This is a genomic window from Fodinicola feengrottensis (assembly GCF_010993775.1).
In the GTDB taxonomy this organism is placed as follows: domain Bacteria; phylum Actinomycetota; class Actinomycetes; order Mycobacteriales; family HKI-0501; genus Fodinicola; species Fodinicola feengrottensis.
This window is the reverse complement of the sequence record NZ_WOTO01000030.1, coordinates 1-53948: the sequence shown is the minus strand read 5'-3', so window position 1 is coordinate 53948 and position 53948 is coordinate 1. Positions and strand designations below refer to the sequence as shown.

General features: G+C 65.7%; 64 protein-coding genes, 9 pseudogenes and 1 riboswitch (1 of these 74 running past the window's edge). Of the genes and pseudogenes, 39 read left to right on the top strand and 34 right to left on the bottom strand.

Annotated elements, in window-relative coordinates; all coding sequences use genetic code 11:
• Nucleotides 1–173: the 3' end of a cytochrome P450 gene (locus GNX96_RS55245; RefSeq protein ID WP_279581531.1), read on the top strand. The gene continues 433 nt to the left of window position 1, outside the view; only the last 173 of its 606 coding nucleotides appear in the window; its start codon lies off the left edge, out of view; the stop codon is at nucleotides 171–173.
• Here the strand turns inward: GNX96_RS55245 and GNX96_RS25955 are convergent.
• Both GNX96_RS25955 and GNX96_RS25945 read right to left on the bottom strand, forming a co-directional pair.
• The gene (locus GNX96_RS25955; protein ID WP_390624156.1) at nucleotides 163–957 is read right to left on the bottom strand and encodes a DUF222 domain-containing protein; all 795 of its coding nucleotides are present in this window, start codon (nucleotides 955–957) and stop codon (nucleotides 163–165) included. The two genes, GNX96_RS55245 and GNX96_RS25955, sit on opposite strands and share 11 nt — an antisense overlap.
• A 261-nt stretch (nucleotides 958–1218) precedes the next feature.
• Nucleotides 1219–1422 carry a hypothetical protein gene (locus GNX96_RS25945; RefSeq protein ID WP_163570095.1) on the bottom strand — a complete coding sequence of 68 codons (204 nt, stop codon included), beginning with the start codon at nucleotides 1420–1422 and terminating at the stop codon, nucleotides 1219–1221.
• Nucleotides 1423–2122: 700 nt separating this feature from the next.
• On the opposite strand from GNX96_RS25945, the gene GNX96_RS25940 reads away from it, so the two are divergent.
• Both GNX96_RS25940 and GNX96_RS25935 read left to right on the top strand, forming a co-directional pair.
• On the top strand, nucleotides 2123–2650 hold the full coding sequence (locus GNX96_RS25940) for a TetR-like C-terminal domain-containing protein (RefSeq protein ID WP_279581504.1): 528 nt from the start codon (nucleotides 2123–2125) through the stop codon (nucleotides 2648–2650).
• Nucleotides 2647–3525, top strand: coding sequence for a patatin-like phospholipase family protein (locus GNX96_RS25935; protein ID WP_279581503.1), 879 nt, complete (start codon nucleotides 2647–2649; stop codon nucleotides 3523–3525). The genes GNX96_RS25940 and GNX96_RS25935 overlap by 4 nt, the downstream gene beginning before the upstream one ends.
• 54 nt (nucleotides 3526–3579) lie before the next feature.
• Here the strand turns inward: GNX96_RS25935 and GNX96_RS55240 are convergent, their stop codons facing one another.
• The gene (locus GNX96_RS55240; RefSeq protein WP_279581502.1) at nucleotides 3580–3747 is read right to left on the bottom strand and encodes a hypothetical protein; all 168 of its coding nucleotides are present in this window, start codon (nucleotides 3745–3747) and stop codon (nucleotides 3580–3582) included.
• A gap of 79 nt (nucleotides 3748–3826) precedes the next feature.
• On the opposite strand from GNX96_RS55240, the gene GNX96_RS25930 reads away from it, so the two are divergent.
• Entirely contained in the window at nucleotides 3827–4177 is a 351-nt protein-coding gene (locus GNX96_RS25930) for a hypothetical protein (protein ID WP_163570094.1), read from the top strand.
• 190 nt (nucleotides 4178–4367) lie between these two features.
• On the opposite strand, the gene GNX96_RS25925 is transcribed toward GNX96_RS25930, so the two are convergent.
• The 3 genes from GNX96_RS25925 to GNX96_RS55235 all read right to left on the bottom strand — a co-directional run bounded on the left by GNX96_RS25925 (nucleotide 4368) and on the right by GNX96_RS55235 (nucleotide 5165).
• A complete protein-coding gene (locus tag GNX96_RS25925) occupies nucleotides 4368–4568 on the bottom strand; it encodes a hypothetical protein (protein ID WP_163570093.1) in 201 nt (66 codons plus the stop codon).
• Nucleotides 4565–4948 (bottom strand): hypothetical protein, encoded by a 384-nt coding sequence (locus tag GNX96_RS25920; RefSeq protein ID WP_163570092.1) that lies wholly within the window; start codon nucleotides 4946–4948, stop codon nucleotides 4565–4567. The genes GNX96_RS25925 and GNX96_RS25920 overlap by 4 nt, the downstream gene beginning before the upstream one ends.
• Before the next feature lie 61 nt (nucleotides 4949–5009).
• Nucleotides 5010–5165: a hypothetical protein gene (locus tag GNX96_RS55235; RefSeq protein WP_279581501.1), complete on the bottom strand. Its 156-nt coding sequence runs from the start codon at nucleotides 5163–5165 to the stop codon at nucleotides 5010–5012.
• A 199-nt stretch (nucleotides 5166–5364) separates the two neighbouring features.
• Between GNX96_RS55235 and GNX96_RS25915 the strand changes: the two genes are divergently transcribed.
• Nucleotides 5365–5643: a hypothetical protein gene (locus GNX96_RS25915; RefSeq protein ID WP_163570091.1), complete on the top strand. Its 279-nt coding sequence runs from the start codon at nucleotides 5365–5367 to the stop codon at nucleotides 5641–5643.
• A gap of 72 nt (nucleotides 5644–5715) precedes the next feature.
• Here GNX96_RS25915 and GNX96_RS25910 read toward each other — a convergent pair whose 3' ends face one another.
• Entirely contained in the window at nucleotides 5716–7257 is a 1542-nt protein-coding gene (locus GNX96_RS25910; protein ID WP_163570090.1) for a trypsin-like serine protease, read from the bottom strand.
• A 46-nt stretch (nucleotides 7258–7303) separates the two neighbouring features.
• A complete protein-coding gene (locus GNX96_RS25905) occupies nucleotides 7304–7891 on the bottom strand; it encodes a TetR/AcrR family transcriptional regulator (RefSeq protein ID WP_163570089.1) in 588 nt (195 codons plus the stop codon).
• 50 nt (nucleotides 7892–7941) lie between these two features.
• On the opposite strand from GNX96_RS25905, the gene GNX96_RS25900 reads away from it, so the two are divergent.
• Nucleotides 7942–8481, top strand: a complete 540-nt coding sequence (locus GNX96_RS25900) for a GNAT family N-acetyltransferase (protein ID WP_163570088.1) — start codon at nucleotides 7942–7944, stop codon at nucleotides 8479–8481.
• A gap of 34 nt (nucleotides 8482–8515) precedes the next feature.
• Here the strand turns inward: GNX96_RS25900 and GNX96_RS25895 are convergent.
• A pseudogene (locus GNX96_RS25895) lies at nucleotides 8516–10808 on the bottom strand (ATP-dependent Clp protease ATP-binding subunit).
• A gap of 145 nt (nucleotides 10809–10953) precedes the next feature.
• Nucleotides 10954–12118, bottom strand: a pseudogene (gene mftD / locus GNX96_RS25890) (pre-mycofactocin synthase MftD); the annotation flags it as partial.
• An 89-nt stretch (nucleotides 12119–12207) separates the two neighbouring features.
• Between mftD and mftR the strand changes: the two are divergent.
• Nucleotides 12208–12819: a mycofactocin system transcriptional regulator gene (gene mftR / locus GNX96_RS25885; RefSeq protein ID WP_279581500.1), complete on the top strand. Its 612-nt coding sequence runs from the start codon at nucleotides 12208–12210 to the stop codon at nucleotides 12817–12819.
• On the opposite strand, the gene GNX96_RS25880 is transcribed toward mftR, so the two are convergent.
• From GNX96_RS25880 to GNX96_RS25865, 4 genes are read right to left on the bottom strand one after another with little or no spacing between them, the layout of a single operon-like run.
• The gene (locus GNX96_RS25880) at nucleotides 12806–13390 is read right to left on the bottom strand and encodes a hypothetical protein (protein WP_163570086.1); all 585 of its coding nucleotides are present in this window, start codon (nucleotides 13388–13390) and stop codon (nucleotides 12806–12808) included. The two genes, mftR and GNX96_RS25880, sit on opposite strands and share 14 nt — an antisense overlap.
• A 17-nt stretch (nucleotides 13391–13407) precedes the next feature.
• The gene (locus GNX96_RS25875) at nucleotides 13408–13938 is read right to left on the bottom strand and encodes a hypothetical protein (RefSeq protein ID WP_163570085.1); all 531 of its coding nucleotides are present in this window, start codon (nucleotides 13936–13938) and stop codon (nucleotides 13408–13410) included.
• 39 nt (nucleotides 13939–13977) lie between these two features.
• A complete protein-coding gene (locus tag GNX96_RS25870; protein ID WP_279581499.1) occupies nucleotides 13978–14454 on the bottom strand; it encodes an MFS transporter in 477 nt (158 codons plus the stop codon).
• On the bottom strand, nucleotides 14448–15200 hold the full coding sequence (locus GNX96_RS25865; protein WP_163570083.1) for an MFS transporter: 753 nt from the start codon (nucleotides 15198–15200) through the stop codon (nucleotides 14448–14450). Before GNX96_RS25865 ends, GNX96_RS25870 begins: the two co-directional genes overlap by 7 nt.
• 392 nt (nucleotides 15201–15592) lie before the next feature.
• On the opposite strand from GNX96_RS25865, the gene GNX96_RS25860 reads away from it, so the two are divergent.
• Nucleotides 15593–16261, top strand: coding sequence for an ArsR/SmtB family transcription factor (locus tag GNX96_RS25860; RefSeq protein ID WP_279581498.1), 669 nt, complete (start codon nucleotides 15593–15595; stop codon nucleotides 16259–16261).
• Here the strand turns inward: GNX96_RS25860 and GNX96_RS25855 are convergent.
• Nucleotides 16207–17152: pseudogene (locus GNX96_RS25855) on the bottom strand (oxygenase MpaB family protein). The gene GNX96_RS25860 and the pseudogene GNX96_RS25855 sit on opposite strands and share 55 nt — an antisense overlap.
• A gap of 83 nt (nucleotides 17153–17235) precedes the next feature.
• On the opposite strand from GNX96_RS25855, the gene GNX96_RS55230 reads away from it, so the two are divergent.
• The 6 genes from GNX96_RS55230 to GNX96_RS25830 all read left to right on the top strand — a co-directional run bounded on the left by GNX96_RS55230 (nucleotide 17236) and on the right by GNX96_RS25830 (nucleotide 24516).
• Nucleotides 17236–17520: a TetR/AcrR family transcriptional regulator gene (locus tag GNX96_RS55230; RefSeq protein ID WP_279581497.1), complete on the top strand. Its 285-nt coding sequence runs from the start codon at nucleotides 17236–17238 to the stop codon at nucleotides 17518–17520.
• 594 nt (nucleotides 17521–18114) lie between these two features.
• Nucleotides 18115–18489, top strand: coding sequence for a peptidase inhibitor family I36 protein (locus GNX96_RS64845; RefSeq protein WP_390624155.1), 375 nt, complete (start codon nucleotides 18115–18117; stop codon nucleotides 18487–18489).
• 300 nt (nucleotides 18490–18789) lie between these two features.
• Complete coding sequence (locus GNX96_RS55220) at nucleotides 18790–19488, top strand: hypothetical protein (protein WP_279581495.1); 699 nt, start codon at nucleotides 18790–18792, stop codon at nucleotides 19486–19488.
• A 239-nt stretch (nucleotides 19489–19727) separates the two neighbouring features.
• Nucleotides 19728–22511 carry a DEAD/DEAH box helicase gene (locus GNX96_RS25840; protein WP_279581494.1) on the top strand — a complete coding sequence of 928 codons (2784 nt, stop codon included), beginning with the start codon at nucleotides 19728–19730 and terminating at the stop codon, nucleotides 22509–22511.
• 63 nt (nucleotides 22512–22574) lie between these two features.
• Entirely contained in the window at nucleotides 22575–22976 is a 402-nt protein-coding gene (locus GNX96_RS25835; RefSeq protein WP_163570081.1) for a hypothetical protein, read from the top strand.
• 1 nt (nucleotide 22977) lies between these two features.
• Nucleotides 22978–24516: a tetratricopeptide repeat protein gene (locus GNX96_RS25830; protein ID WP_163570080.1), complete on the top strand. Its 1539-nt coding sequence runs from the start codon at nucleotides 22978–22980 to the stop codon at nucleotides 24514–24516.
• 468 nt (nucleotides 24517–24984) lie between these two features.
• Here GNX96_RS25830 and GNX96_RS55215 read toward each other — a convergent pair whose 3' ends face one another.
• The 4 genes from GNX96_RS55215 to GNX96_RS55205 form a co-directional block, all read right to left on the bottom strand.
• Nucleotides 24985–25404, bottom strand: coding sequence for a hypothetical protein (locus GNX96_RS55215; RefSeq protein ID WP_279581493.1), 420 nt, complete (start codon nucleotides 25402–25404; stop codon nucleotides 24985–24987).
• A gap of 153 nt (nucleotides 25405–25557) precedes the next feature.
• Nucleotides 25558–26319, bottom strand: a complete 762-nt coding sequence (locus GNX96_RS55210; RefSeq protein ID WP_279581492.1) for an HD domain-containing protein — start codon at nucleotides 26317–26319, stop codon at nucleotides 25558–25560.
• A gap of 177 nt (nucleotides 26320–26496) precedes the next feature.
• Nucleotides 26497–27498 (bottom strand): ArsR/SmtB family transcription factor, encoded by a 1002-nt coding sequence (locus GNX96_RS25820; protein ID WP_163570079.1) that lies wholly within the window; start codon nucleotides 27496–27498, stop codon nucleotides 26497–26499.
• 235 nt (nucleotides 27499–27733) lie between these two features.
• On the bottom strand, nucleotides 27734–27913 hold the full coding sequence (locus tag GNX96_RS55205; protein WP_279581491.1) for a hypothetical protein: 180 nt from the start codon (nucleotides 27911–27913) through the stop codon (nucleotides 27734–27736).
• A gap of 38 nt (nucleotides 27914–27951) precedes the next feature.
• On the opposite strand from GNX96_RS55205, the gene GNX96_RS55200 reads away from it, so the two are divergent.
• Complete coding sequence (locus GNX96_RS55200) at nucleotides 27952–28629, top strand: hypothetical protein (RefSeq protein WP_279581490.1); 678 nt, start codon at nucleotides 27952–27954, stop codon at nucleotides 28627–28629.
• Nucleotides 28630–28805: 176 nt separating this feature from the next.
• Nucleotides 28806–29354: a dihydrofolate reductase family protein gene (locus GNX96_RS25810; RefSeq protein ID WP_163570078.1), complete on the top strand. Its 549-nt coding sequence runs from the start codon at nucleotides 28806–28808 to the stop codon at nucleotides 29352–29354.
• Nucleotides 29355–29484: 130 nt separating this feature from the next.
• Here GNX96_RS25810 and GNX96_RS25805 read toward each other — a convergent pair whose 3' ends face one another.
• Nucleotides 29485–30102, bottom strand: coding sequence for a TetR/AcrR family transcriptional regulator (locus tag GNX96_RS25805; RefSeq protein WP_163570077.1), 618 nt, complete (start codon nucleotides 30100–30102; stop codon nucleotides 29485–29487).
• A gap of 65 nt (nucleotides 30103–30167) precedes the next feature.
• On the opposite strand from GNX96_RS25805, the gene GNX96_RS25800 reads away from it, so the two are divergent.
• Together GNX96_RS25800 and GNX96_RS25795 are read left to right on the top strand one after the other, a co-directional pair.
• A complete protein-coding gene (locus GNX96_RS25800) occupies nucleotides 30168–30554 on the top strand; it encodes a hypothetical protein (protein ID WP_163570076.1) in 387 nt (128 codons plus the stop codon).
• A 396-nt stretch (nucleotides 30555–30950) separates the two neighbouring features.
• Nucleotides 30951–32276, top strand: a complete 1326-nt coding sequence (locus GNX96_RS25795) for a GH36-type glycosyl hydrolase domain-containing protein (RefSeq protein ID WP_163570075.1) — start codon at nucleotides 30951–30953, stop codon at nucleotides 32274–32276.
• Nucleotides 32277–32364: 88 nt separating this feature from the next.
• Here GNX96_RS25795 and GNX96_RS55195 read toward each other — a convergent pair whose 3' ends face one another.
• Entirely contained in the window at nucleotides 32365–32493 is a 129-nt protein-coding gene (locus GNX96_RS55195) for a hypothetical protein (protein WP_279581489.1), read from the bottom strand.
• Between GNX96_RS55195 and GNX96_RS64840 the strand changes: the two are divergent.
• From GNX96_RS64840 to GNX96_RS25780, 4 genes and pseudogenes are all read left to right on the top strand, one after another.
• Nucleotides 32449–32589: pseudogene (locus tag GNX96_RS64840) on the top strand (hypothetical protein); the annotation flags it as partial. The gene GNX96_RS55195 and the pseudogene GNX96_RS64840 sit on opposite strands and share 45 nt — an antisense overlap.
• Nucleotides 32590–32592: 3 nt before the next feature.
• Nucleotides 32593–33651, top strand: coding sequence for an AfsR/SARP family transcriptional regulator (locus GNX96_RS25790; RefSeq protein WP_163570074.1), 1059 nt, complete (start codon nucleotides 32593–32595; stop codon nucleotides 33649–33651).
• A complete protein-coding gene (locus GNX96_RS25785; protein ID WP_163570073.1) occupies nucleotides 33626–33958 on the top strand; it encodes a hypothetical protein in 333 nt (110 codons plus the stop codon). Before GNX96_RS25790 ends, GNX96_RS25785 begins: the two co-directional genes overlap by 26 nt.
• Nucleotides 33865–35130 (top strand): tetratricopeptide repeat protein, encoded by a 1266-nt coding sequence (locus GNX96_RS25780; RefSeq protein WP_279581488.1) that lies wholly within the window; start codon nucleotides 33865–33867, stop codon nucleotides 35128–35130. Before GNX96_RS25785 ends, GNX96_RS25780 begins: the two co-directional genes overlap by 94 nt.
• Here the strand turns inward: GNX96_RS25780 and GNX96_RS25775 are convergent.
• Nucleotides 35125–35955, bottom strand: a complete 831-nt coding sequence (locus tag GNX96_RS25775; RefSeq protein ID WP_163570071.1) for a hypothetical protein — start codon at nucleotides 35953–35955, stop codon at nucleotides 35125–35127. The two genes, GNX96_RS25780 and GNX96_RS25775, sit on opposite strands and share 6 nt — an antisense overlap.
• A gap of 234 nt (nucleotides 35956–36189) precedes the next feature.
• On the opposite strand from GNX96_RS25775, the gene GNX96_RS25770 reads away from it, so the two are divergent.
• The gene (locus GNX96_RS25770; protein ID WP_163570070.1) at nucleotides 36190–37329 is read left to right on the top strand and encodes a sensor histidine kinase; all 1140 of its coding nucleotides are present in this window, start codon (nucleotides 36190–36192) and stop codon (nucleotides 37327–37329) included.
• Nucleotides 37326–37990 (top strand): annotated as a pseudogene (locus GNX96_RS25765) (response regulator). The gene GNX96_RS25770 and the pseudogene GNX96_RS25765 overlap by 4 nt, the downstream one beginning before the upstream one ends.
• Nucleotide 37991: 1 nt before the next feature.
• Here GNX96_RS25765 and GNX96_RS25760 read toward each other — a convergent pair.
• From GNX96_RS25760 to GNX96_RS25750, 3 genes are read right to left on the bottom strand one after another with little or no spacing between them, the layout of a single operon-like run.
• Entirely contained in the window at nucleotides 37992–38582 is a 591-nt protein-coding gene (locus tag GNX96_RS25760) for a TetR/AcrR family transcriptional regulator (protein WP_163570069.1), read from the bottom strand.
• Nucleotides 38583–38611: 29 nt separating this feature from the next.
• The gene (locus GNX96_RS25755; RefSeq protein ID WP_163570068.1) at nucleotides 38612–38917 is read right to left on the bottom strand and encodes a hypothetical protein; all 306 of its coding nucleotides are present in this window, start codon (nucleotides 38915–38917) and stop codon (nucleotides 38612–38614) included.
• Between the two features lies 1 nt (nucleotide 38918).
• Nucleotides 38919–39182 carry a TetR/AcrR family transcriptional regulator gene (locus tag GNX96_RS25750; protein WP_163570067.1) on the bottom strand — a complete coding sequence of 88 codons (264 nt, stop codon included), beginning with the start codon at nucleotides 39180–39182 and terminating at the stop codon, nucleotides 38919–38921.
• A 177-nt stretch (nucleotides 39183–39359) separates the two neighbouring features.
• Between GNX96_RS25750 and GNX96_RS25745 the strand changes: the two genes are divergently transcribed.
• Nucleotides 39360–39662, top strand: a complete 303-nt coding sequence (locus GNX96_RS25745; RefSeq protein ID WP_163570066.1) for an SHOCT domain-containing protein — start codon at nucleotides 39360–39362, stop codon at nucleotides 39660–39662.
• 41 nt (nucleotides 39663–39703) lie between these two features.
• On the opposite strand, the gene GNX96_RS25740 is transcribed toward GNX96_RS25745, so the two are convergent.
• On the bottom strand, nucleotides 39704–39868 hold the full coding sequence (locus tag GNX96_RS25740; RefSeq protein ID WP_163570065.1) for a hypothetical protein: 165 nt from the start codon (nucleotides 39866–39868) through the stop codon (nucleotides 39704–39706).
• A gap of 486 nt (nucleotides 39869–40354) precedes the next feature.
• Between GNX96_RS25740 and GNX96_RS25735 the strand changes: the two genes are divergently transcribed.
• Both GNX96_RS25735 and GNX96_RS25730 read left to right on the top strand, forming a co-directional pair.
• On the top strand, nucleotides 40355–40738 hold the full coding sequence (locus tag GNX96_RS25735; RefSeq protein ID WP_163570064.1) for a hypothetical protein: 384 nt from the start codon (nucleotides 40355–40357) through the stop codon (nucleotides 40736–40738).
• Nucleotides 40735–41040: a hypothetical protein gene (locus GNX96_RS25730; RefSeq protein WP_163570063.1), complete on the top strand. Its 306-nt coding sequence runs from the start codon at nucleotides 40735–40737 to the stop codon at nucleotides 41038–41040. The genes GNX96_RS25735 and GNX96_RS25730 overlap by 4 nt, the downstream gene beginning before the upstream one ends.
• A 328-nt stretch (nucleotides 41041–41368) precedes the next feature.
• Here the strand turns inward: GNX96_RS25730 and GNX96_RS25725 are convergent, their stop codons facing one another.
• Nucleotides 41369–41701, bottom strand: a complete 333-nt coding sequence (locus tag GNX96_RS25725; RefSeq protein WP_163570062.1) for a hypothetical protein — start codon at nucleotides 41699–41701, stop codon at nucleotides 41369–41371.
• Between the two features lie 421 nt (nucleotides 41702–42122).
• Here GNX96_RS25725 and GNX96_RS25720 point away from each other — a divergent pair, with 421 nt between their 5' ends.
• The 4 genes from GNX96_RS25720 to GNX96_RS25705 all read left to right on the top strand — a co-directional run bounded on the left by GNX96_RS25720 (nucleotide 42123) and on the right by GNX96_RS25705 (nucleotide 45196).
• The gene (locus GNX96_RS25720) at nucleotides 42123–42452 is read left to right on the top strand and encodes a hypothetical protein (RefSeq protein ID WP_163570061.1); all 330 of its coding nucleotides are present in this window, start codon (nucleotides 42123–42125) and stop codon (nucleotides 42450–42452) included.
• Entirely contained in the window at nucleotides 42449–42961 is a 513-nt protein-coding gene (locus GNX96_RS25715) for a DUF6879 family protein (RefSeq protein ID WP_279581487.1), read from the top strand. Before GNX96_RS25720 ends, GNX96_RS25715 begins: the two co-directional genes overlap by 4 nt.
• 19 nt (nucleotides 42962–42980) lie before the next feature.
• Complete coding sequence (locus tag GNX96_RS25710; RefSeq protein WP_163570059.1) at nucleotides 42981–43835, top strand: helix-turn-helix domain-containing protein; 855 nt, start codon at nucleotides 42981–42983, stop codon at nucleotides 43833–43835.
• 1025 nt (nucleotides 43836–44860) lie between these two features.
• Nucleotides 44861–45196 (top strand): MarR family winged helix-turn-helix transcriptional regulator, encoded by a 336-nt coding sequence (locus GNX96_RS25705; protein ID WP_279581486.1) that lies wholly within the window; start codon nucleotides 44861–44863, stop codon nucleotides 45194–45196.
• Here GNX96_RS25705 and GNX96_RS25700 read toward each other — a convergent pair.
• The 6 genes and pseudogenes from GNX96_RS25700 to GNX96_RS25680 all read right to left on the bottom strand — a co-directional run bounded on the left by GNX96_RS25700 (nucleotide 45193) and on the right by GNX96_RS25680 (nucleotide 47890).
• A complete protein-coding gene (locus GNX96_RS25700) occupies nucleotides 45193–45432 on the bottom strand; it encodes a CPBP family glutamic-type intramembrane protease (RefSeq protein WP_163570058.1) in 240 nt (79 codons plus the stop codon). The genes GNX96_RS25705 and GNX96_RS25700 overlap by 4 nt on opposite strands.
• Nucleotides 45433–45591: 159 nt before the next feature.
• A complete protein-coding gene (locus tag GNX96_RS25695; RefSeq protein ID WP_279581485.1) occupies nucleotides 45592–45936 on the bottom strand; it encodes a hypothetical protein in 345 nt (114 codons plus the stop codon).
• A 313-nt stretch (nucleotides 45937–46249) separates the two neighbouring features.
• On the bottom strand, nucleotides 46250–46912 hold the full coding sequence (locus GNX96_RS25690) for a DsbA family oxidoreductase (protein WP_163570056.1): 663 nt from the start codon (nucleotides 46910–46912) through the stop codon (nucleotides 46250–46252).
• Nucleotides 46909–47460, bottom strand: coding sequence for a CbtA family protein (locus GNX96_RS25685; RefSeq protein ID WP_279581484.1), 552 nt, complete (start codon nucleotides 47458–47460; stop codon nucleotides 46909–46911). Before GNX96_RS25685 ends, GNX96_RS25690 begins: the two co-directional genes overlap by 4 nt.
• Nucleotides 47461–47515: 55 nt before the next feature.
• Nucleotides 47516–47662: pseudogene (locus tag GNX96_RS55190) on the bottom strand (CbtA family protein); the annotation flags it as partial.
• Nucleotides 47663–47698: 36 nt separating this feature from the next.
• A complete protein-coding gene (locus GNX96_RS25680) occupies nucleotides 47699–47890 on the bottom strand; it encodes a CbtB domain-containing protein (RefSeq protein WP_390624154.1) in 192 nt (63 codons plus the stop codon).
• Nucleotides 47891–47979: 89 nt separating this feature from the next.
• Nucleotides 47980–48041, bottom strand: a riboswitch (cobalamin riboswitch).
• An 85-nt stretch (nucleotides 48042–48126) separates the two neighbouring features.
• Here GNX96_RS25680 and GNX96_RS25675 point away from each other — a divergent pair.
• Nucleotides 48127–48687 (top strand): histidine phosphatase family protein, encoded by a 561-nt coding sequence (locus GNX96_RS25675; protein WP_163570054.1) that lies wholly within the window; start codon nucleotides 48127–48129, stop codon nucleotides 48685–48687.
• Nucleotides 48688–48697: 10 nt separating this feature from the next.
• Here GNX96_RS25675 and GNX96_RS25670 read toward each other — a convergent pair whose 3' ends face one another.
• Nucleotides 48698–49588: a winged helix-turn-helix transcriptional regulator gene (locus tag GNX96_RS25670; RefSeq protein WP_279581483.1), complete on the bottom strand. Its 891-nt coding sequence runs from the start codon at nucleotides 49586–49588 to the stop codon at nucleotides 48698–48700.
• 100 nt (nucleotides 49589–49688) lie between these two features.
• Between GNX96_RS25670 and GNX96_RS55185 the strand changes: the two are divergent.
• From GNX96_RS55185 to GNX96_RS67360, 7 genes and pseudogenes are all read left to right on the top strand, one after another.
• Nucleotides 49689–49907 (top strand): annotated as a pseudogene (locus GNX96_RS55185) (carotenoid oxygenase family protein); the annotation flags it as partial.
• On the top strand, nucleotides 49837–51147 hold the full coding sequence (locus GNX96_RS25665) for a carotenoid oxygenase family protein (RefSeq protein WP_313885785.1): 1311 nt from the start codon (nucleotides 49837–49839) through the stop codon (nucleotides 51145–51147). The pseudogene GNX96_RS55185 and the gene GNX96_RS25665, both read left to right, overlap by 71 nt.
• Complete coding sequence (locus GNX96_RS55180) at nucleotides 51144–51542, top strand: AMP-binding protein (RefSeq protein WP_279581481.1); 399 nt, start codon at nucleotides 51144–51146, stop codon at nucleotides 51540–51542. Before GNX96_RS25665 ends, GNX96_RS55180 begins: the two co-directional genes overlap by 4 nt.
• Complete coding sequence (locus GNX96_RS55175) at nucleotides 51512–52495, top strand: ANL family adenylate-forming protein (protein ID WP_279581480.1); 984 nt, start codon at nucleotides 51512–51514, stop codon at nucleotides 52493–52495. Before GNX96_RS55180 ends, GNX96_RS55175 begins: the two co-directional genes overlap by 31 nt.
• A complete protein-coding gene (locus GNX96_RS55170) occupies nucleotides 52492–52794 on the top strand; it encodes an AMP-binding enzyme (protein ID WP_279581479.1) in 303 nt (100 codons plus the stop codon). Before GNX96_RS55175 ends, GNX96_RS55170 begins: the two co-directional genes overlap by 4 nt.
• Nucleotides 52791–53288 (top strand): annotated as a pseudogene (locus GNX96_RS67365) (thiolase family protein); the annotation flags it as partial. The gene GNX96_RS55170 and the pseudogene GNX96_RS67365, both read left to right, overlap by 4 nt.
• Nucleotides 53289–53607: 319 nt before the next feature.
• A pseudogene (locus GNX96_RS67360) lies at nucleotides 53608–53948 on the top strand (hypothetical protein); the annotation flags it as partial.

Sequence of the window (53948 nt, the reverse complement as noted above, 5' to 3'; positions counted from 1 at the left end):
ACGGCATCCACCAGTGCCTCGGCCAGCAACTCGCTCGTACCGAGATGAAAATCGGCTACCACCACCTGCTGCGGCGCTTCCCGGATCTCGCGCTCGCATGCGAGCCGCACGAGGTGCCGCTGCGCTCGGACATGCGGATCTATGGAGCACATGCCCTTCCGGTCAAGTGGTGAATACTTGACCGCAGGTGAACCCGGGATCACCGGACCCCTTCCTACTGTTTAGAACGGTGGTGGTGGGTATTCGTCGTTGGGGGTGACGTCGTAGGTGCGTCCGGGGGGGCTGGTCCAGAGGAATCGTCCTGGTGTGGGTTGGGTGACGGTCCAGCCGTGTTCTTTGATGTCGTTGTGGAGTTTGCAGGCTGGTCCGGTGCTGTCGTACGCGGTTTTCCCTTCCGGGTCGCGGAAGGGGGTGGTGTGTGTCGAACTCGCAGGTCGCCGCCGGCCTGTTGCAGGCGGGTCCGCAGCATCGTTGGTCGCGTGCGTTCACCAGGTCCCGTAGTGCTTTGGTGGGGCGGTAGCGCGTACGGCCGTGGTCGATGACCACTCCGCTGACGGGGTCGGTGAGGATTCGGTACCACTCACTGGTTTCATCTCCAGCAAGTTCGCGTGCGTGTTGCGCGGTCATCGGGCCGTATCCGCTCAATATGGCGGGGTTGTCGTCCAGGCCCATGAGGGTGGTGGCGTCGACGCGGAGTTCGATTTTGGTGCGTACGTTGCTGGGGATGCCGAGGCACAGATCGGTCAACGCGTCCGCTCGCAAAGCGTCCATCGTCCGAGCCTCGTCTTTCGTTTTGAGGCTGCGGGCGATGGTGTCGATGCGACGGTAGATCGCTTCCGCTGATTCGGCGGGCAGGAACGCGCCCAGCAGCGCAATCCCGTCTTCGCAGGGTTGCTTTTCTACTCGCCTCTCGGAGACCAGTTTCTTGCGGCGGGCTTCGGCGGCGGCTGGGTCGATTTTGATGACTCCCGCCGGGCCCTGTCCCGGATCGATCGAGGCGTCTTGGAATCGGCGCCGGGTAGGACCTTTTCTTCGACTTTGCGGGCGTCTTCGGGTGAGAGGTGACCAACTTGGTCAGCGAAGGTGAATGCCTTGCGCAAGTCGAGGTGACCGTGAGACATCCCGGCCATGGTGCCGGGGAGTTCGTGGACGAGTTGGTACGCCAAATTCAGTCGTTTCTGGGCGGCGGACAGACTCCAGGTTAGTGATGCGGCGATTTCACCCGGCCGCGTATTTGGAGAAGGGTGCACCTACGGCTGGTCGGGCGTTGGTGAAGCGGTCCATGAACCGCATCTGCATCGCCTGCGTATACGAGATCACCTTGTCCAGCGTCTCGACCGCGGCCAGCGCGGTGTCAGCGTCGGCTCGGCCGTACCGGTCGAGTTCTTCCAGCATCTGCAGGGGAACCCAGCTGGGTGGCATGGTGCGCCACGGCTGTTTGTTGGGGTCGGTGAATTCGGGTCGCGCGTCGTTTTCTGCTCATGACCCGATTTTACTGGCTGCCACCGACAGTCGGGCTGCCAGTTTTCGTTTCTGTGGATAAGAAACGGACCGCGTAAATGCCCCTGTGGAGAACTTCCATTTCAGAGCGCGCGCGCTGGCCCGATACTCAACTGCTTGTTTTCTACGAAGCGGTAATGAAGCCCCATTCGTTCCCACGTGGTGCCACTGTGAAAATCAGACCTGATCCAGGACCTCGTCGGGCGACGTACACCACCGCACCGGTCTTCTTCGCAGCCGCGACAGAGGCGGAATATTCGTCGCTCTTCCAGCTCTGCCCGCCACAAACTGTCGCCCCGGCAACAGGCCCATGTTGCGCAGCAACCGTCCGACTACCACTTGACCAGCCGTATCACCAGCCCATCGGCCACGTCCGGGGAAAGTCCACTACAACACCCCCGGCTTTAGTAGTGCTGAAGCGGGATGCACGGCTCGCCCCCAGCGTTCTGTATCACTGTTCCGTAACATCCGTTCGACTGCTATGGTCGGGTGGTGCCTCGAGTCAAGCAACGCACTGACGCCCTCCGCGAGCGGGGGGTGGCCAGCGCCTTGGCGTTGCTCGCCGAGGAGGGCGTGACAGGGCTGACCACCCCGGACCGTCGCCCGCCGCGCGAATGCATCCGTGCCGGCGATCTACGAGGTCTTCGGCGACAAGGCGGGACTGATCCGGGAAGTCTTCTTCCAGGGATTCCGGATGCTCGGCGACAGCCTGTCCGCGACTCCCCCGACCGCGGATCCGCTGGAGGCGCTCCGGCACCTCGCCGAGGCCTTCCGGCGGTTCGTGGTCACCAACCCGGTGTTGTCACAGATCATGTTTTCCCGGCCATTCGCCGATTTCGATCCGACCGCGGACGATGACAATGCCGGCGTCAAAGTGCGGAAGGTCTTTCTCCGGCACATCCGGGGCGCGGTGGACGCGGGGTTATTCGTCGGCGACCCCACCGATATCGCTCACGTCTTCTTCTCCATTCATCGATGGCATGGCCGCCGCGGAAGCAGCTCATCGGCTTGGATCGTCAAAGCAATCCGTAGACCGTCGCTGGCGAGTCGGGCTCAACGCACTGATCACCGGTCTCTGTCAAGAGCCCGCCACACGTACCCTCGCTCGCCGGGTCTGACGATGAAAGTGCTACTCGAGGTGGAATGGTGACCGACACTGTGCTGCAGCTGTTGCGTGAGCGCAAACAGCAGGGAAGCGTGCCCGGACAACGCGGCGACAATGCGCGGCTGGTGCTCCTGATCGAAGGTGGGAGTTCGCGTGGCGCGTACTCGAGCGGCATGACGATTCCCATCGAACAACTCGGCCTGCTGCCGATGTTTGATGCCGTCTATGGCAGTTCCGCCGGAGCGTTGAACGCGGCTTGGTTAGTGTGCGGTCGCGCCGAAAGCACCCAGCACGCGTGGTGGGATCCGATTATCATGCGGACGACCATCAATCCACGGCGAGCCCTGCGTCGGCGGCCTGTCGTAGACACCGATTTCCTGGTCCACAAGGTGTATACCGAGATCATGCCGATGGGCTTCCAGGAAATTCTCGACAGCGCCGTGACATTCCACCCGATCGCCACCGACGCCCAGACCGGTGAGCCCGTCGATCTGTACGAGCAGATCCATGATCAGTCCAGCTTGCAAACCGCGCTTCGAGCATCGACCGCCATGCCACTTCTCACCGGCGGTCCTATTGAGATCGATGGGCGGTCCTATGTCGACGCCGGGCTGAGCGAAGCCGTTCCGGTGCGAACAGCACTCGCGCAGAACGCCACGCACATTGTCGCGCTCCGCACTCGGCGTACGGACGAGACCGCGTCGGCCCCCGCGCGCGCGCGAACGTCTGCTGATGTCGCGATGGTTCGCCCGCAACGCGCCAGGAGCCGGCGCGTCATGGCTGCGGCGGGAAGCCATCCGAGCCGAGGAAGAGCGCCTGCTGGCTTCACATCCCGCGGTCCTGCAGATCCGGCCGCCCATTGGCAGCGCGAAAATCGGCCGTACGGAACGGCGTGCGCACTTGCTTCGCGAGGCCGTTGACACCGGCCGCCGGGTCGCGTTGAACGAACTGGCGGGCTGCGTCGAACAGCACGTCTAGGCCGCCGCCCGGAAATTCCAGGAAAAGGCGGCATGGACGACGTAGTGGTGAGAATGCCGCTGGAAAAGGCGGGTGACCGCTGGCGTGCGGTGCGTCATCATCAGTGGCATGAATCGAGATGCGGCGCGGAAACAGGTGGCGAATGCGGCCGCCCTGTAGGGCATCGGCTATCTGGATGCCGCCGACGTCGTACGCGCCGCCTGCGACGCGTTGGTCGCCGGCCTGGACGGAACCGCCCTTTCGATGCTCGCGGCGGTGCCTTATCGCGATGCGGTTGTCGAGATGCCTTTGGTGCTGGAAGCGGCCATGGACGAGCTGGGCCTGTCGTATCACCTCGTCGACAGTGCGAACGCGATGGAGGCCGGACTCACCGCTCTGAGTGCGCGAATGCTGGCCGGACACCTGGCCCCTCGAGACCTCACCACCTGGGCGCACCAAAAGTTCAGTCACGACGGTCTTGCGCTGGCCAGGACGCTTGTCGAACTCGACGACATGTACGACTGCGCGGAATACCCGATAACTGCCCCAGACACTTCCGAGGTTGAGGCACAAATCCGGGCCGAGGCACGCCGGATCGTTGCCCTTAGCGAATAATGGGATAAGCCGGGCCAGCCGACTGAGCCAAAATCCCGTCAGCTCTCCGATGTCGCCTTGCGGCCGAAAATGGCCAACACTATGAGCAGCCAAGCCACTCCGGTCAGGATGTTGAGCGCGAAATCACCGCCACCATTCACCACCGAGCCGACGATCGAACCCCCGTGGTCTGTCGCGGTAAGCCAAGAGCTCAGCGCGACGACCGGCGGCCACAGCAGCGCGGAAAGCAGCGCCAGCACGAAAGCGACAACACCGATGACGGTCTTGCGGCGATCCGTAGCCCCGTGTTGGCGACGACGATCACGATCGCCGCCGGCAAGGCGATCAGTACGGGGATCTGAGTGGCCAGATAGCGCAACAGGGTGTCGAGGAAAATGCTGTCGCTCGTCATGCCGCATCCGCTCCCGATGACGTACCGATTCGCGGTTCGCTTGGACCTGGTCTGCTGACCACCGCGACAGCGGCCAGAATCCAGGCGACGGCGGCCAGCAGGCCGGCGATGACGTTCACCGCCACAAAGACGAGGTTGACCTGGTCGGCGGCGACGGTCGTGTCGTGCGCGAAAACGTTGAGGAAGCCGCCAAAGCTGCGCAGGCCCGTGGTGAGGATGAGAGCCACGAACACCAGGACGATGCCGACCATGACCAACGCCGCCGCCCTGGGATGGCGTCGCCTGCGCATCACCGCCAGTACGAAGCCGGCGACCAGCGCGGCGCCGAGCGGCAACTGCACCACCAGCGTGGCCAGCAGGGAGGCTACTGCTCCAGCCATCGATTCCCTTCCTCTTGCTCCTGGTTGGGTAGCTTAAAGGGTGAGGTCCAGCCGACTCTGTTCACACGGGGTGTCGTGCGACTATCTCCACGTAGCCCTTGTCGCCGTCTGCCCGGAGGGTGTAGCCGTCGCGGATCGGATCTGTCGCGCCGACCAGCCCGCCGCACTGTCCCGAGCCACAGCCGACGAACGTACGGCGAACAAATGCGCTGTCCATAACTGGCGAACAGCTGCGGCCCGGCCTGACGAATGTCACCCTCCCCTGACATTTGTCATGCATATATCAAAACATGGCCCATCATGATTTCACTGACGCGACATTTTTGGTTCACCACAACGAACCTGTCCGGTCCGTATAAAGAAACAGCGACACGCCACCGTCCTGTGGCCGTCGGTTCTCTTACTGGAGGTCGCTTGTGAACTGGAAGAAACTCGCCGCCGCCGCGGGCATCGCGGTCATAATGGCCACGTCCGCCACCGCACTGCCCACCGCGGCTGAGGCGGCTGCCGCGTCGACGCCGTCGGGCAAGGCGCAACCGTACGAATGGTTCCTTTACCAAAAGGGCTACTTGGCCTATTTTGCCTGCGAGAACGCGGGAGCCGCGCTCCAGCGGGCCGGCACATATCGGGACTACCAATGCTATTGGGAGCCGGGCAGCAGCACCTATGCCCTTTACGTGGAAACGTGGTCGTAAGGCGCATATCGCGGCACTGAAACGGCTCGGCGCTGGGACCAGCGCCGAGCCGCCTTACGTCTAACAGAGCGGTCAGGCCGCTGGGCGGGCGAGTACGCAACCCGGAGCGAAAAGGTCCAATGTGGACTGAGCGGTGAGGCAGGCCGGGATCGCATTGATCTGCTGGCCATAAGTGCGGCCTTGTACGGAAGTCACAGTCCCGTTCGCGGCCACCTCGCACGGGTTGCCGTCCGTGCACTGCGCACCGTCGCGGTTGCTGGTGTTGTGTACGCCAACGATGGTGTTGCCGTCCGAGGCGATCACCGCGGAACCGGAATATCCAGGGCCAAGATAGCAGTTGTCGGTGGCGGCCCAACGGAACGAATTGTCCTGCTGATAACCGGCTTCGCGCAGGTGCGAAATGACGGCCTGGACCGTACAAGGCTGACGATAAGCTCCGCTCAGCACGTCCACATGAGCGCCGGCGCCCACCGGTTTGGTGGTCACCTGGAAGACCTTCTCCCCCTGGGCGGCCAGCTGCGCGTACGTTTTGTCAAGCCGGTAAAGGGCGATATCGGTGCCAGTCATCGTCGCGTACACCAGCCGATTCGCGGTGGCCGTGACCTTGTCATACCCCTCGCTGTCCTGGATGGCGATCGGCCGGTTGGCCGGCTGATCCACCAACGCCGACCCAACCGCCGGGCGCGCCCCCTCCACGCAGTGGCCATTTGTCAGCAGCAGCGCTTTGGACCCGGGCCGCGCATCGGGCGTACGCACCACAGACGCCATGCAACGGTCGAGTTCGACGGTGCCGGCCAGCGACGGCACCGGCACCTCCCGCGGCACGGCGGTGCCGTCCACAATGCCGTTGATCCAGGCGGCGCGCTTGGTGACGTCCGTGTAGAGGACCGGCTGGTTCGCGTTGCCACCGCTGACAATGCCGGCCAACACCCAGCGACCCTTTTCCCGTACGAGCGCCGGCCCACCGGAGTCCATATTGGTCGCGGCGACGCTGCCGTCGAGGCTGCCGATGCACAGTTCCTGGCCAGCCAAACCGGTCGAACAGGCTGAGATCGGCTGGACAGCGGTGTCGGCTTCCCTCAGTTTGTCAGGGAAACAAGCGGGATTGTTCCGATCGTCGCAAGTCATTCCCCAACCGACAATGCGCGCCGGCGTGTGGTCCGGTGGGGTGGCGCTGGCGAGCCGAATCGGCACGGCACGTACCGGAGTCCGTAGGTGCAGCAACGAAAGATCTCTGCCGAAGAAGCCATCGGGCCGAGGAGTGGCGAGCCGATAGAACTTGTCGACATCGACAACTTGGCCGCCTGAGCTCGCGCTCAGCGACCCGATCCGGACCCGCCAGCCGCGCGGAGTGCCGACTGCGGCTTGGTTGGGCGGGGCCGCACAATGGCTCGCGCTGATCACCCACTGCGGCGCGAGCACGCTGACACCGCACACATGTTTGTCCGGACGGGGCGACTCGGGCCGCTCCAGCGAGCCCAGGAAGGCGTACGGCTTGGACGACTCGACCCCGCCGACAATGGCCTGCGCAGGGGAAGCGAACAGGCCGGTCGCGGCGAGGACGAGAAAGACAGCGAGAAGTGATGTGCCCCGATGGGGACGGTGAATTCGCATGCGGCTCACTGTGGTCGTGGCATGTCCACACCTTGCGATCGATGTGTCACAGCTTCGTGACAGTGTCCAAATAGTCGTCCAAAAGCTCGATCTGCCGGTTGGCCGGAAATGCTGCTGGATCAAAAAGGGCTTGTACGACCAAACCGAGGATGAATGCCTGGGCACCGGCCGCGATGCGGGCCGGATCCCCGGCCGGCAGTTCACCCAGCTTTTGGGCTGCGGCAACGAGGTCACGCAGCTTGTCGCGGCTTCGCGCGTACTTGCCGGCATAGTCGGCACTCAAGCTGGGCTCGGCGAGGGCGGTGTCCCACGACGACACCCAGATCCGGTTACTGGCGGCGTCCTCGCTGGTCAGCGGCAGAACATCGAACAGCACGGCGCGCAGGGCCGACAGGCCCTCGCCGGCCGCACGCCGCGGGCGACTGTCCGTACGCCGCTCCAGCAGGTCGAGCGCGTACCCGACAAGGTCCCGTTTGCTGGGGAAATAATGGGTGAGCAGACCGGTGGTCGCGCCGAGCTCGGCGGCGACCGCGCGCATGGTCAGACCGCCGAAGCCCTGCGCGGTCAACACCCGCCAGACCGCTTCCGAGACATCTCGGCGGCGGGCCTCGTGATCGCCCTTTGTTCGTGGCATGCTGCTACCGTACATAATCATAACGACTGTTGTGTGAATGTGGGGTCATCATGTTCTCCCTCCCGCTGCGGGACAATGCCGAGCTCCGACCGCTGGAGATCTGGCACGCCGAGGAGTTCGCCGCCAACCAGGACCGCGCTCGTGAGCACATCCGCCCCTGGGTGGGGCCGACCTTCGTGACCGAGGACGTAGACGGCGCGCGGGCCACCCTGCGCCGGTACGCCGAGCGCCAGGCCAACGACGGTGCGCGTCTTTTCGGGATCTGGCTCGACGGAACGCTGGTCGGCGGCGTGATGTTCGTGGATTTCGACGCGGCCTATGGAACCTGCGAAATTGGCTGTTGGCTGGAGCGTGCGGCCGAGGGGAACGGCCTGGTCACCGCCGCTTGCGGCGCCCTCCTGGACTGGGCGTTCAGCACCCGCGGGCTGCATCGCGCGGAGTGGCATTGCCGAGCCGACAACGACCGCAGCGCCGCGGTCGCGAAACGACTCGGGATGACTTTTGAGGGCGTACAACGCGAACTCTGGCCGTACCAGGGGGTCCGCTACGACAAGCAGATCTGGGCGATCCTCGCGCCCGAATGGAAATAGCGGAACGGGTGGCCGTGCGACCACCCGTTCGCCACTACACGTACTCGTCCACCTTGAACACCAGTTGTGCGGCCGAAATCCGGTCCAGGTCACCTTCGACGTCGATGGTGATCTGCTGACCGGACTGGATCTCGCCGAAGAGGATTTTCTCGCTCAGCGTGTCCTCGATCTCGCGCTGGATGGTCCGGCGCAACGGCCGGGCACCGAGCACCGGGTCGAATCCCTTCTTTGCCAGGAAAGTACGAGCGTTCTCGGTCAACGACAACGTCATGCCCTTTTCCTTGAGCTGACCGCAGACCCGGGCGACCATGATGTCCACGATTTGGACGATCTGCTCCTGCGTCAACTGATGGAACACCACGATGTCATCGATCCGGTTCAGGAACTCCGGCCGGAAGTGCTGCTTCAGCTCGTCCTGAACCTTCTGCTTCATCCGCTCGTAGTTGCTGGAATCGTCGTTGCCGCCTTGGAAACAAAACGAGACTGACGGCCTTGGAAACATCGCGCGTACCGAGATTTGTGGTCATGATCAGCACGGTGTTCTTGAAATCCACCACACGACCCTGGCCATCGGTCAACCGGCCGTCCTCCAACACCTGCAACAACGTGCTGAAAACGTCCGAATGAGCCTTCTCGATCTCGTCGAACAACACCACGCTGAAGGGTTTCCGGCGGACCTTTTCGGTCAGCTGGCCACCTTCGTCGTAGCCGACATACCCGGGAGGCGCGCCCACCAGCCGGGACACCGTCGACCGGTCATGGAATTCGGACATGTCCAGCTGAACAAGCGCGTTGTCGTCACCGAACAAGAACTCGGCGAGCGCCTTGGACAGCTCGCTCTTCCCGATCCCAGACGTACCAGCGAAAATGAACGAGCCGCCGGGCCGCTTCGGATCATTCAGGCCGGCCCGCGTACGACGAATCGCCTTGCTGACCGACCTGATCGCCTCCTGCTGGCCCACGACCCGCCGGTGCAGCTCGTCCTCCATCCGCAGCAGCCGGGACGTTTCGGCTTCAGTCAGCTTGAAAACCGGGATGCCCGTCCAGCCCGCCACCACCTCGGCAATAATGTCCTCGGTGACGATCTCGTCGAATTCCCGCAGCTCCGGCGGGGCCGTCATGCGACGCAGTCGCATCATCGCGCCGGCCTCGTCGATCAGGTCGATCGCCTTGTCCGGCAGGAAACGGTCCGCGATATACCGGTCCGCGAGGGTCGCCGCGGCAACCACCGCGGCGTCGGTGATGGTCACCTGGTGATGCTCCTCGTACCGGCCACGCAGGCCTTTGAGGATCTCCGCGGTTTGGTTTACCGACGGCTCGGCGACCTCGATCGGCTGGAACCGGCGCGCCAAAGCCGCGTCCTTTTCGAAGTATTTACGGTATTCGGTGACCGTGGTGGCGCCGATCGTCCGCAGCTCGCCGCGGGCCAGCATCGGCTTGAGAATGCTGGCAGCGTCGATCGCACCCTCGGCCGCACCGGCTCCGACCAGCGTGTGGATCTCGTCCACAAAAAGAATAATGTCGCCGCGAGTTCGGACTTCCTTGAGCACCTTGTTCAGGCGCTCCTCGAAATCACCGCGATAACGGGACCCGGCGACCAAAGAGCCCAAATCCAGCATATAGATTTGCTTGTCTTTCAAGAGCTCCGGCACGTCACCGTTGACGATGGCCTGCGCGAGACCCTCCACCACGGCGGTCTTGCCGACTCCTGGCTCGCCGATCAGCACCGGATTGTTCTTCGTACGGCGGGAAAGCACCCGCATCACCCGGTCGAGGACCTTTTCCCGGCCAATCACCGGATCCAGCTTGCCCTCCCGGGCCGCGTTCGTCAGATTGCGGCCGAACTGGTCCAGCACCAGCGAAGTGGCAGGGGCGGCCACCTCGGGTTTCGGGTCGCCGGCAAGCAAATGGGCGACCTCTCGGCGTACCGCGGCCGGCTCGACATCCAGCCGTACCAACACCCGGGTCGCGGTTGCCTCCGGGTTTCTGGTCAATCCGAGCAGCAAGTGCTCGGTGCCGATATGAGTATGGCCAAGCTGCAGCGCCTCCCGCAGGCTCAGCTCCAACACCTTTTTCGCCCTTGGGGTAAAGGGAATTTGCCCGTCCGGCACGTCCCGGCCGGTCGCGGCCAACTCCCGCACCTCTCGGCGTACGGACTCCAGCGTGACGCCCAGCGCCCGCAACACGGTGGCCCCGACGCCTTCTCCTTCCCGGATCAACCCGAGCAGAAAATGTTCTGTCCCGAGATGCCGGTCCCCGAGCATGTCCGCCTCTTCCCTGCCAAGGAGGACAACACGGCGCGCGCCATCGGTAAAACGTTCGAACATCATCACACACCTCCACGACGATCGGCGCCCTGTCCACACCCAGGCAAGCACATCGGCGTACGCCGGGGCAGCCGCGTTCGCTCCCAACGAAATACGCCAGCAGCGAAAGAGGACGTGGGGCGGTGCGGTCAGGCGCCGAGGCGGCGAGGAAGTTGGGCGGGACGACCACGTCGTCCGAGGTGAGGTCGTGGACGCTGGAGCGGCCGAGCCCGAGCAGCGCCGAGTCGATGCCGCCGCGCAGGATGTCGAGGACGTTTTCCACGCCGGCCTGGCCATTCGCGGCCAGGCCCCACAGGTACGCGCGGCCGATCAGCACCGCCCGCGCGCCCAGCGCGAGCGCCTTGACCACGTCGCTGCCACGCCGTACGCCGCCATCGAGCAGCACCTCGATCTGGTCGCCGACGGCTTCGGCGATCGACGGCAGGACGCGAATGGTCGCCGGGGTTCCGTCGAGGTTATTGCCGCCGTGGTTGGAAACCGAGATCGCGCTTACTCCGGCGTCGACGGCCCTGCCTGGCGTCGTCGATGCGGGTGATGCCTTTCAGCAGGAACGGCCCGTCCCATTGTTGGCGCAACCACCGCACATCCGCCCAGCTGGGCAGCGCGGTGTTCATCCATTCGCCGTACGCACCGAAAAATGTCGGTGCCGGCTGTCCCGGCACGCCCATGTTCGGCACGGTCAGGTCCGGCACTCGGCGGGTTTTCGCGTACGCGGCAAGCCAACGCGGATGGGTGATGGCCTCCGGTGCGTAGCGCAGCATCGTACGGAAGTCGACTTTCTCTGGAATAGCGGGACTTCCCCAGTCGCGCCCGTGGGAGAAGGACCAGTCCAGGGTCACGATCACGCCGGCCGCCCGCCGGCGGCGCGGGCCCGTTCCAGCCGCTGCAGCAGCTGGTCTTTGCTGCCAGACCAGTAAATCTGGAAGAAGGTCCGCGGATTGGCCGCGACCACCTCCTCGATGGGTTTGCTGGCGAAGGAACTCAGTCCCAGCGCGGTGCCGCGGGCGGCGGCGCGCGCGCGCGCGCGACGGCGACCTCACCGTCCGGATGCACGGCTTGTACGCCGGTTGGCGACAGGATCACCGGCAGCTCGATCCGCTGCCCCAACACCGTGGTCGACAGATCGCGCTGCGCGCCGGCAGACCTGCCACATGCGGCGCGAACCCCAGCTCACCGAAGGCGGCCAGGTTGTCGGTCAGGGTCGTCCCGCGCTCGGACCCGGCCACCAACGCCCCGTAAACCGACTTCGGCAGCCGTCGCCGGGCGCGTCGCCGCGCCTCCGCCACCGTCTCGAACCAGGCGTTGCTCATCAGCGAGAGTCCTCACGTCGGCTTTTCGGCACGCTGTGTCGAATAGCGAAATGTTAATGTCACCAAGTGACGAAAACAAGGGGGCACGGGTGACCGCCGAGGCCCCGAGTCCACGCCGTGGCCGGCCGCCGGGCACGACCGCGCGCGCACTGGAGCTCATCGCGCTCCAGCTGTTCACCGAACAGGGCTTCGACGAGACCACCATCGAACAGATCGGGACCGCCGCCGGCGTCAGCCGCCGCACGTTTTTCCGTTACTACGACTCGAAAGCGGCCGTCCTCTGGGACGACTTCGAGGGCGAGGTGGAGCGCCTGCGAGCGGCGTTCGCGCGAGTGCCGTACGACGTGCCGCTGATGGACGCCATCCGCGAGGTTGTGGTGGGCGTCAACCGCTACCGCGCCGAGGACGTACCTGAGCTGCGTACTCGGATGCGGCTCATCAGTTCAGTGCCGGCGTTGCAGGCCAGCGCCGCGCCGCACTACGACCGCTGGGAGCGCGCCGTCGGCGACTTCGCGGCCGCCCGACTGGCTCAACCAGCGGACTCGCTCTACCCACTGACGATCAGCCGTACCACGTTGGCGGCCTGCCGCGCCGCTTTCGACCACTGGCTGGCACGCGGCGACGAGGACCTGACCAGCTACCTCGATCTCGCCTTGCGGGCCCTCATCACCGGGTTCTCCGACATGCTCACGACTGGCTGACGCCGCGGACCAGGACCAGTCGGTCGATGACCGGTTCGACCACCAGCTCGGCGGCGACCTGCTCGCTGACGCTGGTGTTCCGGTTCCGTGCGTCGAACTGGGCGGCCAGCGCCGTGGCCCGGTTCTCCAGCACCACGCGCAGTTCAGCGGCGGTGAGTACGGCTTCGGACCGGTCGCCGTAAGCCGGCCTGGTGATTTTCAGCTCCCGCTGGCCGATTGTCTGCATTCTGCGCAGCAGCAGCGCCGCGTCAACGGAGAACCACATTTCGCCGGCTGGACTGTCAGGCTCGTCGAGACAGCGAAGGTGCCGGTTCAGGATTTCCAGGCCGCGGGCCTCATTTCCGGTACGCGCACAGAACTCCAGATAGTTGGCAATCGACCAGCAGACGCCAGGCTCGTTGCGGTGCTTTCGGTAACCATGAACGAAAGCGTGCCGAGCTTCTTCGAGTCTTCCCTGTCGCACCAATGGCAACATGATCGCGGAGCGAATCCCCTGCGGCTGGTTGATGCATTTCCGCCCGCGGGCCAACGCCTCGTTCGCGAGCTCGATGGCGGTATTATCGCGATCCATCCAGAGATGGTGATGGATCATTGCGGCGGTTTCGCAGATTTCGCAGTCGCTGGTACGATCCCGCGCGGAGCGAGAAGCCATTGCTGGAAGGCCCGCTCGGCGCCTGCACGGTCACCGAGATGCCGGAAAAACCTGCGCTGCTCCGAATAGACCGCTTTGAGGCTGCGGCCAGCATTGCGATAGCGCCGCTCCATGTCCGCGAGCGCCCGCTCGGTCTGTTCGAGGCTGATGCTGGGATAGTTGGGCATCGCGCCGATAATCCACTTGAACCGCCAGAGCAGCGTTTGCAGGTCCACGTCGGTGAAGCGCACCTCGGCGCGATCGTACGCGGCAAGGCACCATGCGAAGGACTCGAACCCCTTTCCCTGCTCGCCACCGAAATTGGCGGAGTCAATCATCGCCACTCGTATGTCGAACACCAGCCGGTCGTCGCCAGTCGCCTCGGCGTGGCCGAGAATCTCCTCGACCAGCGACGTACGTGCGGTGCTATAAGGCAGTTGGTACGCTTGGCCGAGTTGCCAGCGCAGCTCCTGTTCGTTGCTTGCCACCGGCGAACGGTAGCCGACGCAGCGCCCTGCGGTCCTTCCCTAACAGGCGGCCCTCCGGGCATCCTGCCGGTCCGCGCAAGGAATGTTTCGGCTTGAAGGCCGGTGAAAGGCAGGAGCGACCCGGAAGGCGGTCACGCAACATCCCAAGGCCACGACCACGCACCCGATGGACAACGCGGCCGGCCCAGCCGTCACATAGACCGCCGGCCCCACCGCGCCGGCGATCACTTTCGCGACCGCCTGGCTCCATCCGTACAACGCCTGATAGCGGCCATGCGCACCCGTCGGCGCCAGGTTGGCGACCAGCCCGGCCGCGACCCCGCCGGCGCCGACCTCGCCGACCGTCCACACCACTGCGGCCAACGCGAATTCCGTTGTGGTGTGAGCAAAACCAACCAGCCCCATCCCTGTTCCGACAAACAGCCACGAGACGCCGAGGACCCGCAGCGGCGCGAACCGGGCCAGCAGGCGACTGGCGAACGGTTGCAGGCAGACAATGCCCACCCCGTTTACCACCACATCGGGCCGAAGCTGCTAGGCGGCAGCCCAGCGCCGGTGATCGCCAGCGGTAGACCGAAAAATACCTGCGAATAGACGACGAAATACCCGCAAGTGAGAATCACCAGCCAGCGCAACCGAAAGTCCGCGAACGCGGTCCGGTAGCCAACCAGCGGTCGCCCGCCAGCCGGCCGCCGGTCGACGGTGGCCGGGATGCCGAGCGCGATGATTCCGGCGAACAATAGGCAGGTGAACGCGTCGGTGGCGAACAACAACCAGAATCCGTGCGCAGCCAACAAGCCGGCCGACACCCCAGCTACCGGATAGCCGAGGTTGATCGCCCAGAAAATCAGCCCGTACGCGTACGAACGGCGCCGGAGCGGGACCACCTCGGCGACCAGCGCGGCTGCCGCCGGCCGATAGAGGTCGCCCACGAATCCCAAGGCGGCCGCGGAAATCGCCAGCAACGGCAGGTTCTGAGCGGCACCGAGGGCGCCCATGCAGCCGGCGGTGGCCACCATGCCGGCGATCAGCGTGAGCCGATGGCCGAACCGGTCCGCCAGAAATCCGCCGACCGGCTGGCTCAGCAGTCCACCGACGCCCAACGCGGTGGTGACAACCCCGATCCCAGCCACGGTCAGGCCGCGAGAAGTCAGGTAGAAAACCAGAAAAGTGGCGACCATGCTGCCGATCCGGTTCACCAGCTGACCGGCGAACACTATCCAGAAGACCCGAGGCAGCCGGTCGGCGGTGTCTGTTTTCACGATAGTCACTTTCGCGGAGCTCTCCGCGATGGCCTACGCTCTTAGTTATAGCTAAGAACCGGGGTGATTTGTGGCACTCGAGCTGGCCTTCACGACCGAGGACCTCGCCCGTACGAGACTGGCCTTCTCGGCGCTGGGCGAGGCCGTGATGAGCATCCGGGTCATCAAAAACCCGTCGTACCACGCACCCCACCTGCCATGGGTTCGGCAGGTCCAGCCGCGATTTCGGCAGTCAGCGTCCACTCTCGCACTGCTGTTCCGAACTGATCAACGCGCCGATCCGGATCCCGGATTTCCTCACGCCGCCACCGGACGGCCCGGCCACCGACCTGGAAGCGGACCTACGTCGGCTTCGTACGGTCAAGCCCGATCAGGTCCGCCACGATCTCGAAGTGTTCCAGATCCGGCGGACCCGGCGCGTGCAGGACCTTTACGCGGACCCAAAAGACGGGCTGGCACGGCTCGCCGACTCGATCCGGGATTACTGGGAATGGGCTCTCGCGCCGCACTGGCCGCGGATCAAACGACTTCTCGACGGCGATGTCTTCTATCGGGCCCGTCAGATGGCCGCCGGCGGCGCGCGGCTGCTCTTCCGCGATTTACACCCGCAGGTGGCCTGGCGATCCGACGCGATTGTTTTCACCCATCACCCCGAGCACAGGCCCAAGTTCCGCAGTGCGCGCGGCGAAGGACTTTTGTTGACACCATCGGCTTTCGTGTGGCCGCGTATCTCCACCATCACCAGGCCGCCGTGGCAGCCAAGTCTGCTCTATCCGGCCCGCGGCGTCGCCGCCCTCTGGGAAAGCGGCACCGGCGGGACGCCAACGGCCCTCGCCGGCGTGGTCGGCCGGACGAAGGCACTTTTGCTGGTCCAGCTGCAAACCCCGGCGACCACCACCGATCTGGCCGCCCGCACCGGCCTCACCACCGGCGGGATTTCGCAGCATCTGACGGCATTACGCAACGCCCGCCTGGTCACCGCCAACCGCGACCGGAACCATGTCCTTTACGTACGAACGATGCTGGCCGACTCGTTGGTCGAGGGAGCTGTCTCCCGGTAAATCTCGCGAGCCTGCGCCGGCGTGACAGTTTCCGGCCGCAGCGGCACCGCCCGCCGATGGTGCTGGCGAAGAATCCGGCCGGTTTCCGGGAGCGTGTCACTGATAATCCGCAAGGCCCCACGCGGCGAGTTCGACGCTCGTACGGCAGCACGAACGGCCGGTCCATAAGCCTTTCCGATCGCGGCAGGCTGTTCGAAAAACCGCCCAACTTTCCCATCCAGGCCGGCAAAGTCGCGATCGTGGCCGGTGCCATCAGCCGACTCAACGCCCAGAACCGGGCGTTGCCACCGCGTCGAGGCGTACGCAGGAGATAGTGCATGCCTTGATGAGCGCGCTCGGACGTACACAGATGTGGCCGTACGGCAGCGAAATAGTCACGCACCTCGGCGCGTGAGCTGGGCACGTCCGCGGGTTTGCAGGTCTGCAACCCAGCGGCGATCACCGACTCCGCCCAGTATTGCTTTTCCTCCGCGGCAGACAGCGGTCCTGGACCGTACATCTCGTAGCATTTGAGCACCGAATGCCAGCCAGTGACGTGAATCCACAGCTGGGACGAGGGATTGTTGGCGCTGTAACGCTTTCCGCTGATCGGCTCGATGCCGGTCGCCGCCGCGTGCACCCGCATGAGATGGTCCGACGCGGCGATCGCGGTACGCCCGTCGGCGACCGCCACGGTCAGAAAGTATGCGAGCGTACGATCCAACCGCCCGCGCGGATCGGTGTAGATGCCGCGCATGTGTCGGCGACCGCGGCGGCCAGGTCCGGGTCGAAGTGCTCCAGCACGACCGAGCGCTGGAAGCCGATCAGCGCGGTCGGGCCCGTCCACACCTTCCAGGTCGGCGAGCCGGGGCCGAAGAACCCGTAGTCCTGCGAGGTGGCGAGATCGGCCATGGCGGACCCTCCGGAATCAGAATTGCTACCCACGCGTAGTAATATCCTACGCTAGAGTAGCTTTGTCCAGACCGGAGGTGCGAGTGGCCGCCACAGCCAGCCGGCGTACGTACGCGCCGCGTGCGCCCGTCGAGGAACGTCGCAAGCAATTGCTCGACGCTGCCCTGAAACTCGTGGTGTCCGAAGGCCACACGGCCGCCACCATGGAGGCCGTCGCTCGGCAGGCCGGCGTCTCCAAGCCGGTCATCTACGGGGTGTACGCCAACCGCGCGGACCTGCTCGACGCCCTCCTGCGTCGCGAGCAGAGCAGAGGAGGGGCTGCGACAGGTGGCCGCGGTGGTGCCCGACCGCCTCGACCCGGCCGGTGACCTCGGCGCCCAGCTGGCGCGGATCGTCGACGACCTTCTCCGGGCCGTGCGAGCGGCCCCGGAGCGCTGGCACTGCATCGTGATGCCGATGCCCGACATGCCCGCCCAGTTCCACGCCGCCCGCCGCGAATACGCCCGCACCCTGGTCCTGCACCGCACCGAGGAAATGGCCGGCGAGTTTCTGCGCGCGCCGGCGCCTCTCGCCCGATCTCAGCCCGGACCTCGTCGCACACGCCGTGATCGCCCTGTTCGAAATGGCCGCGAGGCTGGTCCTCACCGCTCCGGAGAAATACTCACCCGAGCGGATCACCGCCACCGTACGAGCCGCCCTCAACCACTAATCGCCACCGCAAAGACCAATTCGGCTGAGACCGAAAACTCTTCTTTGCCGCCGCGGGTTGGGCCAGCATGTAGGCGGAGCGAGGAAACCACAAACAGGAAAGGACGAGGGAGTCTCAGACCTGGATCAGGGAAGTTTCCCTTGCGTATCCGGGCGTCGCACATGCCTGTTCGACACGAACCTGCGAGGTGAGCATGACCAGAGGGAAGAGACCATAGGTCGTTTCGTTGTTGGCGGCCCTGTTCGCGATCATCATGTTTGTCGGCATCAGCGTCACATCCAGCGCGACTGCCGCATCCACCCATTCAGGAACCGTCGCCCTACGCGCCTCATCGACACACCCGGCAGGGCCTGCAGCTTTGCCATCCTGCCCATCCGGAGATGTCTGTATCTGGTCCAGCACGCATTTCACCGGCACTAGATACAATCCCGTCGGCGGGCCGTGTGGCACCACCATCAATCCCCCTTCCAGTAACTTCGGCTCGTTCATCAACAACCAGACGGGCAACGCGCCAACCACCTTCTATAATTCCAGCAATCAGATCCTGCTTGAGACGCAGGGCTATTCTGCCGTAGATGACGTGGGCGTCGCGATCCGTGGACACGTCGCCCATTGGAAAGTCTGCTAAATCATCGAAACCGGCCGGCTGGGGTGCGATGCAGACCGTCGCGCCCCAGCCGAACTTGTCCCTGGATTCACTGGAAGCCCGGGGGGTGATTCAGTTCGCCGTGCCCGCCAAACAGTTCGCGGCCGGGCTTCAATGGAGCACCATGCTCTCCAGCTGCACAACGGGAGGCAAAGGCGATGTCCTCAAGTTGGTCAAGCCCGTACTTCCACTAAGCGGCCGAAAAAAGTCCGGCATCAGCTGGATATATCCCCAGGAGCAAACACGTATCCTGGAATGGGTCATCGAGCGTTTGGCCCTCTCGTGGACGTCAAGCCGCTGGAATCCACCCTCGCCGACGCCGGTCGGCACTATTTCGCGTACGGCAAGAGCTTCCGCGCCATCAGCCTCCAAAGGAGGAGTTTGGCCAACTGGCTTACCTCTGAGCGATCAACGTCCTACGATGTGTGTTCATCGGGAGTGGACGGGGGTCATGTGGTGCGAGACCGTGCGCAATCGGCGCAGGTGGTGCAGTTCTGGCGAGCGATCGAGATGTTCAGCCCGCCAGGTGTGCCCAAATGCACGCCCGCCGGCCCGTCAGCGGACGCGAAGGAACTGATTCTGGATGTTCCGCAGGACGGGCTGGCGCCATGGCAGCCAGCACATCCGATCACCAGCAGGCCGCCGAGCGACGGAATGACCTGGCAGTTCACCGTGTACGGCGGGTTGTACGAGGTGTCCTCGGCGCGCACCGAGCTGGTCAAGGCATTCGGCGAAGACGCCGCCTCCGATGAAGCCCCCAGAGACGGCCGTACGGCGATGTTCGCGTTCACCTTGGACGCCCACGGATCTTTGGTCCGGGACAGCGCCACCCTGTCCGCGTGCGCGTGGGCGGTCCACCGATTGCGGGCCGTCGGACCACACAATCCACGCTGGTTGGACGGTTTTTTTGACGGGGAAGAGCGCGATTTTGTCGAAGGATTGAACCGTCTCGCACCCACCGAAATTTCCGACGGCAACTGACGGCACGGTGAATACGGTGCTGGCGACCGCAGGAAAAGCAGTCGCCCAGCATGCGAAAGGCGCGGCGATGGATGCGATCGCCGAGGGCGCCAAGGCTACCGGCGCGGTGGTAGCGGCTTCGGTCGGCGTGGGAGTGAGCACGGTCGCCGGGCCGGTGGTCGGTGGGATTGCCGGTGTGGTGGCTGGGAAGTTCGCTGAGAGTTTGCTGACGCCTGGCAAGCGGGACAAGCCCGACCAAGATGCCTCCGAGGGACAGCCATCCGGTAGTGCCGCCGGAGCGCCGAAACCCCCCCAGGCTGGCGCTCACCATCAAAGATCTGCACAGATTCACCCAGGAACTGGCCTCCGGACTCGGACTGCGGGATTTCCTGCTGGCCAGCCGAATCAGAGTACGATGCGTCCAGGTTCCGGTGCGAGACAGCGACACCGCCGGCGAGCAGAACTTCATGAACAGCCACATCGCGAACGATCTGGCCCAGGTCGAAAAAGCCGTGCGTGCGGGGGACATCGGGAAAGGGTTGGCCACCTATCTTTCCGATGAGTCAAGCCAGAACCGGGTGGACGTACGCGCCGACCGCGAGGCCGTCGTGTCGGAAGTCCAGCCGAACCTGATCCCCGGCGGCCGATGGCCTGCCGCGACGACCAAGCCCTTGGCGATGAGCCAACAGTTCGCGACGAACCGGATCCTGCGTGAGCTGCTGGACGGTGCGGGGATTTTCGCGATCAACGGTCCGCCTGGTACGGGCAAGACCACGATGTTGCGAGATGTGCTGGCCGCCGTCGTGGTCGAGCGCGCGACAAAACTAGCCGCCTTGGCCCGGCCATCGGATGGGTTCACCGGTGTGATGGCCGAACTTCCAGGGTTCTACCGGAGCGGGCCGGCCAAAGTACGCGGCATCCGACCCGACCTGACTGGGTTCGAGATCGTGGTCGCCACCGCGGGCAACGATGCCGCGAAGAATGTGACAGCCGAGATCCCGGGATCGGCGCGGTGGAGGGCGCCGAAAGCGCGCGCGCTCGCCGCCGACTATTTTACGGATCTGGCGAGCCAGGTCCTGGACCGCGATGCCTGGGGGCTGGCCGCGGTGCCGCTGGGCAATATGGGAAACCGCCACACCTTCGCCGACAAGTGGTGGTGGGGCAAGAAAAAGAAGCTGCCGGGCCAACCTCCCGCCGCGAGCCCGGCCACGATCGGGATGCTGGAAATGCTCCAGGGGATCCGTAAGAATCCTCCCGGCATCCAAGAATGGGCCACCGCGGTCGGCGAATTCCAGGCCGCGACCACCACAGTGCGCGAGCTGGCCGCCGCTCGCCAGGAAGTCGCCGACCAGATCGCACGGCTCCCCTGGTACGAAAGGGGAATCCGGGAGACTGAGGACCGGATCAGGCAGCGAGAGGTGGCCTGCTCTCGTCACGAGGAAGACCTTCGGCGGGCCGAGGCGACACGAGAGGGTGCCCAGCGGGCATTTGACGACGTGGACCGGGAATACCAGGACTGGCCGAATCACCGACCCGGCTTCTGGGTGTCGCTGTCGACCTGGTTCCGGGCCGGCCGAGACTGGTCCAGGCGGCACGCGGAGCTCGCCCACCTGCGCGAAAAGGCCAGGAAAGAACTCGACGAAAAGACCGCCGAAAGAGGCTCGCACAGGTCGATCCTGTCCCAAGTTAAGCAGGAGCTGGCGGCCGAAAGAGAAAAACTTGGCGCCGCAAGACGGCGACTGTCCGACGCGTACGACAGGATCTCGGACGCACACCGGCAGTGGCCCCAAAGTGTGCCGCACGGCAACGGTGTGGCCGACGACGAGAAGTTCCAGCTGTGCGCGCCATGGGCAGACGAAGAATTCACCGCCGCGCGAAGCCAGCTGTTCCTGGCCGCACTGCGATTGCACAAGGCGTTCCTCTTCCAGACCGAAAGACAGGCCCGCGATAATCTCGCCGCGATCGTCTCGGTGATCCAGGGCAAAATCCGCCTGCCAGCACCGGCACTGCTGGCAGCTTGGCAGACGCTCTTCATGGTCGTACCGATGATCTCGACGACCTTCGCGTCTTTGCCGCGCCTGTTCGCTGATTTGGGCAGTGAATCGTTCGGATGGCTCTTCATCGACGAAGCAGGGCAGGCCACCGCCCAACAAGCGGTCGGCGGCCTCTGGCGCTGTCGCCGGGCGGTCATCGTCGGCGACCCCCAACAACTCGAACCCATCGTCACGCTCCCCCGACCGGCTCAGGACGCTCTGCGTGACTATTACGGCGTGCACGAGCACTGGACTCCCGAGACCGCGTCCGTGCAACGAACCGCGGACCGGCATGCCCGCCACGGCACCGCCTTGCCTGAACCAGGCGGCGGCGACCCGATCTGGGTCGGATCGCCGCTGCGAGTGCACCGCCGCTGCGACCGCCCGATGTTCGATATCTCCAACACCATCGCGTACGGCGGCGACCTGATGGTGTATGGCACGAAAATCCAGGGTCATTTCCCTGGCGAGAATTGCTGGTTCGACGTTTCCGGACCAGCGGAAGGAAACTGGGTGCCAGCCGAAGGTGAGGCGCTCGCCTCGCTGCTGGCCGAGCTGCGCCGGGACGGCGTCAAGCCGGACCGCATCCGGGTCATCAGCCCGTTCCGCGATGCCGTACGCGGCAGCAAAGAGGTGGTTTCTCGCATCCTGGGCAGCGAATTCGCGTACCAGAACGTCGGCACCATCCACACCGTGCAAGGACAGGAGGCGGCGGTAGTGATCATGGTGCTGGGGAGTGCGCCGGGAAACCAAGGAGCTCGCCAGTGGGCTTCGGAGAAGCCAAATCTGCTCAATGTCGCGGTGTCCCGCGCGAAGCGCCGCTTTTATGTCATTGGCGATCGAGAGAACTGGAAGGATCTCCGCTTTTTTTCGACGTACTGGCAGCGACACTGCCCGCCCGGCGCCTGTGAGGGGCGGCCGGCGGGACATCTAACCTCGACGTTTTCGGGCAGCGTTGTCCCACTGGCTTGGCTGCGAATCCCAGGATTCGTGCCCCTTGGTGCAGGGTAATTGTTGCTGACCTGGTCAGGTAGCTAACCTTTCGGTCTGTTGCCGAGAGCGGGTTTTGGAGCCATGACCAACGAACAGCAGGAACTGCGGGACACGCTCGTCCAGGCCGAGCGGATGCCGTACGGCCGGGCGCGGTCCGCTCTGGTCGAGCAGACGCTGACGCGGGCCGAGGCACTCAGCGACCCGCGGCTGATTTTCGACGTACGCACCGAGCTGGTGGAGTGCTTCACGATGGGTGCGGAACAGGCCAAGGCGTTCCCGGTTTTCGCCGCCTGCCTCGCAGATTATGACGCCGGGCGGATCTCCTTCAGCGAGCGGGACGCGAAGACCCTTCGTTGGCAACACCAATGGGTGGTCTCGGCGATGCCGAAGTTTCCCAGTATCAGCCGCGAACAAATGGTCACCGCGCTGGCCGACCTTGAGCACCGCTTCCGGATCGCCGGGCAGAGCCTGCGCCGTCCATAACATGGCCAGCTGGGTTTACCGCAATCTCGGTGAGCGGGACGCGGCCGAGGAGGCGTTCGAGCGCTGGATGACCACTGAGCGCGACCGCAACAGCCCCAACCCGGCCTCCGACGCGTCGGACCAGGCGAGCCATCACCTGTGGATGGGTCGCTTCGAGGAAGCTCTCGAAGCCGCCGCGCCGGTGATGGACGGCCGGCTGACCGCGGAAAAGCATCCGCAGGAAACGTTGGCCGCCATGCTGCCGGCATTCCTTGAAACCGGTCGGTGGGATGGCGCTCGCGAAGCCCATTTGCGCGCTTACCGGCTGCACCGCGGGGACCTGCACTCCGGCCCGTACATCGCCGAACACCTCAGGTTCTGTGCCCTGACCGGGAATGAGACGCGCGGCCTGGAGATTCTGCAGCGGCATCAACACTGGTACGACGAACCGACCGATCCGTTGACCGAGCTCCGGCTCGCGACCAAGTCGGTTCTTTTACTACAAAGGCTGGCGAACTTAGGAATCACCGTGCACCAACGTTCGTTCGGTTCGCGTCCGAGCGGTCCAGTGCTTGTCGAAGAGCTGAGAGACCAACTGGAGCAGCGGGCCCGGTTGTTGGCCGCACAGTTCGATGCCCGCAGCGCAAACCAGTACCACAGCGAGCAGCTGGAAACGACGATATCCGCGCAGCCGTACGTCCAGAAACTGCATTTGTCATCTGTCGACCGCTTTGCCGCCACCAAAACCAACCAGCCTGAGTTCCCCACGGCAGCCAGCGTCGAGATCGAGACGGCAGCGGCGCAGGCCGCCGACCTGCGCTGGGATAAGCTGCGCGCGGCTGACCACCTGGACGCGCCTGCGACGTTGGAAATCGCGCTCACCGCCGTCCAGCATTGGCAACGCACCAAAGACCGGGCCGGCCGTGCCGTCGCCGAGTTGCGCCTCGGCGAGACCTACCACCATCAGGGAAACTGGCTCGACGCCGCTGAGGCGCTTGAAATGGCCCGCTACGACTTCGAAAAGGTCGAACAGCTGGACACTCCGGACGTACGCCAGACGTACGAACTCCTGGCCGAATGCCAGGCAGAACTCGGCGAACACGTGGACGCGGCCCGGACACTGGAAAGCATGGCCGACTCAATGCGCACCGAGGGCCGGCCGGCCGCGGTCGCACCCTGGCTGGACAAGGCCGGGCGCGCACTGAGAAAAGGCCACGAACCCGCTGACGCGGCAACGAAATTCGCCGAGGCGGCGGAGCTTTACGAAGCGAGTGGTTCTTCCGTCGACGCCATCGGGTCGTTGCGAAGTCAGGTCGACGCGCTCGCCGAAGCGAACCACTTCCTGGAATCCTATGAGGTAGCGGTCGAGTCCGAGCGACGAGCGGCGGCGCTGCCCACCGGATCCAAGCGCGCGTGGCTGGTCGCGTCAACCACGTTCGACATCGGCTACGCCCTCTGGCAGCTTGATCTCAACGCGGAGTCCATTGTGATCTTCGACCAGGCCCGCGACTGTACGAAGAAGGAGGCTGGCCGGCCAGTGCCGGGTGGCCGGCACGGATGACCGCTGAGGTCTATCTGGAGCTGGGCAAACTCGGCAAGGCCAAGCGAGCGGCCGCCGTCGCGCTGGGGCCTTCTGGCCGAGGGCGGCGGCGGCCGAGGCAAGAAGGACGCTCAGGTCATCAAAACGCGGAGACTTCTCGAAACAATCAAACAAGCCAAACAAGACCGCGCCGCCGCCGAAGACTCTGCCTAGCGTCCGCTTCGGACGTACGACTCGGATTGGAAAGCAGTGCGAAGCCAGCTTTTCGGTACTTGGACATTCCTGCGGGGAGCAGTCAGCGATCACAAGACAAAAGTGTCGGTCCAGAGTCGGCCGGACCGACCGGACAACACTTCGATCATGGCCCGCGCCTGACTGTCCGTCTGGGACGCGACGAAGTCGATAATCGCCCTGCCGCGAGCGAGTCGAAGGATATCGGTGCCACCCAGCCATTCGGGGTCGATGCGGGCATACTCCCCATGGGCGATCTCAATGAGGTCGTGCAGCCGCCGCGGCAGCCGAGCGCTTTCGTGCGCGCGCGTCGTCCAGCCATTCGGCCAGTGCCTCCACCAAAGTGGTCACCGACTGGGCCTGGCCGCGCTGGTGAAGGGCCAGATCGGGGCGCTCCAAGACAAACCGCTGGTGCAGGAATTTGAGCACCTGCACTTCGTGCCACTGCGCCGCCTCCAACGACACATGCGCCGCTCGTACCGGCGGTTCGGCCAGTACGCGAACGCCGTCGACCAGTCTTTCCGTCCATTTTCCAGAAAACTCCGCGACCGCGCGCTCGGCCGCGATGGAACCGTCGAAAGGCGTGGAAAGCAGGCCGTCACCCAATTCCCGACTGACCCGCTGGACGGCGGCGGCGAAAGCATCGTCGTCATAGATCCAACTGTCGCGGCCGCGCATCCGTCGGCGGCGCGTTTCCAGGCCATGACCCGGTTGCCGGCCCAGGGCCGGATCGGCCAGCTGGCCAGTACGACCGACTGGCCCAGCCAGCCTTCCAATTCGGCCGCGACCGCGGTGTGGGCGAGCACGCCGACCCGATGGAAATCCTCAATGTCATGAATGGCGTACGCGATGTCGTCGGCAGTGTCCATCACGGCCGCCTCGACAGTTTGCTGCCAAGGCGCGACAAGACCTTCGTACGGAGCTCGACAATCGACGACTTCGTCGAGTTCGTTCAGATAGGCCGAAAACTTGAGCGACCCGCCGTCCGGGTCGTCCGCTGACGGCGCCGCGCCGCGCGCGCGGGACAGGCATCGCGGACGGATGGGGCCGCGGAAAAGCGCGCCGCGCCCACGGATATTTCAACACCGCTGCCCGTACGGCCGCGGTCAGGTCCATACCAACGCCGGAACGCGCCCGTACGTCCGTGGTGGTGATAATCCGGAACGACTGCGCGTTGCCTTCGAAACCGTCCGGCAGTCCCAGCCGCTGCCGGGCCAGCCGGTCCAGCACCTGCTCCCCCAAATGCCCGAACGGCGGGTGCCCGAGGTCGTGCGCGAGCGCGGCGGCCTCGACCACCGTCGGGTCGCACCCACCCAACCGGGCCACTACGCCTTCAGCGTCCACATCGGACACTCGCTCGGCCAACCGGACGGCGACCTGCGCGACTTTCAGACTGTGCGTCAACCGGTTGTGCAGCAACAACCCCGATCCGGTCGGGCTGACCACCTGGGTGACGCCGGCCAACCGGGCAAAAAACGGCGACTCGACCACCCGGTCCCGGTCAGCTCGGTACGGGTCGCTGGCCGCCCACGAGGAACCGGCGCCGCCACCGTGCTCGTGGCTGCGCCGTACCCGCGGATCGTCAGGCTTCATTGCGCCAGCGTATTGCGCTAGTACTACAGGGCTACTCAAGCGGCGATAGCCGAGCCCAAGCGCCGCCTGACGGCACGGCGAAACCGCCCACGTGGCGCTGCCACGCAGGGCGGCCCCGCCGCACCACCAGACGGCACTTGGATCTCGACTCTCATCCCCATGAGTAGCCCTGCAGTACTAGCCGACCTCAGTGCCGGTCAGAAGGCGTTCGCCCAGGTCAGTACGGGTATAGCGGACCGCGCGCCCGTCCCGGTGGGAGGTGAGCAGGCCAGCGGCTTGCAGTGCCTTGAGGTGCACGTTCAAGGTCGGGGCGCTGAGGCTGAACTGGGCGGCCAGCTGAGTGGTCGTCATCGGCAGGTCAAGCTGGGCGAGCAGGACCGCGCGGGTCCGGCCGATCACGCCCGCGAGCGGTGAGCCGCGCCGGGCGCGGGGCGTTTCCCAGAGCCGGCCGAGGCCCCGCGGCGAGTAGCTCAGCGCGGGCTGCGGGTCGGCCGTACGCACGATCGCGTCTGGCCACGCGAACGCGCACGGTATCAGCAACAGGCCACGTTGTCGCAGGTCAGCGTGCCCGTCGTAGTACTTCACCACACGCAGGGTGTCGCCGTGGATGCTGATCAGGGGGTGCAGCGTGTCGAGCATCTGGTGCACACCACCGATGGCCAACTGGTCGAGCCGGTAGATGAGGTCCGCTTCCAGCAACGCCCTTACGCGTGGCCAGTACGGGGCCAGCGCCACCGTCCAGTAGCGGCGCAGTTCGGCGACAATCCGTACCAAACCGGCCGCCGGATCGGCGACCAGTTCCTGGAGCAACTCCACGCGGGCCGCCCGACCAGGCCCTTCCTGCGCGACGCGGTGCTGGGCGAGGTGCGCCAACTCGGTCGCGACGAGTTCCGGGTCGGTGGCCGCGATCAACGCCAGCCCGGCCTCGAAACTGGGGGCCCGACGCGGCGGCAGCGGTTGCAGGAAGTCGGGCAGGTAGCCGCGTGGGCGCACGATCGCGGTCAGCAGCCGCAAGTCGAGCTGGCCGACGGCCGGTCGTACGGTCCGTAGCCACCATCCGTGGACACCCAGGTTCGCACCTACGGACAGCGTGCGCAGGCTGGTGACCGCCTCCCAGGTCGGCGACAGCGCGAACCGGACCCGACCGAGGTCCTCGACGCCGAGATGCAGGGAGATCACGGCCTTGAGATTAGGCGAGGATCTAATCGTGGTGGCGCAGATCGGCGCAGTTCAGACTCGTCGCCATGACATCTGCGGCGACTCTCAGCGAGGCGTACCAGCGACTGCATCGGTGGGGGCCGGAGTTCGGCGGCGACGAACGCGGCGACCACGGCCTGACGAACCACGCGCCGATGGCGCTGGAGGTCATCTGCCGGCGCGGGCTCCAGGTCAACGTCGATCGCTGGGTTGATCGTTACGTACGGCGCCTTATGGACCTTCCGACGGCTCGTACGCCGATCACCTCCTGGTCCAGTGCCCTCGGGACCGGCCGGTCCCGGCTCGGCGACTGGACCACGTATTTCACCGGTGAGCTCGCCGAGCGGCCCTGGCGGGACGTGCTGGCGACCTGGTGGCCGCGGCTGCTGCCCGGCATCGTCGCCGGCTCCAGCCACGGCGTGATCCGGGTCGGGCATGCCGTCCGTACGTACGCTGCTGGCCGGCGAGCAGACCGAGCCGGCCATCGCCGAACTCGGCCACGGCCTCGCGTTTTGGGCCGCGAGGTTCCAGCCGCTGCCCAGCGGCGGCGAGCCGGCCGGCCAGTTGTCGGCGGCGGCAACCTTCCTCGCGGTGCCGCGGCTCGCGGACCAGAGCGGATTCGTCGCGTACCGGCTGGGCCGTCTCGCCCAGCTGCCCAGCTGGCCGCAAACGCTGCGCGGCCTGTGCCCGCCGGCCACTCCCGCCGACGTACCAGCCGGCCTTGCCGACCTCGTGGACGTAGCTACCGTCCGTTACCAACTGCATGGCGCCGCGAGCCCGGTGCTGCTCGTCCACACCGCGACCGCGCCCAACGCCGTACGCCATACCCTGCCGGCGCTGCCGGAATCACTCTGGCCGCAGAGCTTCACCGCGGCATGGACGGCCGCCGCTGCCATCACCGCCTGTTACGCCCCGCTCGACGCGATCGATCCCGTACGGGACAAGCTGACCGGGCCCGACCCGATCGGCGACGCCCTCGCGACGGCCGCCCGACACGGCGACGAGCACGTCCTGAAGTTCACCGACACCGCAGTCGAGGTCTATCAGCGCACTGGCGACCCGGCTGCTCTCACCGCGGCACAGCACGCCGCCCACCTGATCGACCCGACCTAGTGTCCTGCGCCCGAAGTTCATTACTTTCTCCGGCGCCCAGACGGCGTCTGAGAGCACCGGAGAATCGCCCACATACGCACCAGTATGAGGGCGATCCTCCGGCGCACTCAGGCCACCGTCTGGATCACCGAATAAAGCAACGAACTTCGAACGCAGGACACTAGGAAGGCTTCACCATGCGCAAAGTAACCGCGGGACTGTTCAGCTCGATCGACGGCGTGGTCCAGGCTCCCAACGAGTGGCAGTTCAGCTTCGACGAGGAGATGGGCGTGGCGTTGAACGCCTTGCTCGCCGAGCAGGACGCCGTCCTGCTCGGCCGGGTGACCTTCACCGAATGGGCCGGCTACTACTGGCCGACCTCGACCGACGAACCCTTCGCCAGCTGGATCAACAGCACCCAGAAGTATGTTGCCTCCAGCACCCTCGACTCGGTCGACCAGTGGTCGAAGAGCACCCTGATCGAGGGCTCGGTCACGGACTTCGTCGCCGAGCTGCGAGCGCAGGACGGCGGCACGATCGGCACCGCCGGCAGCCCGACGCTCGTACGATCACTGATCGCCGCTGACCTGATCGACGAGCTCACCCTGATGATCAGCCCGGTGGTGGCCGGCGGCGGCCGACAGCGCCTCTTCGCCGACGATTCCGCGCTGACCAAGTTCAGCTTGGCCAAGGCTCAGCCCACCAGCAGCGGCGTCATCATCGCCACGTACCGCCCGACCAAATAGCGAAAATCCGCATCGACGCTGGGCTTGGGCGTTGAGTGCGGCACAATGTCCCGCATTCGATGTCGAGTGCGGGACATTGTGCCGCACTCGATGAGACATGGGGCTGGATTCAGCGGGGGGGTATCGGCATTCAAAGGCCGGCGGTGAGGTCTCGTTCCAGGTTTTCCGCGTAGGCGGAGGCACTTTCCACGATGTCCACCTCGTCGGGATCGAGCAGCCACTGGGTCTGCAGGCCATCCAGCGTCGCGAGGATCTCGGCCGCCTTCAGCTTGGGCACGATGTCCTTGCGGACCCGCCCGTCCTGCTGGCCCGCGATGATCATGTCCGCGACGATCGCCCGCAAGGCCCGATAGCGATCGACGAAATGCTCATGGCCGGGTGCGTTGGGTTCCAGGCTTTCGGCCACCAGGACGGTAAAGAGCTTCGCGAGCCCTGGTCTTTCCTTATTCCTCCCGGCGAAATCCGGGATGCTCGGCAGCCGCAGCTGCCCCTCCCGGCCAAGCAACTCGGTCGCGTACGCCTCGCTGTCCGCGTCCCGTTGCTCGATCACCGCCAGCAGAAGAGCCTCTTTGCTCCCGAAATGATGCAACAAGCCGGGGAGGGTGAGGCCCGCACGAATGGCCACCTCGGCTATCGCGGTGCCTCGATAACCGGTCTGACCAAACAGTTCAGTGGCCACCGCGATGATCTCCGCGCGCCGCCGCTCGGCGCGTTCGCGTCGACTGGTGGGTTGTGTCGGTTGGCTCACGATGCTAAACCTAGCACATTCACTTACCTATAAGACGGTAGGTGAACTGCCGTTGAGGAGCAGGGTTGAGCGCGTTCGGTGAGTGGACCACGATCAATGGGGTGCCGGCCTTCCAGTACACCGCCGACCCCGCCGCGGCGGCCTGGGACCCGACGTTGGACCCGCCCACTCACCGGCGCTGGATCCAGGTCGGCAACCGCCGGATCACCCTGGTAGCGGACAATTTCGGCCGCAGCGGGCTGTGGGATGAGCACACCGGGCTGGACTGGCTCACCGAGCCGTTCCCAGCCGGCACCGGAGTCAGCCGACTCGCAGATGTCCTGAACACCGACGAGAATGTCACACCGAGGTGTTCTTCGGCCCGACGTTTTCTCGGGTACGAGCGCAAACCTCGGCGGCTACCCTCGAGCGGACCGTGCTGTGCCCCGAAGGTGAGCAACCGTGGGTGCTGATCAGGGTCGAGGTCACCAACCGCACGAACGCGACCCAGCGGTGGACTCTGCGCGAGGAATGGGACGTACGACAGCATCGCGTGGACCTGGAATTCGGGGCGCGTGCCAAACGGGGTGACTTTGCCGGCGCTGTGGTCACTCTTGCTGCTTTCGACGGTCCGCGGACCTACGGACGAGAGGGTTTGCTGGCCGTCTCGGTAGATCTTGAGCTAGCGCCAGGCGCCGCCCAGACGACGTGGTTTCGTTGCGGTCTCGACGAAACGGGCGAGGTCGATCCAGCTACCATCTATTCGTCGAGTTTCACCGCGCTTGCCCGGCGACTTCCGCGGGCCGCCGCCGCTCGGGCTTCCCAGGCAGCGCGGGAAATTCCATGGCACGCGGCACTGCTGTCCGGGGGTGTGCGCCGATGGCGTGCTCGGCGGTCACCTGCTGAACCAGGGCTCGGCGTATTCGTATCGGCATGGTTTCACCGGCGCTGCCCGCGATCCGCTCCAACACGCCTTGCCGCTGGTCTACACCGAACCCGACCTGGCGTTGTCGGTTCTGCGCAATACCTGCGCTTGGGCCAATCCAGACGGGGACGTGCCCTACGCGCTGGATGGCCACAAACAGCCTCGCCGGGAGCTTTTCCAGCCCTCCGACCAGAATTTGTGGGCGCTGTGGCTGGCCGCCGAATACGCGGCGGCGACCGGGGATCTCGCCGCTTTCGCCGAGCCGGCCCCATTCCATCCGGCGTCGAAAGCCTCGCCGGTACCGTTGGGCGAACATCTGCGCCGACAGTTTCGGTATTTCGTCGACGTGGTCGGAACCGGAGCGCACGGGCACGTACGGATCCGCAACGCCGACTGGAACGACCTGGTGCTGGACGAGGTCGGCGGCGACCGGGCGGCGATGATCGAGCGCGGCGAGTCGGTGCTGAACTCCGCGATGGCCGCGTGGGTGCTGCCCGTTTACGCCGCGCTCGCCGCGCGTCTCGGCGATGCTGAAACAGCTTCCGAAGCCCGGAAAATCGGGGAAAGACTCCGCGAGCTGGTCGCCGGAGAGTGGAATGGGCGATGGTTTCGCCGGGCGTACGGGCCGGACGCGGAACCGGTCGGTGACGACGTTCTCTGGCTGGAAGCGCAGCCCTGGGCCATTCTGAGCGGTGCCGCCGATCCTGACCAGGCGGTCGCACTGCTGGCCACCATCGACAAGCTGTGCCGGCGGAACTCGCCGCTCGGAGCGCGCCTGCAATGGCCGTCGCCGATCGGCGAGCGCGGCGGAATCTGGGCTTCCATCAACGCGACCCTGGTGTGGGCGGCGGCCACGATCGACCCCGAGCTGGGCTGGGATGAGTGGCGGCGCATGACGTTGTCCGCGCATTCCGCGGCCTATCCCGATATTTGGGAAGGGACCCTGTCCGGACCGGACGCCTACATGTCGCCGGAGTCCGGACGGCCCGGGCAGACCTGGAAACTGCCGCATCTCGGCGTCGCCATGCAGGCTTGGCCGGTCGGCAACATGCACAGCCATGCCCAACCTCTGCTGGCTTATCTGCGGCTGCTCGGAGTTCAGCCTGGCCGTGCCGGGGAGCTGCGAGTGGGCGGCGGTGGCGCTTTCCAGAGCCAGGTTCTGACCGTACGCGAGGACGGGTCCGGGCTCCTGCGCTCGTCCGGCGACGTAACAGTTCTGCCACCCAGCGGTGTCCCCATTCACGGTCGCGGCGAGATCGTGTGGCCGTAGACCATGGCGAAAGAGAGCCGAAAGAACGTTTGTCCCTTCTTTCGGTAATGGATTTCTGATGTAATCCGGACCATGACTGTTTCCGGTCTCAGAATCGAGGCGTTGGGGCCGTTAGCGCTACAGGCCGGCGGCGGGCCGCTGCTCGTACGCGCGCCCAAACAGCGGTCGGTCGCTGCTCGGCCTGCTCGCCGTCCAGCCGAACCACTCGGTCGGCCATCACGACCTCGCCGAAGCGTTGTGGGGCCCCAAACAACCGGCTGGCGCCCAGGATCTTCTCTACACATATATGCATCGGTTACGGAAAGCACTCGAATCGGTGGCTAGCAACGACTCCACTGAGCTGATCGCCTCGACGGGATCGGGATATCTGCTCCGGGCCGACGCGGCCCAACTGGATGTGCTGCGTTTCACCGAACTGGCTGATCGGGCGCTGGCCAGCGACGATCCGGCCGCTGCCGCCGATGGGTACGACCAGGCATTGGCCTGTTGGCGCGGGCCGACTCTTGGTGACCTTCCGGAGTCAGTGCGTGACCTCCCGGCGGTCAACGTGCTGGACCGGCGTCGGTTGCGGATAGCCCTCGCCCGCGCCGACCTGGCCGACGTGTTGGGCGACTATCAGCGGGTCGTGCCGATGCTGCTGGAGCTGGCCGATGCCGAACCGCTGAACGAGGGATTGGCGGCGCGACTGGTGATTTGCCTCGCCGGCTCCGGCGAAGCCACCGCGGCGCTCGCGCGGTATGCCGAGATTCGCCGCCGGTTACACGACGAACTCGGCATCGAGCCGGACGGCCAGCTGCGGGAGGCGCAGCTCAGAGTGCTGCGGCAGCGAGTCGTGCCGGGACATCTGCGCAACCAGGCCACGCCACGGCTGACGCGTTTCACGCTGCCCAGGGATGTGGAGGATTTCACTGGTCGTACGAGCGAAATCGACTCGCTCGCGGCACCTGCGACCGCGGTCTGGGCCTGGGACGGGATGGCTGGCGTCGGCAAGACAACGCTCGCCGTCCATGTCGCGCACCGGCTCGCGCCCCACTATCCAGACGCCCAACTTTTCGTCGACTTGCAGGGAAACGCTGATCCACTGTCGCCGCACGATGCTCTGCTGCGGCTGCTTTCCGGGCTGGGCATCAAAACCGGCCGGACGCCGGTGGACCTGGCTGGCTGCCTGGACCTGGACCTCTGGCGGCGCTGGTCGTCCGGGCATCGCGCGTTGGTGGTGCTGGATGATGCCAGCAGCGCCGAGCAGATCCGGCCGCTGCTGCCGGCCGGCACGGCACGGCTGCCTCGCGATAGTCACCAGCCGGGCCCGGCTGACCAGCCTGGAAGGCGCCCGGCGGCGGTGTCTGGACGTGCTGCCGCTGGACCAGGCCGATGACTTGATCACCAAAATCGTCGGCGATCAGCGGGTTGCCGGCCAGCGGGACGCGGTTGAGGAAATCGCCCGGCTCTGCGGCTATCTTCCTTTAGCCGTAAGGATTGCCGCCTCCCGACTACGCGACCGACCGGCCTGGAGTGCGGCCTATCTGGCCGAGCGGCTGCGCGACGAGAGCGGTCCGGGCTCGACGAACTGTCCGTCGGCGACCGGAGTGTGGAGGCGGCTTTCGCGCTCTCGTACGAACAACTGTCGATGGATCAGCGACGATTTTTCCGGTTGCTGGGTGTGTTTCCCGGGCTCGAAATAGACGCGTACGCGGCGGCCGCGCTCGCCGACCTGACACCGCGGACCGCCGAGGACTTGTTGGAGCGGCTGTTCGACGTACATTTGATCGAGCAACCACGGCAGGGCCGCTATCGGTTCCACGCGCTGGTACGCCGGCATGCCGTCACCACCGCGGCGGCGCAGGACCCATCCGCCGAGCGGACTGCCGCCTTGCGACGAATCGTCGACTATTACTTGCAGGCCGCAGATTTCGCGGCCACCGTTGTCGAGCCGGGCCGCCGGCAGTTCGCGCCGCTGAACAGGTCGGCGACGCTACCGGAAATGCCGGACTCCTCTGACTGGCTGGAAACTGAGCGTTCGAACCTCACCACCGCCGTGTCGGTGGCGGCCGAACGGGGCTGGCACTCGACCACCTGGCGGCTCGCGCAGTGTCTCTGGCGGCATTTCCTCACCCGCGGCCATCTGCTGGATTGGTTGGAGACTCACGAAAAGGCATTGACCAGCGCCCGGGAGATCCATGATCGAGTCGCGGAGGCCGAAACGTTGAAAAACCTCGGCGTCGCCTACCTGCGGCTCGGACGTTTCCACGACGGCGTCGAAGTGCATTACCAAGCCCTGGATCTGGACCGAAAGTCCAAGGATCTGCTGGGTGAGGCCAAAACTCACAACAAACAACTGGGCTTTGTGCTCTCCAGCGCGGGCTCGCACGCCGACGCCTTGACCCACCACCGACGGTCCGCGGATCTTTACCGTACGATCGCGGACCTGTCCGGCGAAAGCCGCGCGTTGGTGGGGTTGGGGGACGGGCATTTCTGGGCACCGGCGGGCAGCACGCGGCACTGCAGGAATTCGAGCGGGCCATCGCGCTCGCGGACCGGGCCGGCGATGCCTGGGGTGCGACACTCGGCCTGGTTGGCTGCGGCTTCGCGCTCGTCCACCTGGGACGGGTTGCCGAAGCAGAGAAACACTTCCGACAGGCCCTGGAAGTGGTGCTGGCTCGCGCCGACCGCGGTGGCGAGTCGCTCGCCCCTGGTCGGTCTCGGGCTCGTCCACCTGCGCTCCGGACGCCGCGATGAGGCACGTACGACCCTGCAGGCCGGGCTGTCCCTGGCGGACGAGACCGGCGAACTCTGGGGCGCCGAAACAGCCCGAAAAGCGATGCACGACCTGGTCTGCTACGGAATTCACCTATGACCTCAACGGGACCGCCACGCGGTGCCGGCGGAGGCTGATAATGGCGGCCGTCCAAGCGAAAATCAGGCATCCCACCGCCACGACCTCGGCCGCCGCGCCGACGAAACCAGCCGCGGTGAAGGCGGTGCCCAGTAGCGCTAGTACAGCCAACAAACCCACCATCAGCGCGTAGCCGCCGCCCGCGACGGCAACCAGGTTTCGGCGCGTACGCTCGGAAGAGGAACCAAAGGACGACACCCACGCGAGGGCTGGCAGAATTTGGACGGCGTGCATTCCCACCGCGTGTACGAGTTTGATGCTGCCGGCGGATCCCACGGTGTCCGGGTCGAGGTCGAAGGCGGAACCGCGGACGATCATCCACACTCCGGCCGCCATCGACACCAGCAGGATGCTGACGCCGATCCGGATCGCGAGGGCCATCGCGGGTGGCGCCGTGCAGGTGGCGTACGCGCGGAAAGCGAAGAATGCGATGACCACAACCGTGCAAGCGATTGTCGCTCCGGCGGCCTTGAACATATCGCTGTCCAGCGGGGTGGCGTTGTTGAAATGCGACATGACACCGCGGGCGTGTTGCAGGCTGACCCAGAACACCTCCAGCGCGCAGGTGGCCGCCAGCACGGTCAACGTGATGCGCCGAGTTCGCTGCCCCAACGCGAGAAACTGGGACACCCAGGTCAAGCCGATCACCGTGATCCCAAAGGAAATCCCGAAAGTGGTGGGTTTGCGGATCGACAGCGGACCGACAGCGGAACCGCCGACAATCAACCAGACGACACCGTGCGCGAGGCCCACACCAATCAGGAGGGCACCAACGACGTACGCCACTGCATTCCTGGCCGCGCCTGCGTCCAATACGCCTTGAGTCCGCCGACCATTGCCGGCAGTACGGGAGAAATCATCAGTCGGTCCTCCTGGTCTCGGTGATTTCCCTGAGACGGTAGGAGAAATCCGCGCCCACCGGATCGCCGACGAGGCCCTCCCCGACGCGAGCGATACCGCGATCGAAAGATCCCTCGCCGGAGGGAGTCGGCGGCTCGCACAAACTGCTAAATTCCGCTGGTGCCCGAGCTGTCCACGCTGGTCAGGCGGTTGACACCGGTCGCCGACCCGGCGCTGGTGCTGATCGTCCTGCTGTTGTCCCTGCTGCCGCTGGTGACCTCTCGCGGCGCGGTGCCAGCGTGGGCGTACGTGCTGGTCGTGGCCGAATGCCTGCCGCTCACCTTCCGTCGCCGCTGGCCGCTGATCGTGATCAGCGTCAGCGGTGTCCTGGCGGTGATCTACGGCGTCGCGCCGCTCCCGGACCCAGCTGTGCCGTACGCGCCGCTGGTCGGCATCTACTCGGCGGCCGCACACAGCGGCCGGCTCGGGGCGAACGTCGCCGGAGTGATCTCGGCGATCGCGATCACCGGCTCGCTGCTGCTGGATCCGACCGCGACACTCGATCACGGGCTGGTGTTGTTGGCGATCTCAGCGACCGCGTGGCTGCTCGGCGACGGCGCCCGGCGACGGCGCGAAGTGGCCCGCACGCAGACCGAGCGGGCCGACCATCTGGAGCGTACGCGCGCGGCTGAGGCCGCCGCCGCGGTCGCCGACGAGCGGAACCGGATCGCCCGCGAGATGCACGACGTGATCGCGCATCACCTCAGCATGATGGTGGTGCAGGCCGAGGCGGGCCCGGTCGTGGTGGCCTCCGACCCGGGCAGGGCGACGGCCGCTTTCGATGCCATAAGTGCGGCCGGCAAGCAGGCGTTGACGGAGATGCGGCGGCTGCTGGGGGGTCCTCAAGGACGGGGAGACGGCGCCGCTGCGCCCGCAGCCGGGCGTGCCGACCTCGCCGAGTTGGTGGACGGCGTACGCTCCGCTGGCATCGACGTGCGGATGACCTCCACCGGGCCGCGGCAGCCGCTGCCGGCGGCCGTCGACCTGTCGGTTTACCGGCTTGTCCAGGAGGCACTGACCAACTGCGTACGCCACGGCGAGCCCACCCGAGTCGACGTGAACTTGGTGTTCGAGCCTCGCGAACTGTCCGTCACGGTCGCCGACGATGGCGTCGGAGCTGCGAAAACACCCCACACCGGCGGCCACGGACTGGTCGCCATGCGGGAGCGCGTCACCCTCATCGGCGGCACGCTGGCCGCTGGACCGCGGGCCGACCGCGGCTGGGCGGTCCGCGCGGTGCTGCCGCTGGAACGGTCATGACAATCCGGGTGTTGGTCGTCGACGACCAGACGCTCGTACGCGCCGGCTTCCGGATGATCCTGGAGGCGCAGCCGGACCTGGAGATCGTCGGCGAGGCCGGCGACGGCGCCGAAGCGGTCGAGAGCTCGCCGCTGTCCACCAACCCGACGTGGTCCTTATGGACATCCGAATGCCTCGCATGGACGGCGTGGCCGCCACTCGTACGATCACCGCCGCCCAGCCCGCCACTCGGGTCCTGGTGCTCACCACCTTCGACCTCGACGAGTACGTCTACGAGGCATTGCTCGCTGGCGCCAGCGGCTTCCTGCTCAAGGACGTCGGACGCGAAGGGCTGGTGGCCGCGGTCCGGGTGGTCGCCGCCGGCGACGCCCTGCTGGCGCCCTCGGTGACCCGGCGGCTGCTCGACGACTTCGTCGGCAGCCGAGCCCGCCCACCGGCTCGTACGCAGGCGCCCGACGTGCTCACCGCCCGTGAGTTCGACACGCTCACGCTGCTCGCGCAGGGCCTGTCGAATCCGCAAATGGCCGAGCAGCTGGTGGTCAGCGAACACACCGTCAAAACGCACGTCAGCAATGTCTTCCACAAACTCGGCCTGCGCGATCGCGTACACGCGGTGATTTATGCGTACGAGCGCGGCATTGTGAAACCCACCGGCGAATAGCCTACGAAGACTTTTCGTGTGGCAGCAGGGATTCCAGCACCGGACGCAGCACCTGGCCGGGACTGCGCCCGCCGAGCGTCTGCGGAATGACCAGCGCCACGAACATCATGCCGGTGTAGAAGGCGTTCATCAGGTTGATCTCGCCGTCCGGAGGCCGCAGATCCCAACCGCTGTGCACCTCCGCCACGAAGTCCGTCCGGGCCGCGACCAGGTCGGCGAAGGCCTGGCGCAGTGCCGGAAGACGGGTGCTTTCCATCGCCAGCTCGAACATCGCGACGATCTGGTCCGGGTGCCGAGCGACCATCCCGTCGACCACGTCGGCCAGGATGTCGATCGCCTCGGCGCGGGCCAACGGCCCGGGGTGCTGGGCGCGCAGATCCCTGACCCACGCCTGCTGCCGCTCACTGACCCGCGCCATCACGGCTTCCAACAGGGAGTCTCTGGTCCGGAAGTAGTTCGACGTGGTGCCAGTGGGGACGCCGGCGCGCTCGTCGACGGCGCGATGGGACAGCCAGTGCACCCCGCGACGGGCGAGGATCGCGATCGCCGCGTCGGCGAGCGCGTCCCTGCGCTCCTGGTTGAGCCGCGGCACCGAACCCCCTAAGCACTACATCAGTAGTACTATAGCAGGATCGTCTCCAGCATTGCCCGGGTGACCTCGCCGGGCGTACGGTCCCCGAGCACACCCGGGACGGCCAGCGCGACGAACAGCATGCCGTTGTAGAACGCGTTGAGCATCGGCGCGTCGGTGTCCGGCAGATCCGCGCCGGTGTGGGCGGCCCGCATGAACCGCATCTCCTCGCCACCCAGCTTCGCGAACACCTCCCGCAGCGCCGGCCGGCGAGTGCTTTCCATCGCCAGCTCGAACATCGCGATGATCCGGCCACGAAAGACGGACACCGACTGATCGACCACATCGGACAGCACGTCAATGATCTGAGCACGCGACGCATCGGCCGGATGGGCGGCCCACCTGCTCGACAATCCACTCGCGGTGCTGCTGGATCAGCCGCTCGGCGGTGGCCTGCAACAGCGCGTCCCGCGACCGGAAATAGTTCGACGTGGTGCCGTTGGGAACAGTCGCTTCCTCGTCGACCGTACGGTGCGACAGGCCGTGCACCCCGTCGCGGGCAATGACGGCGATGGCCGCGTCGGTCAGCGCGTCCCGGCGCTGCGGATTGAGCCGTGGCAAGTCGTCCCCTCTCAGTCACTACGTAAATAGTACTACGACCAGCACAGACGCCGTCGTACGTCCGCGTACGTAGCCGGGCGGGCCGAGGTGTCGTCCGTGAGCGGACGACTTCGACGGCCGGTGGACCGAGGATGAACTGACACGCCGCAATGGGCGTACGAACGAGAGGAACTCGCCATGCTTGCTTCTTTTTCCCTCGCGGTCACCGAGTTCGCGAGGTTCGGCCCCGGATGGGCCGGCCACGGCGGGCCCGGCCCTGGGTTCTGGCCGATCTTTCCGTTGACGTGGCTGGTCATCTGGGCCGCGATCATCACCACCGTGGTGTTGTTGTGGCGGCGCCGGAGCCGGCTGGCCCCACCACAACTGTTCGGCTCGACCCGGTCGGCGCAAGCGCTGCTCGCCGAACGCTATGCCCGCGGCGAGGTGACCGACGAGGAATACCGGCAGCGGCTGGAAACCCTCCGGGAAAAGCCGGAATAACGCTGGGAAACTGGCGCACCCGCGGGGTGCGCCAGCTCACCTCAGCCGCTCACCTCAGGAAAAGCGGCGACACTCGGACCGTCGCCGGTCCAGTTGACTGGGTCCGGCCACGGAATACGGCGGAAACTCATGATGTAACGTCCGCCGCCACCGAGGGCGAAGGTGAACTCGGCCACCGTGTACGACGTGGAGTCGGTCCGGAGCACGACCGCGAAAGATCAGCCGCCCAAACAACATCACCGCGCCCGGAAACCCATGCGGCGGAGACCCAAGTGTGGCCCTCGCCCGGCTCGTGCGGGAGCGGCACATCACCAACTGACGCCGCCGAAATTGTCGCCCGCACCCGCCTGGACGCGACCGCCTCCAGCAGGTCACTCTCGACCTCGGGCTGTCATCCGTAGCAGCCGCCCAGAAACGGCGCTGGAAAGCCGAACAAACCATCGCCTCGGCTATCACACGCTCCTCCTCCGGCGTCAACTCCTCAGACGCGGAACTGCGCGCAGATGCCGGCGGCCCTTCGATGCCATACCGACAAGAACGACAGGCAACCGGTCGTACGCCAAGCACCAACGCCAGCCCGTACCCAACTTTGGGCATACCACCGCGACTCAGCCCAGAATGTCGTACCCATCTGCCACGCTGGGCGACGCCGACAAGCACTCAGCGCTCACGCTGCCCAGAGGAGATACGTCGTGACCAACACCAGGAAATACGGAGCAGGCGTCATCACCGGACTCGTCTCCATGTCACAAGGACTCTGCTACTGGCCTACCTGCGACCAGCCGATCGTACGATTCGTCGATGGGCAGCCAGTCAACAACTTCGAGACCGCGCACATCCGCGCCGCAAACAAAGGGGGACGTCGCTACGTAGAACGCATGAACGACGCCGAGCGGAATGGTTTCACGAATCTGTTACTGCTCTGCATTGTCCACCACAAAAAATTGTCGACAAGATCAGACCCAACGACTTCTCTATTGAGACCCTCGAAAGCTGGAAAACAGCCCGAGAAAAAACCGGTCAAGCCGCGTTGCGTGGACTCTTCGGGCTTACCGAAAACCGTCTACAAGAAATGATTGACGACGCATTCCAGGAATTCAAGGCGACATTCGACAATGCTCTTGCCCAGCTGAACACCGTCGACCGCGAGGCAGCCGCACTGCTTCGACCATTAATCAACGAACTCGCCGAGGCCCGGTTCCAATTCCGGTTCCCCGACGCTGACACCACCTCACAGCTCGCCCAGGCCGCGACCCTCCTCCAGCACCTCCCCGACAGCTCAACCACTCTGGCGAAGGTCGCTAAGGATCTCGAGGGCCTCCCTGCCGCGACCGAAGCACTGACTGGGGCCTTGAAGCAAGCACAGCAGTTCATGTAGCTGCACTGGCGTTGGCAGAGTCCAGCATCGCTCGCAGGTCGAGATAAGCCGAGGTCCCGAGGTGCGGCTACCGAGTAGGACCAGGCGAGGGCATCCTGGCCGCTGGGCTGCTCGACGGCGTACTTGTCGACGCAAGTCTGCGCCGTATGCCGGAACGGCTGAGCCGGGTGATATCCGTCGACCTCGTCCGTAGACTGTTACCCAACTGAGTTGCGCGGTATCGCTGAGTAGTCAACGGAAGGTGCAGGTTAATGCCCAAGGTCGCCGTCCCGGTCGGGTTCGACAGTGGGCCGGTCTGGGCGCTCGATCAGTCCGGCTTCGATGGACATCACGAGCGTTCGGCCCGGCGGCTGGCCGGGCGACCGACCGAGCGTTGCTCGGGCTCGTTGTCAATTTCGATGTCGATCATGTCCAGAATCGCTTGGTACGCTTGAGTTTTCCCAACAAAGTGAGCGGTCCTGACCTGGTCGCCCTCTTTTTTCGCCGCCCGGGCTAAATCAAGGGCATCGACTCTCGATTGCTGCACCCCGCGGCGCAATAACACCAACGCCACCCGAGCGTTGCCATCCACGGCCGCGCCAACGGCCGGCACGTTGCGCCGGTCCTGGTGGGTGGCGCTGACCAACGGCGACTCCGGTTCGTTGGGCACCCAGCCGGTCATCGCGACCACATCCCCGGCGACATGCCTGGCGGTCGCCCCGCCAACACCGCGTAGACCGCGTCAGCGTTGGTCTGCCGCCACCGCACCACCGTCGGTTGACCAGCCAATACACCGACCCCCCTGCGGTGCGTTGTTCAGGCGGTTTTGACCATGTGTTGCGCCTCCGTGGCCTTCGCGGGGGCCGGGAAAGAGCCCGGCACCGGCACGTTGCCGGCAACGCTGCAACGGCGTTGTGTGTACCGGTGCGGGCGTGCGTGCCGCCGACGCTACGGCGGCAGCCGTCGGCAACTCCAGAGGTTTGCTACAGTTTGCTCAGATCGCACATGGGGAGGGTCTGACTGTTGACGTGTGGTCGGTGCTGCGGTGACGATTGGAGAGTTGGAGAAAAAACTCGGGCACGTTCCTGGATGGAGGGCTCGTCATGCAGTTAACGTTCCTCGGCAAGGTCACCCAAGGCACAGGCTCGCCCACGTTGTTCGCCACCGACCGGGGCAGCTATGTGGTGCAGGGTTGGAAGGTCACCGGCCGGACCGGTGGTGTGGAGATCCCGCATCGTCTGCTCGGGTTCTTGATCGAAGGCACTTGTCTGGACGTGCAGGTCGTTGACACCGGCCGCGGCACGTTCGAGGTGTACGGTGCGCCGGTCGCCGACACGCAGGCGTTGTCGCAAATGGACATCCCTACGCACGAAACGTGCATCGAAGTGGGCACGGGAAAAGAGGTATGGGTCAATGGAGTTCCTACCGGGTGACGCCCTCGAATGATCTGTTTCGCACCTTCGCACGTACGGCATTTCATCTAGAAGTGCAAGACAGCTACCACACCCCGGAAGAATCCGGCCCGTTCGACCTATTTCTGGCCGGTGAGCCGGATGATTTCGCCTGGCACCAGCCTTATCTACGGCTCGTCCGCGATGCCACCGCGGCCGGCAAAGGTGTGGCGCGGGTGCGGGTGGTCACAGTGCCGCACGTGGACTACACCCGCTGGGGCATGACGGTCGCCGAACACAACATTGCCGCGGGCGAAGACATCCGTTGGCTACCCCGCCACCTCCCCGACACCGGCACATTGCCGACGGATGATTTTTGGTTGTTCGACGACGAACACGTCGTGTTCACGATTTTTGAGCCGAGCGGCCGGTTCGCCGGTGGCGCATCCACCACCGACCCCGTCATCGTCGACTACTGCCGCACCACACGCGACCGGCTGTGGGCGCAGGCGACCCCACACGCCGACTACCGCGACCACGCAGACGCCTAGCCCACGCCGCCACATCGCCGTGACCAGTTCCGTGCACCAGGCCCGAGAAGCCCTCGGGCATCGGTTGCGTGATATTCGCAAAGACGCCGGGCTGACCGGCCGGGACCTTGCGGTCCGTGCCGGCTGGCACAGCTCCAAAATCTCCAAAATCGAGTACGGCAAACAAACCCCGTCCGAAGACGACATCCGCACCTGGTGCCAGCACACGGGAGCGCACAAGCAGATTCCGGACTTGATCGCCACCGTGCGGCACATCGAGTCCATGTATGTGGAACTCCGGCGCTCGCTAGGCGCGGGTATCAACCGCAGGCAACGCGCCTTTGGTAAACGGGAGTCCACCACGTCCTTGATGCGCTGGTACGAACCGTTACTCATCCCCGGCCTACTCCACACTGCCGAGTATGCGGGTGCGATTTTGCGGCAGGTCATCGATTTCTACGGCACCCCCGACGACCTCGACACTGCTGCCGCCGCCCGTATGGAACGCCAACAAATCCTGTACCGCAGCGACCACAGGTTTCATTTCGTCGTCGCCCACCAGGCCCTGCACACCATGGTCGGCAATCCTGAGGTCATGATCGGGCAACTGGACCGGCTGCTGGCCGTTATGTCGATGCCCCGCGTCGGCCTCGGCATCATCCCCACCGACGCCCCATACGTGGTGCCGACGAATCAGTTCATCATGTTCGATGACCAGCTCGTCCACCTCGAAACCGTCTCCGCGGAAATCAACGTCACCCAACCCCGCGAAATCGCCCTCTACACGAAAACCTTCACTGCGCTGGCCGGACAAGCCGTTACCGGCGCCCCCGCCCGCGCACTCATCACCGAGGCGCTCAACCACTGGCGCGGCCAGATTCCCTCGGACGATTAGGCCGCCTTGCCGAGTTGCTCGGCGCGCTTCTGGTGGCGGCGCGGTCCTTCGAGTACCTCGACAGCCATGCGCGCGGGCGGCCGGAATCCAGTCGCCGGCGTTGCCCCAGGTGTCCTGGTTGACGTTGCTGACGGCCGCATCCGTGGGTGACCACCCGGGCGCTGGTACGACCGATGGCCATGGCGGTTGGCTTCCGTGCAGGTTCTCGTACGCTTTCCAAGCGGCGAACGAGTCGCACTGGCCATAGAACTCACGCCAGGGATCGATGCCCTGGTCCTGGTGTTCGAACTGCCCGATGGTCTCCCACGGGTAGTCGTTGCCGAGGTGTTGCGCTCGCCCGATCACAGGTCCGGGCGTCTGCGCCGGTCCAGTTGTCGCGGCCGGGCCGGCCGTCGCGCTGGCGACCAGCGCGAAGATGGCCAGCAGCAGGCCGAGTGCGGTCAAGAGTGGGATCATCCGGGGCTCCCTGAGCCGAAGGGGACGCTCGGGGCGAACCCTGCAGACCAGTGCGGCCGTACCGCAATGGTTCGGGGTGTTCGGGGAACACCTGGAGAACGTTCGGGCTGACCACTTTGGCGGAGGCGACCCGGGGCGTCCGGCTGCCGACCGAACCGGTGGTGGTCACCTTCGTGACCGCCTGCGGCGCCGACCCGCAGCCCTGGTCGTACGACTCCGAGCCGCCGCCGAGGCCGCGCTGCCACCATCCCCTGCGACCCACCCCCCATCCCCGCGCCCCTGATCACCCCGCGCCGAAGGTAACGAAACACCTCAACTTTGTGAGCCGTATCGTCACCTTCACGGAGCGGCAGATAGTACGATGGCGGACTATCTGCTATCGAACTATGCTGTGAGCATGGATGAAGACGCGATCGACCGGGTGGTCGCCAGCTGGCATCGGGAGCGGCCCGACCTGGACCTTGCCGCGGTGGGGTTACTGGGGCGGTTCGGCCGGCTGGCGGTGATCGCGGGGGCGGCGGGTCGAGGAGGTTTTCCCTCGGCATGGCCTGCGGTCCGGCGAGTTCGACGTGCTGGCCACGCTCCGCCGGTCCGGCCAGCCGTACGCGCTGACCCCGTCCGCGATGTCCGCCACCCTGATGCTGTCCAGGGCCGGCATGACCAACCGGATCGACCGCCTGGAGGAGGCCGGCATGGTGGAGCGCCAGCTCGACCCGGCGGACCGCCGCAGCTTCCTGATCGCGCTGACCCAGGTGGGCCGGGAGACCGTCGACGCGGCGATGACCGAGCACACCGCCAACGAAACCCGCCTCGTCTCCTCGCTCACCCACACCGAGCGACAAACCCTCGACACACTGCTTCGCAAGCTGCTGCAATCCCTGGATGACGAGCCCTTGGACCACTAGGACAATGTGAAGAAGTAAAGGACGACCGGCAGGCCGTTGATCATCGTGTGGACGGCGATGCTCGCCCAGATATTGCAATAGCGAGCCCACAAAAGACCGAGAAAGGCGCCGCCGACGCCCTGGATCGACACCGCCGTGGCCACCACGACCCAGGGCGCGCCACCGCCCCCGTGGGTGGGCACGTGCATCAGCGCGAACAACAGCGCCGAGACGATGATGCCGGCCCCATTGACCAAAAATCGCCTCGATATGGGTCTGAAGCAAATAGCGGTAGAAGATCTCCTCGGCGACGCTGGCGGTCAAAAAGGTCAGTACGGCCGCGATCGCCACGTAGACCGGGTCCGGATACTGCTGGATCGTCGGGACCGGAGCGGCCAGCGGGCCGACGACGTACGTCAGCAGCGCCCCCACCCGGCGATCACCGGAATCGGTGCCAGCCAAGGCAATCGCGAGCGCGGGAACCATCGCGGCAGCTTGGCCGGCTGGTTCTTGTCCCGCAGGAATCGAAAAGCCACCGCTGGTACGAGCAGCAGCAGGGCCATCTTGAGGATCAGATACCAGCCGCTGTGGCCGAGCCCGCCGACCCCGATCACCAGCGGGAACAGCACCGCCAGGCCGACCAGCAACCCCATCCGGCGCAGCACCACCGACCGGGGACCCGTGAGCTGGTGCGATTCCCGCGGTCGTGGCGGGATCAGCAACGCGAGCACAGCGCCCACGGCCAGCGGCAGGACGACCATCCACAGCGGTTGCGTGCGTCGGGGCACCCGCATCGGAGGACCCGGTCACATTTGCGTGACCGGTCAAGGGCAACATTATCAGGCTCAGCAGGAAAACGGCCGCGCCTACTGTCACCACCACACGCCGCAAGATCGTTTCGCTCACCTGAACGAGCATGTCAAAGGTGAACACCGGCCGCGTCAGCTGCGGCGACTAACGGGACGTCATTCCTTGGATGTACGCTCCGCAGGCTCGCTTTCCGGGACCGAGCAGAAACCGTCCGTACAAACAGCGTCCTGGTCGTCTCCGACCACTACCAGCTCCAGCGGCTCGTCAGGCATCCCGCTCCTTCGCCACCTTTCGCAGCACCTCTACGAAAGTCTCACTGGCCTGCGCGCCGGAGATTCCGTATTTTCCTTCCACCACATAAAACGGCACGCCCTGAATGCCGTAGCGCAGCGCTTGCTGCTGGTCTGCCCGTACGTCGTCAACGAACTTGTCGTTCGCCAGCACGTCCAGCACCTCGGCACGGTCCAGCCCGACCTCGGCGGCCAGGTCGGCGAGCACCTCTGGATCGGCCAGCCGACGGCCCTCGACGAAATACGCCGACAGCAGCCGCTCTTTGAGCTCGGCCTGTTTTCCCCGCGCTTTGGCCAAATGCAACACCTGGTGAGCCTTGACGGTGTTCGTCGGGCGCAGGCTGTCGAAATGGTAATCGAGACCGACCGAAGCCCCGATCTCCACGATCCGCTGATCCATCTTCTCGACCTGGCCGACCGGGATGCCCTTACGCGTGGACAGGAAGTCCGTATGGGTCCCGTCGTAGTCGTCCGGCATCTCGGGGGTCAGCTCGAAGCTGTGATATTCCACCTCGACCGGGAGCGCGGCCTCGTCCTGTGCGTACGCGGCGAGGCCACTCTCCAACCGGCGCTTGCCGACGTAGCACCAAGGGCAGGCGATATCGGACCAGATGTCAATTTTTATGGGCGCGTTCACGTACCGGGGAACACCCGCGAGCCGGCTCCGATTCCCGTCAGTGCGCGGTGGCCGCCAGCAGCGCGGCGCGCTGGGTCAGCGGGCGGTGCACCAGCGCGCGCGAACAGCAGGCCGATGGTGGTCCACATCACCAACTGGGTGCCCAGCGACGCGACCCGGAAATTCCACAGCACAGCGGCCGGAAAGCCGGTGGGGACCTCGTTGATCGCCGGCAGCAGGAAAGCCGCGATCGCGGCCACCGCGATGAAAGCGGCTATCGCGACGAGCGTGGCATTCCAGCCGCCGAGCCTGGGCAGCAGCCGGCGGCCGAGATAGGTGGCGCCCACCGCGATCGCGATCGACAGCACGACCATCACGAAATATGTCGCCGTCCGCTCACCGATGGTGTCCGGGTTGCCGATCGACGGCGGATTTGCCGGGTATTTGAGGAACGGCACCACAAACGCCACCAGGAAGCCGCCGAGCGCGACCACCGCGGCGGTCGCCCGCGGAGTCAGCCGGCCAACCCGCCCGTACGCGAAAGCGAAGGCCAGTGCGAAAAAAGTCACCCAACGCGATCGCGTAGACCAGGACCCCGGTCGCCAGCCCGAAACTGCTCTGGATGGCCCGGCTGACCAGCTCCGGCTCCGGCGCGTCTCCCTTCGCCGCGTCCAGCGCGGACTCGAAGGAGATCGCGTTGCCGACCGCGGGTTCCCCGAAAATGCGAGCGAAAACCAGCGCGAGCAGGCCGGCCACCACTCCGGACAGCATGCCGCGCACCAAAAGCATCCTCATGGTCGGCGGCCGCTAGTGGCAGGGGAAGCCGAGCAGGTGCCGGGCATCGTGCACATATTCATGCACGTAATGGCCGGAAATCAGGGAAGTGGCGCCTTCCTCGGCGCCGACGAAGTAGAGCAGCACGACCGCCAGCAGCGCGATGAAGATCGCCCACGGCAGGATTTCCCTGACCGGGATGCGAATCGGGATCGGCTCGGCGATCGACCCGGAACCGGGGGTGGAAACTGCGCTCACGTTGACTCCTCGGGTTGACGCGACCCACTCGGTGGTGGTGCTCCCGACGGCGCAGGGTCTGACTCGCGGGCGAACCCGCTCACAGCGGCGCGACCGTGCCGGATTCACACCGGCTTCCAGCGGTCGTCAGTCGGTTGAACGCTAGGCTCGTCCGCTGGTGGTGTCAATCGGCGACAGGATCGGGAGACCATGCTCACGATGCGGTGTCGTACCCGGTGACCGCCCGCCTCACGCTGGTCAGCCACGCCGCCACCGCGGCCACCCGAAACGCCGCCTTCCCGCTTGACGAGTCGTTGGAGCGGCCCGAGTCGGTGACGCCGTCTGACCGCCTCCGCCGGGTCGAGACCATCGTCTGCGGGCCGGAGATCCGCTGCCTCGCCACCGCTGAGCGTCTCGGCTTCGAACCAACCGTCGAATCGGCGCTCGCCGACCTGAACCTCGGTGGGTGGCGCGGCCGTACGCTCGCCGACCTGCAAGCCAGCGATCCGGCGGCCCTGCTGTCCTGGCTGACCGACCCAACGGCCGCCCCGCACTCCGGCGAATCCCTCACTGACCTGCGCGAACGCGTCACGGCCTGGCTGGACGGCGTGTCCGGGCGTACGGTCGCGGTCACCCACCCCGCCGTCGTACGCGCCGTCGTCGTACACGTCCTCGACGCCCCACTTTCGGCCTTCTGGCGACTCGACGTCGCTCCTTCCTCGTACACCCGTTTGTCCCGCTCCGGACCCTCGTGGACCCTCCGCGAAACCGGCCACCCTCTGTAATGGGTGCCCGTTAGTGAGGGTGGACGCGGGAGCGTTGCAGCAGGGTGTGGCAGTGGTGGCACAGAAGTGCTGGCACGAACCGGTGGCCACGATGAGTGAGGGTGAGAGCCGGCGGCGTGTCCGGGTAGCGGGTGCGGCTCCAGTCGGCGATGAACGCGAGCGTGGGGAAGAAGGCCCGCCCCTTGGCCGTCAGGTCGTACGCACGCGCGTCCGCACGAGTGGTGGCGGCGGCCGTACGCATGACGCCCAACTCGACCAGCCGGGCAAGCCGCCCCCCGAAGCACACTCGGGACGATGCCGAGGTCGCGCTCGAATTCGGAAAAGTGCCGCGCGCCAAGGAAAGCCCCGGCCAGCAGGCCGACGGACCAGCGATCGCCGAGCAGTTCCATGGTGGCGGGGAAGAAAAGCAGCGGGTCGGCGGCCAGCCGGGTGTTGTCCTTGCGGCGAAAACGCCGGCTGGTGCCGGAAAAAAAAGCAGCGGCTCGCGGCGCTGCGCTCGTACCGCCGACAGCCACACTCGCTGACCACAGTCGCGACAGCCCAGCGGCGCGGCGGTCGACTGACCGCAGTCGATGTGCACCAGATCGGGCAGCATGATGCGGCGATCGACGGCCCAGTCGCGCTCCCACGTCCACATGCTGATCAGCAGCTGCCACAGCGCGAGCCCGTGCTCGGTCAGCCGATATTCGTGCCGGACCCGGTTGACACTTTGGTACGGCACGCGCTCCAGGACGCCTACCCGGACGGCCTCGGCGAGCCGGCTGGACAGCGCGGTCGGCGAGATCCCGAGCCGCACCCGAATGTCGTCGTACCTGCGCACACGCAGGAAAACGCTCTGCAGGATGAGCAGCATCCACTGCTCGCCGAGCAGGTCCACCGTGCGCAGCAGCGGCTCGGTCACCACCGCAGCGTAGCTGACTACAACAACGAAAGCCTATTGACGCCCAACCGGACACGTAGTTTCGTAGTACGTACGCACCGTGCTCTCCCGGGGAGTCCTGATGACCCAGTCCACCCAGCCGGTCGCCGTCGCGCAGGTCGCTGGCACTGACGAGCCCAACCCGTATTTGCTGGGCGTGTACGCACCGGTCGACACCGAGATCGACGCCGCCGACCTGCGGGTAATCGGCGAGATCCCGACCGACCTCAATGGCGTCTACTTGCGCAACGGCCCAAATCCACGGCATCAGCCCGAAGGTCGCTATCACTGGTTCGATGGCGACGGCATGGTGCACGCGGTGCAGCTGGAGAACGGCAAGGCACGCTATCGCAACCGGTGGGGTGCGTACGAAGGCATTCCAAGCCGAGTCCGAGGCTGGCAAAGCGCTGTGGACCGGGGTGATGGAGAGCCCCAGGGGCAATCCCTTCGGCAACGCCCACGGGTTGGGGTTGAAGGACAACGCCAACACCGACGTGATTTTCCACCGTGGCAAGGTGTTGACCACCTGGTATCTGTGCGGCAGCCCGTACGCGATCGACCCGTTGTCGCTGGAAACGCTGGGCGCTGAGGACTTTCTCGGCACCTTGGTCGGCGACCTGATGGCGCATCCGAAGGTGGACGAGCGGACCGGCGAGCTTTTCTGGTTCGACTACGGCCCGCGGCCGCCCTTCATGCGGTACGGGGTTGTCAGCGCTGACGGGAAAGTCACCCATGTGACCAATGTGGACCTGCCCGGCCCACGGTTGCCGCACGACATGGCGATCACCGAGAACTACGCGATTTTGATGGATCTGCCGCTGATCCAGGACATGCAGGCGGCTCGGCAGGGCCGGCACAAGATCATTTTCGATCGGTCCCTGCCGGCCCGCTTTGGTGTGCTGCCGCGCTACGGCAATGGGAGCCAGGTGCGCTGGTTCGAGGCGAATCCCTGCTATATCTACCATGTGGTGAATTCGTGGGAGTCCGGCGAGGAAATCGTGCTGGACGTCTGCCGGGTCACTCGTCCGCATCCACGAGCGGACGCGTTGACACCACTGGCGAAAATGCTGTCGTATCTGCGACTGGACGCGCAACTACACCGCTATCGCTTCAATCTGCGTACCGGTCAGACGAGCGAAACACCGTTGGACGACGACAACACCGAGTTCCCGACGGTGGATGCGCGGACCGTCGGGAAGCGCAGCCGGTACGCGTACAATGTGCATATCTCGCCGGAGTCGACGCTGCTGTTCGACGGACTTGTCAAGTACGACACCGAAACCGGCGGCAAGACGAGCTGGTCGTTCGGGGCCGGCCGCTGGGGCAGTGAGGCACCTTTCGCGCCGCGAGACGGATCGACGTCCGATGACGACGGCTATCTGGTGACTTTCGTGCAGGACGAAGGCGAAAACCGCTCTGAGCTGGACATCTTCGACGCGGCCGACGTGAGCGCCGGCCCGGTGGCCAGAGTTTTGTTGCCCCAGCGGGTGCCGCTGGGATTCCACGCGACCTGGGTGCGAGCCGACCAACTGCGCAAATGAGATGCCATCCCGCCGACCGGGCGGCGGACTACCTCCAGCGGGGCTGGTGGAGCGCCGACACGATCGACGCGCTGCTCCGGGCCCGGGTCGCCGAGTTCGGCGACCAGCCCGCGCTGGTCGATCCGCCCAATCTGGCTGAGCTGACCGGAAACTCCCCGGGACGGTGGACGTGGACCGAGCTGGCTGCCCAGGTCGACTCGCTCGCGGCCTATTTGTTGTCGTTGGGCGTAAGAGCCGGAAACGTGGTGGCAGTGCAGCTGCCCAACAGCGGCGACCTGGTCCGGGCGTTCCTCGCGATCGTACGGATCGGCGCGCGATCGCCACACCTTTCCCGGTGTCCTACCGAGAACACGAGCTGGTGCCGATGTGCCGGCGGACTGGCGCGGTCGCCCTGATCACCACCACTCGGGTGGGCGACCACGCATTGGCCGAGCAGGCTTCGCGCGTACGCGCCGAAGTCCCGTCACTGCAACACGTTCTGACTTCTTTCGCCGACATTCCCGATGGTCGCGCGCCCATGCACGTGGCGGATGTCAACGACTGCGTGACAATTTGCTGGACCTCCGGCACTGAGGCGGCCCCCAAGGCCGTGCCACGCTGCCACGCCGACTGGCTGGTGATGGCGCTGGGCACCCAGTGGGCGGCGCGCCTTGGGCCAGCCGACGTGCTGCTGTCGCCCTTCCCGATGACCAACATGGCCGGGATTTCCGGGATGTTCCTGCCCTGGCTGATGGTCGGTGGCGTCTTTGTCCCGCACCATCCTTTCGACCTGACCGTGTTTCTCCAGCAGATTGCCGAAAACCGCGCCACCTACACGGTCGCGCCGCCAGCCCTGCTGACCATGTTGCTGCATCGCGAGGACCTGATGTCCACTGTGGACGTTTCGTCGCTCCGGCTGGTGGGCTCCGGATCAGCACCGCTGACACCCTGGATGGTGCGCTCGTGGGCGGAGCGCTATGGCATCGAGGTCATCAACTTCTTTGGCTCGAACGAGGGCATCGCGCTGGTGTCCGACCCGCACGACGTGCCCGACCCGGACCATCGCGCCACCTATTTCCCTTACTACGCATCGAAAGTGCGGTGGAATAATCCGGTCGCGGCGCGTACGGCCGTGAAACTCGCCGACCCGACGACCGGCGCCGCGGTCACCGTGGCTGGGCAGCCTGGCGAGCTGCTGATCGCTGGTCCGTCGGTTTTCGCCGGCTACCTCAACGCAAAACCGGGCACCGAACTGGACCGTTCGTGCTTCGACGCGGACGGCTGGTTCCGGACCGGAGACGTGTTCGAGATCGCCGGTGAGAGCGACGAATTCCTGCGCGGTATGTCGATCGCGCCAAGGACCTGGTGATCCGCGGCGGCATGAACATCTCGCCAGCCGAAGTGGAGGGCCTGATCGCCGCACATCCCGCGGTGACCGAGGTCGCGGTGGTCGGCGTGCCGGACCCGGTGCTGGGTGAGCGGGTCTGCGCTGTCGTCGTCCTGTCCGCCGAGCTTTCGCTGGCATCGCTGACAAACTTCCTGCGAGAGCAGCGGGTGGCGTCGTACAAACTGCCGGAGCGGCTGGAAATCGTGGACGCGCTCCCCCGCAACCCCGTCGGCAAGGTTCTCAAACGCGAGTTGCGGGGGCTAGCAGAGGTGGCGACATGACGTACGTGCTGGGTGGCGCGCAGACCGATTTCGCTCGCAACTTCGGCAAAGAAGGCAACGGCCTGCTGGAGATGCTGGCCGAGGTCGTGCCGGCCGCGCTCGCCGATGCCGAAGTTCCCCAACAGGCCGTGCAAGTCGCGCATGTCGGCAACCTGGCCGGCGAGCTTTTCACCGGCCAGGCCCAACTGGGCGGCCTGCTGGTGGCTGCGGTGCCGGGACTGGACGGCATTCCCAGCACCCGCCACGAAGCCGCGTGCGCTTCGGGCAGCACGGCGGTGCTGGCAGCCTGCGCCGATCTGGAGTCGGGGCGATACGACGTGGCGCTGGTCGTCGGACTTGAGTTGATGCGCAACACCGATGCCCAGACCGCGGCGTCCCATCTCGGCTCGGCCGCCTGGGTCGGCCATGAGGCACTGGACGCGAAATTCCCGTGGCCAGCGCTGTTCGCCGAGGTCGCCGACGCGTACGACCAGCGCTACGGCCTGGACCGCGAGCCGCTGGATGCGTTCGCGGCGAACGCTTTCGCCAACGCCCGCCGCAATCGGCTCGCGCAGACCCGCGACTGGTCATTCCCAGCGGCCGCCTTCGGACCAGACTATGAGCTCAACCCGCTGGTGGAAGAAGGCCAACTGCGCAAGAACGACTGCGGCCGGACCGCCGAGTGGGCGCGCCTGGAGCACCTCGGCGCGGCCGAGCCGGGCAAGGGCGGTGAACTCATCCTGAGCGGCGCCACCGCGGCCGGCGGAGCACTGCCAGTCAACCCCGGCGGCGCTGATCGGCCTCGGCCACCCGGTCGGCGCCACCGGCGTAAGGATGCTCAGAGACGCCGCTCGCCAGGTCGCCGGCACCGCCGAAGCCACCCAGGTCGACGGCGCTCGTACGGCCCTGACCGTCAACGTCGGCGGCTCCTTCACCACCGTCGTCTCGCTGGTCGTCACCGCTGAGGGCCTGACCCCGACGCGCAAGCAAAGGCGCACGTTCACTCTCGTACGCCCACGATTGGATACTCTACGTTCGGTGGCGCGACCTGACCGCGCCCGCTCAGTGCACAAGAGGAATCAGACATGCCGGAGAGTTCGCCGAGGATCACGGGTTCGTTGCCGACCTACAACCGAGCGCGACAACCTCCGTGCTGGCGCTCTGCTGGCGGGCTG

What these genes read in the sequence shown, in the direction of transcription:
- GNX96_RS25945 (WP_163570095.1), bottom strand. Translation starts at nt 1,422, where the DNA reads ATGCCACCCAGCTGGGTTCCCCTGCAGATGCTGGAAGAACTCGACCGG.
- GNX96_RS55240 (WP_279581502.1), bottom strand. Translation starts at nt 3,747, where the DNA reads ATGCCCTACAGGGCGGCCGCATTCGCCACCTGTTTCCGCGCCGCATCT.
- GNX96_RS25930 (WP_163570094.1), top strand. Translation starts at nt 3,827, where the DNA reads ATGCTCGCGGCGGTGCCTTATCGCGATGCGGTTGTCGAGATGCCTTTG.
- GNX96_RS25925 (WP_163570093.1), bottom strand. Translation starts at nt 4,568, where the DNA reads ATGACGAGCGACAGCATTTTCCTCGACACCCTGTTGCGCTATCTGGCC.
- GNX96_RS25920 (WP_163570092.1), bottom strand. Translation starts at nt 4,948, where the DNA reads ATGGCTGGAGCAGTAGCCTCCCTGCTGGCCACGCTGGTGGTGCAGTTG.
- GNX96_RS55235 (WP_279581501.1), bottom strand. Translation starts at nt 5,165, where the DNA reads ATGGACAGCGCATTTGTTCGCCGTACGTTCGTCGGCTGTGGCTCGGGA.
- GNX96_RS25910 (WP_163570090.1), bottom strand. Translation starts at nt 7,257, where the DNA reads ATGCGAATTCACCGTCCCCATCGGGGCACATCACTTCTCGCTGTCTTT.
- GNX96_RS25905 (WP_163570089.1), bottom strand. Translation starts at nt 7,891, where the DNA reads ATGCCACGAACAAAGGGCGATCACGAGGCCCGCCGCCGAGATGTCTCG.
- GNX96_RS25900 (WP_163570088.1), top strand. Translation starts at nt 7,942, where the DNA reads ATGTTCTCCCTCCCGCTGCGGGACAATGCCGAGCTCCGACCGCTGGAG.
- GNX96_RS25880 (WP_163570086.1), bottom strand. Translation starts at nt 13,390, where the DNA reads ATGGATCGCGATAATACCGCCATCGAGCTCGCGAACGAGGCGTTGGCC.
- GNX96_RS64845 (WP_390624155.1), top strand. Translation starts at nt 18,115, where the DNA reads ATGTTTGTCGGCATCAGCGTCACATCCAGCGCGACTGCCGCATCCACC.
- GNX96_RS25840 (WP_279581494.1), top strand. Translation starts at nt 19,728, where the DNA reads ATGCCTCCGAGGGACAGCCATCCGGTAGTGCCGCCGGAGCGCCGAAAC.
- GNX96_RS25835 (WP_163570081.1), top strand. Translation starts at nt 22,575, where the DNA reads ATGACCAACGAACAGCAGGAACTGCGGGACACGCTCGTCCAGGCCGAG.
- GNX96_RS25830 (WP_163570080.1), top strand. Translation starts at nt 22,978, where the DNA reads ATGGCCAGCTGGGTTTACCGCAATCTCGGTGAGCGGGACGCGGCCGAG.
- GNX96_RS55215 (WP_279581493.1), bottom strand. Translation starts at nt 25,404, where the DNA reads ATGCGCGGCCGCGACAGTTGGATCTATGACGACGATGCTTTCGCCGCC.
- GNX96_RS55210 (WP_279581492.1), bottom strand. Translation starts at nt 26,319, where the DNA reads ATGAAGCCTGACGATCCGCGGGTACGGCGCAGCCACGAGCACGGTGGC.
- GNX96_RS55205 (WP_279581491.1), bottom strand. Translation starts at nt 27,913, where the DNA reads ATGCCGGGCAGCAGCCGCGGCCACCAGGTCGCCAGCACGTCCCGCCAG.
- GNX96_RS55200 (WP_279581490.1), top strand. Translation starts at nt 27,952, where the DNA reads ATGCCGTCCGTACGTACGCTGCTGGCCGGCGAGCAGACCGAGCCGGCC.
- GNX96_RS25810 (WP_163570078.1), top strand. Translation starts at nt 28,806, where the DNA reads ATGCGCAAAGTAACCGCGGGACTGTTCAGCTCGATCGACGGCGTGGTC.
- GNX96_RS55195 (WP_279581489.1), bottom strand. Translation starts at nt 32,493, where the DNA reads ATGGCCGACCGAGTGGTTCGGCTGGACGGCGAGCAGGCCGAGCAGCGA.
- GNX96_RS25745 (WP_163570066.1), top strand. Translation starts at nt 39,360, where the DNA reads ATGCTTGCTTCTTTTTCCCTCGCGGTCACCGAGTTCGCGAGGTTCGGC.
- GNX96_RS25730 (WP_163570063.1), top strand. Translation starts at nt 40,735, where the DNA reads ATGATTGACGACGCATTCCAGGAATTCAAGGCGACATTCGACAATGCT.
- GNX96_RS25725 (WP_163570062.1), bottom strand. Translation starts at nt 41,701, where the DNA reads ATGACCGGCTGGGTGCCCAACGAACCGGAGTCGCCGTTGGTCAGCGCC.
- GNX96_RS25720 (WP_163570061.1), top strand. Translation starts at nt 42,123, where the DNA reads ATGCAGTTAACGTTCCTCGGCAAGGTCACCCAAGGCACAGGCTCGCCC.
- GNX96_RS25695 (WP_279581485.1), bottom strand. Translation starts at nt 45,936, where the DNA reads ATGGTCGTCCTGCCGCTGGCCGTGGGCGCTGTGCTCGCGTTGCTGATC.
- GNX96_RS25665 (WP_313885785.1), top strand. Translation starts at nt 49,837, where the DNA reads ATGGCGTCTACTTGCGCAACGGCCCAAATCCACGGCATCAGCCCGAAG.
- GNX96_RS55180 (WP_279581481.1), top strand. Translation starts at nt 51,144, where the DNA reads ATGAGATGCCATCCCGCCGACCGGGCGGCGGACTACCTCCAGCGGGGC.
- GNX96_RS55175 (WP_279581480.1), top strand. Translation starts at nt 51,512, where the DNA reads ATGTGCCGGCGGACTGGCGCGGTCGCCCTGATCACCACCACTCGGGTG.